The sequence below is a fragment of the Mesobacillus sp. ABV4_180 genome (assembly GCF_056158485.1).
This window is the reverse complement of sequence record NZ_JBSWTJ010000001.1, coordinates 322672-380342: the sequence shown is the minus strand read 5'-3', so window position 1 is coordinate 380342 and position 57671 is coordinate 322672. Positions and strand designations below refer to the sequence as shown.

Annotated in this window: 57 protein-coding genes and 3 tRNA genes (1 of these 60 running past the window's edge); 20 read left to right on the top strand and 40 right to left on the bottom strand. The window is 41.1% G+C overall.

What is annotated here, in order from left to right; genetic code table 11:
• Nucleotides 1–424 carry the 5' portion of a sigma-70 family RNA polymerase sigma factor gene (locus tag ACXAEA_RS02035; protein WP_475094277.1) on the bottom strand. It extends 110 nt beyond the left edge of the window, so the window shows 424 of its 534 coding nt (coding positions 1–424); its start codon is at nt 422–424; its stop codon lies off the left edge, out of view.
• A 140-nt stretch (nt 425–564) separates the two neighbouring features.
• On the opposite strand from ACXAEA_RS02035, the gene ACXAEA_RS02030 reads away from it, so the two are divergent.
• Genes ACXAEA_RS02030 through ACXAEA_RS02015 form a run of 4 tightly spaced genes read left to right on the top strand, consistent with a single transcriptional unit; the run spans nt 565 to nt 2875 of the window.
• Nucleotides 565–1614 carry an alpha/beta fold hydrolase gene (locus tag ACXAEA_RS02030; RefSeq protein ID WP_475094276.1) on the top strand — a complete coding sequence of 350 codons (1050 nt, stop codon included), beginning with the start codon at nt 565–567 and terminating at the stop codon, nt 1612–1614.
• On the top strand, nt 1611–1967 hold the full coding sequence (locus tag ACXAEA_RS02025) for an alpha/beta fold hydrolase (protein ID WP_475094275.1): 357 nt from the start codon (nt 1611–1613) through the stop codon (nt 1965–1967). Before ACXAEA_RS02030 ends, ACXAEA_RS02025 begins: the two co-directional genes overlap by 4 nt.
• Complete coding sequence (locus tag ACXAEA_RS02020) at nt 1948–2508, top strand: alpha/beta fold hydrolase (RefSeq protein ID WP_475098038.1); 561 nt, start codon at nt 1948–1950, stop codon at nt 2506–2508. Before ACXAEA_RS02025 ends, ACXAEA_RS02020 begins: the two co-directional genes overlap by 20 nt.
• Nucleotides 2498–2875: a VOC family protein gene (locus ACXAEA_RS02015; protein ID WP_475094274.1), complete on the top strand. Its 378-nt coding sequence runs from the start codon at nt 2498–2500 to the stop codon at nt 2873–2875. The genes ACXAEA_RS02020 and ACXAEA_RS02015 overlap by 11 nt, the downstream gene beginning before the upstream one ends.
• Before the next feature lie 35 nt (nt 2876–2910).
• Here the strand turns inward: ACXAEA_RS02015 and ACXAEA_RS02010 are convergent, their stop codons facing one another.
• Nucleotides 2911–3786, bottom strand: coding sequence for an SGNH/GDSL hydrolase family protein (locus ACXAEA_RS02010; protein WP_475094273.1), 876 nt, complete (start codon nt 3784–3786; stop codon nt 2911–2913).
• Between the two features lie 277 nt (nt 3787–4063).
• Here ACXAEA_RS02010 and ACXAEA_RS02005 point away from each other — a divergent pair, with 277 nt between their 5' ends.
• Nucleotides 4064–5308 carry a diguanylate cyclase gene (locus ACXAEA_RS02005; RefSeq protein ID WP_475094272.1) on the top strand — a complete coding sequence of 415 codons (1245 nt, stop codon included), beginning with the start codon at nt 4064–4066 and terminating at the stop codon, nt 5306–5308.
• 64 nt (nt 5309–5372) lie between these two features.
• Here the strand turns inward: ACXAEA_RS02005 and ACXAEA_RS02000 are convergent, their stop codons facing one another.
• From ACXAEA_RS02000 to ACXAEA_RS01980, 5 genes are all read right to left on the bottom strand, one after another.
• Complete coding sequence (locus ACXAEA_RS02000; protein WP_475094271.1) at nt 5373–5753, bottom strand: peroxiredoxin family protein; 381 nt, start codon at nt 5751–5753, stop codon at nt 5373–5375.
• A 16-nt stretch (nt 5754–5769) separates the two neighbouring features.
• Nucleotides 5770–6117, bottom strand: a complete 348-nt coding sequence (locus ACXAEA_RS01995; protein ID WP_475094270.1) for a DsrE/DsrF/DrsH-like family protein — start codon at nt 6115–6117, stop codon at nt 5770–5772.
• A gap of 163 nt (nt 6118–6280) precedes the next feature.
• On the bottom strand, nt 6281–6778 hold the full coding sequence (locus ACXAEA_RS01990) for a cupin domain-containing protein (RefSeq protein WP_475094269.1): 498 nt from the start codon (nt 6776–6778) through the stop codon (nt 6281–6283).
• 107 nt (nt 6779–6885) lie between these two features.
• Nucleotides 6886–7734 (bottom strand): KPN_02809 family neutral zinc metallopeptidase, encoded by an 849-nt coding sequence (gene ypfJ / locus ACXAEA_RS01985; protein ID WP_475094268.1) that lies wholly within the window; start codon nt 7732–7734, stop codon nt 6886–6888.
• Nucleotides 7735–8169: 435 nt separating this feature from the next.
• Entirely contained in the window at nt 8170–9297 is a 1128-nt protein-coding gene (locus ACXAEA_RS01980) for an NAD(P)/FAD-dependent oxidoreductase (protein ID WP_475094267.1), read from the bottom strand.
• 171 nt (nt 9298–9468) lie between these two features.
• Between ACXAEA_RS01980 and ACXAEA_RS01975 the strand changes: the two genes are divergently transcribed.
• The 4 genes from ACXAEA_RS01975 (at nt 9469) to ACXAEA_RS01960 (ending at nt 12885) form a co-directional block, all read left to right on the top strand.
• Nucleotides 9469–10404, top strand: a complete 936-nt coding sequence (locus ACXAEA_RS01975; protein WP_475094266.1) for a YitT family protein — start codon at nt 9469–9471, stop codon at nt 10402–10404.
• Nucleotides 10405–10507: 103 nt separating this feature from the next.
• Complete coding sequence (locus ACXAEA_RS01970; RefSeq protein ID WP_475094265.1) at nt 10508–10984, top strand: hypothetical protein; 477 nt, start codon at nt 10508–10510, stop codon at nt 10982–10984.
• Nucleotides 10981–11496, top strand: a complete 516-nt coding sequence (locus tag ACXAEA_RS01965; RefSeq protein WP_475094264.1) for a hypothetical protein — start codon at nt 10981–10983, stop codon at nt 11494–11496. Before ACXAEA_RS01970 ends, ACXAEA_RS01965 begins: the two co-directional genes overlap by 4 nt.
• Before the next feature lie 216 nt (nt 11497–11712).
• Nucleotides 11713–12885: an MFS transporter gene (locus ACXAEA_RS01960; RefSeq protein WP_475094263.1), complete on the top strand. Its 1173-nt coding sequence runs from the start codon at nt 11713–11715 to the stop codon at nt 12883–12885.
• A 70-nt stretch (nt 12886–12955) separates the two neighbouring features.
• Here ACXAEA_RS01960 and ACXAEA_RS01955 read toward each other — a convergent pair whose 3' ends face one another.
• Complete coding sequence (locus ACXAEA_RS01955) at nt 12956–14578, bottom strand: ATP-binding protein (protein ID WP_475094262.1); 1623 nt, start codon at nt 14576–14578, stop codon at nt 12956–12958.
• Nucleotides 14579–14755: 177 nt separating this feature from the next.
• On the opposite strand from ACXAEA_RS01955, the gene pepF reads away from it, so the two are divergent.
• A complete protein-coding gene (gene pepF / locus ACXAEA_RS01950) occupies nt 14756–16573 on the top strand; it encodes an oligoendopeptidase F (RefSeq protein WP_475094261.1) in 1818 nt (605 codons plus the stop codon).
• Between the two features lie 44 nt (nt 16574–16617).
• On the opposite strand, the gene ACXAEA_RS01945 is transcribed toward pepF, so the two are convergent.
• A complete protein-coding gene (locus ACXAEA_RS01945; protein ID WP_475094260.1) occupies nt 16618–17211 on the bottom strand; it encodes a hypothetical protein in 594 nt (197 codons plus the stop codon).
• 14 nt (nt 17212–17225) lie between these two features.
• A complete protein-coding gene (locus ACXAEA_RS01940; protein ID WP_475094259.1) occupies nt 17226–18398 on the bottom strand; it encodes an Alp7A family actin-like protein in 1173 nt (390 codons plus the stop codon).
• A gap of 464 nt (nt 18399–18862) precedes the next feature.
• Between ACXAEA_RS01940 and ACXAEA_RS01935 the strand changes: the two genes are divergently transcribed.
• Both ACXAEA_RS01935 and ACXAEA_RS01930 read left to right on the top strand, forming a co-directional pair.
• Nucleotides 18863–19648: a metal-dependent hydrolase gene (locus ACXAEA_RS01935; RefSeq protein ID WP_475094258.1), complete on the top strand. Its 786-nt coding sequence runs from the start codon at nt 18863–18865 to the stop codon at nt 19646–19648.
• A 120-nt stretch (nt 19649–19768) separates the two neighbouring features.
• The gene (locus ACXAEA_RS01930; protein ID WP_475094257.1) at nt 19769–21373 is read left to right on the top strand and encodes a serine hydrolase domain-containing protein; all 1605 of its coding nucleotides are present in this window, start codon (nt 19769–19771) and stop codon (nt 21371–21373) included.
• Between the two features lie 45 nt (nt 21374–21418).
• Here the strand turns inward: ACXAEA_RS01930 and ACXAEA_RS01925 are convergent, their stop codons facing one another.
• From ACXAEA_RS01925 to ACXAEA_RS01910, 4 genes are all read right to left on the bottom strand, one after another.
• On the bottom strand, nt 21419–21760 hold the full coding sequence (locus ACXAEA_RS01925) for a zinc ribbon domain-containing protein YjdM (protein WP_475094256.1): 342 nt from the start codon (nt 21758–21760) through the stop codon (nt 21419–21421).
• A 138-nt stretch (nt 21761–21898) separates the two neighbouring features.
• The gene (locus tag ACXAEA_RS01920) at nt 21899–22588 is read right to left on the bottom strand and encodes a collagen-like triple helix repeat-containing protein (RefSeq protein WP_475094255.1); all 690 of its coding nucleotides are present in this window, start codon (nt 22586–22588) and stop codon (nt 21899–21901) included.
• A 30-nt stretch (nt 22589–22618) separates the two neighbouring features.
• A complete protein-coding gene (locus ACXAEA_RS01915; RefSeq protein ID WP_475094254.1) occupies nt 22619–24664 on the bottom strand; it encodes a PKD domain-containing protein in 2046 nt (681 codons plus the stop codon).
• Between the two features lie 161 nt (nt 24665–24825).
• Nucleotides 24826–24975 (bottom strand): hypothetical protein, encoded by a 150-nt coding sequence (locus tag ACXAEA_RS01910; RefSeq protein WP_475094253.1) that lies wholly within the window; start codon nt 24973–24975, stop codon nt 24826–24828.
• A gap of 109 nt (nt 24976–25084) precedes the next feature.
• Here ACXAEA_RS01910 and ACXAEA_RS01905 point away from each other — a divergent pair, with 109 nt between their 5' ends.
• Nucleotides 25085–26089, top strand: a complete 1005-nt coding sequence (locus ACXAEA_RS01905; RefSeq protein ID WP_475094252.1) for a DUF3231 family protein — start codon at nt 25085–25087, stop codon at nt 26087–26089.
• Nucleotides 26090–26150: 61 nt separating this feature from the next.
• On the opposite strand, the gene ACXAEA_RS01900 is transcribed toward ACXAEA_RS01905, so the two are convergent.
• The 3 genes from ACXAEA_RS01900 to ACXAEA_RS01890 all read right to left on the bottom strand — a co-directional run bounded on the left by ACXAEA_RS01900 (nt 26151) and on the right by ACXAEA_RS01890 (nt 27181).
• A complete protein-coding gene (locus ACXAEA_RS01900) occupies nt 26151–26429 on the bottom strand; it encodes a hypothetical protein (protein WP_475094251.1) in 279 nt (92 codons plus the stop codon).
• A 132-nt stretch (nt 26430–26561) separates the two neighbouring features.
• Complete coding sequence (locus tag ACXAEA_RS01895) at nt 26562–26831, bottom strand: RsiV family protein (RefSeq protein WP_475094250.1); 270 nt, start codon at nt 26829–26831, stop codon at nt 26562–26564.
• Nucleotides 26804–27181: a polysaccharide deacetylase family protein gene (locus tag ACXAEA_RS01890; RefSeq protein ID WP_475094249.1), complete on the bottom strand. Its 378-nt coding sequence runs from the start codon at nt 27179–27181 to the stop codon at nt 26804–26806. The genes ACXAEA_RS01895 and ACXAEA_RS01890 overlap by 28 nt, the downstream gene beginning before the upstream one ends.
• 191 nt (nt 27182–27372) lie before the next feature.
• Here ACXAEA_RS01890 and ACXAEA_RS01885 point away from each other — a divergent pair, with 191 nt between their 5' ends.
• Nucleotides 27373–28605: a dicarboxylate/amino acid:cation symporter gene (locus tag ACXAEA_RS01885; protein WP_475094248.1), complete on the top strand. Its 1233-nt coding sequence runs from the start codon at nt 27373–27375 to the stop codon at nt 28603–28605.
• Between the two features lie 41 nt (nt 28606–28646).
• On the opposite strand, the gene ACXAEA_RS01880 is transcribed toward ACXAEA_RS01885, so the two are convergent.
• From ACXAEA_RS01880 to ACXAEA_RS01870, 3 genes are read right to left on the bottom strand one after another with little or no spacing between them, the layout of a single operon-like run.
• Entirely contained in the window at nt 28647–29609 is a 963-nt protein-coding gene (locus ACXAEA_RS01880; RefSeq protein WP_475094247.1) for a PDR/VanB family oxidoreductase, read from the bottom strand.
• 2 nt (nt 29610–29611) lie between these two features.
• Complete coding sequence (locus ACXAEA_RS01875; RefSeq protein ID WP_475094246.1) at nt 29612–30082, bottom strand: dimethylamine monooxygenase subunit DmmA family protein; 471 nt, start codon at nt 30080–30082, stop codon at nt 29612–29614.
• Entirely contained in the window at nt 30079–31029 is a 951-nt protein-coding gene (locus ACXAEA_RS01870) for a heme-dependent oxidative N-demethylase family protein (protein WP_475094245.1), read from the bottom strand. The genes ACXAEA_RS01875 and ACXAEA_RS01870 overlap by 4 nt, the downstream gene beginning before the upstream one ends.
• A 412-nt stretch (nt 31030–31441) precedes the next feature.
• Between ACXAEA_RS01870 and ahpC the strand changes: the two genes are divergently transcribed.
• The 3 genes from ahpC (at nt 31442) to ACXAEA_RS01855 (ending at nt 34387) form a co-directional block, all read left to right on the top strand.
• Complete coding sequence (gene ahpC, locus ACXAEA_RS01865; RefSeq protein WP_475094244.1) at nt 31442–32005, top strand: alkyl hydroperoxide reductase subunit C; 564 nt, start codon at nt 31442–31444, stop codon at nt 32003–32005.
• A gap of 12 nt (nt 32006–32017) precedes the next feature.
• Nucleotides 32018–33547 (top strand): alkyl hydroperoxide reductase subunit F, encoded by a 1530-nt coding sequence (gene ahpF, locus ACXAEA_RS01860; protein WP_475094243.1) that lies wholly within the window; start codon nt 32018–32020, stop codon nt 33545–33547.
• Between the two features lie 135 nt (nt 33548–33682).
• The gene (locus ACXAEA_RS01855; RefSeq protein ID WP_475094242.1) at nt 33683–34387 is read left to right on the top strand and encodes a DUF421 domain-containing protein; all 705 of its coding nucleotides are present in this window, start codon (nt 33683–33685) and stop codon (nt 34385–34387) included.
• Nucleotides 34388–34576: 189 nt separating this feature from the next.
• On the opposite strand, the gene ACXAEA_RS01850 is transcribed toward ACXAEA_RS01855, so the two are convergent.
• Both ACXAEA_RS01850 and ACXAEA_RS01845 read right to left on the bottom strand, forming a co-directional pair.
• On the bottom strand, nt 34577–36076 hold the full coding sequence (locus ACXAEA_RS01850) for a malate:quinone oxidoreductase (RefSeq protein WP_475094241.1): 1500 nt from the start codon (nt 36074–36076) through the stop codon (nt 34577–34579).
• A gap of 297 nt (nt 36077–36373) precedes the next feature.
• Complete coding sequence (locus ACXAEA_RS01845) at nt 36374–38776, bottom strand: hypothetical protein (protein WP_475094240.1); 2403 nt, start codon at nt 38774–38776, stop codon at nt 36374–36376.
• A gap of 174 nt (nt 38777–38950) precedes the next feature.
• Between ACXAEA_RS01845 and ACXAEA_RS01840 the strand changes: the two genes are divergently transcribed.
• Entirely contained in the window at nt 38951–39709 is a 759-nt protein-coding gene (locus tag ACXAEA_RS01840; RefSeq protein ID WP_475094239.1) for a hypothetical protein, read from the top strand.
• Nucleotides 39710–39723: 14 nt separating this feature from the next.
• Nucleotides 39724–40164, top strand: coding sequence for a hypothetical protein (locus ACXAEA_RS01835; RefSeq protein WP_475094238.1), 441 nt, complete (start codon nt 39724–39726; stop codon nt 40162–40164).
• A 227-nt stretch (nt 40165–40391) separates the two neighbouring features.
• Here the strand turns inward: ACXAEA_RS01835 and ACXAEA_RS01830 are convergent, their stop codons facing one another.
• The 8 genes from ACXAEA_RS01830 to ACXAEA_RS01795 all read right to left on the bottom strand — a co-directional run bounded on the left by ACXAEA_RS01830 (nt 40392) and on the right by ACXAEA_RS01795 (nt 47478).
• Nucleotides 40392–41489 carry a Ger(x)C family spore germination protein gene (locus ACXAEA_RS01830; RefSeq protein WP_475098037.1) on the bottom strand — a complete coding sequence of 366 codons (1098 nt, stop codon included), beginning with the start codon at nt 41487–41489 and terminating at the stop codon, nt 40392–40394.
• Between the two features lie 5 nt (nt 41490–41494).
• Nucleotides 41495–42601: a GerAB/ArcD/ProY family transporter gene (locus ACXAEA_RS01825; protein WP_475094237.1), complete on the bottom strand. Its 1107-nt coding sequence runs from the start codon at nt 42599–42601 to the stop codon at nt 41495–41497.
• Nucleotides 42586–44085 carry a spore germination protein gene (locus ACXAEA_RS01820; RefSeq protein WP_475094236.1) on the bottom strand — a complete coding sequence of 500 codons (1500 nt, stop codon included), beginning with the start codon at nt 44083–44085 and terminating at the stop codon, nt 42586–42588. The genes ACXAEA_RS01825 and ACXAEA_RS01820 overlap by 16 nt, the downstream gene beginning before the upstream one ends.
• 264 nt (nt 44086–44349) lie before the next feature.
• Nucleotides 44350–44838, bottom strand: a complete 489-nt coding sequence (locus ACXAEA_RS01815; protein WP_475094235.1) for a methylated-DNA--[protein]-cysteine S-methyltransferase — start codon at nt 44836–44838, stop codon at nt 44350–44352.
• Nucleotides 44822–45739 carry a DNA-3-methyladenine glycosylase family protein gene (locus tag ACXAEA_RS01810; RefSeq protein WP_475094234.1) on the bottom strand — a complete coding sequence of 306 codons (918 nt, stop codon included), beginning with the start codon at nt 45737–45739 and terminating at the stop codon, nt 44822–44824. Before ACXAEA_RS01810 ends, ACXAEA_RS01815 begins: the two co-directional genes overlap by 17 nt.
• Entirely contained in the window at nt 45726–46295 is a 570-nt protein-coding gene (locus tag ACXAEA_RS01805) for a bifunctional transcriptional activator/DNA repair enzyme AdaA (protein WP_475094233.1), read from the bottom strand. Before ACXAEA_RS01805 ends, ACXAEA_RS01810 begins: the two co-directional genes overlap by 14 nt.
• A 441-nt stretch (nt 46296–46736) precedes the next feature.
• On the bottom strand, nt 46737–47216 hold the full coding sequence (gene rlmH / locus ACXAEA_RS01800; RefSeq protein WP_475094232.1) for a 23S rRNA (pseudouridine(1915)-N(3))-methyltransferase RlmH: 480 nt from the start codon (nt 47214–47216) through the stop codon (nt 46737–46739).
• Nucleotides 47217–47316: 100 nt separating this feature from the next.
• Nucleotides 47317–47478, bottom strand: coding sequence for a CxxH/CxxC protein (locus ACXAEA_RS01795; RefSeq protein ID WP_475094231.1), 162 nt, complete (start codon nt 47476–47478; stop codon nt 47317–47319).
• Between the two features lie 139 nt (nt 47479–47617).
• Between ACXAEA_RS01795 and ACXAEA_RS01790 the strand changes: the two genes are divergently transcribed.
• Nucleotides 47618–47797, top strand: a complete 180-nt coding sequence (locus ACXAEA_RS01790; RefSeq protein ID WP_475094230.1) for a hypothetical protein — start codon at nt 47618–47620, stop codon at nt 47795–47797.
• Nucleotides 47798–47941: 144 nt separating this feature from the next.
• On the opposite strand, the gene ACXAEA_RS01785 is transcribed toward ACXAEA_RS01790, so the two are convergent.
• The 10 genes from ACXAEA_RS01785 to ACXAEA_RS01740 all read right to left on the bottom strand — a co-directional run bounded on the left by ACXAEA_RS01785 (nt 47942) and on the right by ACXAEA_RS01740 (nt 57369).
• A complete protein-coding gene (locus ACXAEA_RS01785; protein ID WP_475094229.1) occupies nt 47942–49174 on the bottom strand; it encodes a S1C family serine protease in 1233 nt (410 codons plus the stop codon).
• Between the two features lie 201 nt (nt 49175–49375).
• A complete protein-coding gene (locus ACXAEA_RS01780) occupies nt 49376–50170 on the bottom strand; it encodes an MBL fold metallo-hydrolase (protein ID WP_475094228.1) in 795 nt (264 codons plus the stop codon).
• Nucleotides 50171–50176: 6 nt separating this feature from the next.
• Complete coding sequence (locus ACXAEA_RS01775) at nt 50177–50971, bottom strand: two-component system regulatory protein YycI (protein ID WP_475094227.1); 795 nt, start codon at nt 50969–50971, stop codon at nt 50177–50179.
• Nucleotides 50958–52271 (bottom strand): YycH family regulatory protein, encoded by a 1314-nt coding sequence (locus ACXAEA_RS01770; protein ID WP_475094226.1) that lies wholly within the window; start codon nt 52269–52271, stop codon nt 50958–50960. The genes ACXAEA_RS01775 and ACXAEA_RS01770 overlap by 14 nt, the downstream gene beginning before the upstream one ends.
• Nucleotides 52268–54097 (bottom strand): cell wall metabolism sensor histidine kinase WalK, encoded by a 1830-nt coding sequence (gene walK, locus ACXAEA_RS01765; protein ID WP_475094225.1) that lies wholly within the window; start codon nt 54095–54097, stop codon nt 52268–52270. Before walK ends, ACXAEA_RS01770 begins: the two co-directional genes overlap by 4 nt.
• Before the next feature lie 9 nt (nt 54098–54106).
• Complete coding sequence (gene yycF, locus ACXAEA_RS01760; RefSeq protein ID WP_475094224.1) at nt 54107–54817, bottom strand: response regulator YycF; 711 nt, start codon at nt 54815–54817, stop codon at nt 54107–54109.
• A 284-nt stretch (nt 54818–55101) separates the two neighbouring features.
• Nucleotides 55102–56580 (bottom strand): peptidoglycan DD-metalloendopeptidase family protein, encoded by a 1479-nt coding sequence (locus ACXAEA_RS01755; RefSeq protein ID WP_475094223.1) that lies wholly within the window; start codon nt 56578–56580, stop codon nt 55102–55104.
• A 384-nt stretch (nt 56581–56964) separates the two neighbouring features.
• Nucleotides 56965–57037: transfer RNA gene (locus ACXAEA_RS01750), tRNA-Phe, on the bottom strand.
• A 171-nt stretch (nt 57038–57208) separates the two neighbouring features.
• Nucleotides 57209–57280, bottom strand: a tRNA-Glu gene (locus ACXAEA_RS01745).
• Between the two features lie 13 nt (nt 57281–57293).
• A tRNA-Lys gene (locus ACXAEA_RS01740) sits at nt 57294–57369 on the bottom strand.
• Between the last annotated feature and the right edge of the window lie 302 nt (nt 57370–57671).

Genomic DNA, 57671 nt, shown 5'->3' with positions numbered 1-57671 from the left:
TGGCAATCTCGCTGATTGCCATGTCATGATAGTAAAACAGGATGATCGCTGTCCGATGCTGCTCTTTTAATTGAGTGACGGCCTCCATCAAGTCCAGGTTCTCGGCGGTCTCATCCTTACAAGCGGCTGGCAGCTCAACGAGTTTCTCCACTGGCATCTCTTTTTTCCTTTTCTTCAAAACATCGTAAGCACAATGAATCAGGATTCTTGTCAGCCAGGTTAAAAAGTATTGCTCATTCTTCAGTTGCCCGATTGCCAAAAAAGCTTTACAGGAGGTTTCCTGGACAATATCGAGAGCATCCTCCCTGTTGCCTGCGTATAGATATGCGGTTCGATATAAACGATCACTATGTAAAATGAGAAGTTCTTCAAATGCCTTTGCATTCCCCTTGACCGCTTTCTTAACAAGTCTTGTTTCTTTCATTCCCTGACCTCCTTTCACTCTTTAGAGCAGACTCGGGTGAAAAAAGTTTCAAAATTCCAAAGAAATTTTCCTAGTACTAAAGTAATATAGTAATAAATAGTTAAATTTTACATTTATAGTATATCGAACGAGGTGAAGATATGGGGTTTTTCTTTAACAAGCCTGATTTCTATATTCCCGATGGTGGAATCGACGAGGTTGATTCTATCCTTATTGGCGGAGTGCAGCAGACGATCCTCATCCAGTCCTTCTCACCGAAGAATCCTGTGCTGCTGTTTTTGCATGGAGGCCCTTCCATGCCCCTTCCCGGCGTCTCATCAAGAGGAAAGAACTATACTGTTGCTACCAAGACAACGGAGCTGGTTCAGCACTTCACTGTTGTCTTCTGGGACCAGCGCGGCACTGGCAAATCCTATCACAAGACCATTCCACAACAATCGATGACCTTTGAACAATTGGTATCAGATGCAGCTGAGCTGACTGATTATTTAAGAGAAAGATTCAGGCAGGATCAGATCTATCTGGCCGCTCATTCATTCGGTACGCTGATCGGCATGTATCTGCTGAATCAACACCATGAAAAATTCCATTCATATGTCGGCCTGTCCCAGATCATTAGCTGGACTGATAACGACCGGGCATGTCTCCTATGGTTAACGGAAGAAGCAAAGCGGCGTGGGGACTACAAAGCGCTGAATGAGCTTGAGGCAGTTGGCGAACCACCTTTTACAGAGGGTTATAAGCAATGGGGGGTTCTCCGGAAATGGCAGATGAAATACAGTACGATGATCTATCAAGACGACAAAATCAAACACCCTGGTCTTGTCCGAGTAACGCTGGATATGTTCAGATCGAAGGATTATCGATTAACGGATGTTTTCCATTCCTTTTATAGTGGATTCAAATTGATTTATTCCGACGATTTCATTCGCAACATCCCAAAAATTGATGTTCATAAGGATATCCCTGAAGTAAAGGTGCCCATCACCTTCATCCACGGCAGAAAGGATTTCCATGTACATCCCCATTTGGCTCAAGACTATCTCAGCACAGTAAAGAGTAGCCAGGAAAAGAAATTTATTTGGGTAGAGAAATCAGCACACCTTTTCCATCCTGAGGATGCCGGATTGATCGAGCAGCACATTATTGATCAGCTAAGACATACGCAAACAGAGGTTATCAATCTATGAAGTCCTTTTACAGAAGCCCTGAAGGAAAAGAAAAAATACTTGCTCATTATGAAGAATATCTGGCCCGGTTCGATGGTCCGATTGAGCGGGAGTATGTCCCAACGAGATATGGCAGCACGCATGTCCTGAAAATGGGAAAAGATGACGGAAAGCCATTGATCATTTTACAGGGAGGAAATTGTATCAATCCAGTAACCTTGTCCTGGTTCAAAGGTTTGTTAGGAGAATACAAGGTGTATGCACCTGACACCATCGGCCACCCCGGATTCAGCGATGAAACGCGGGTCTCGGCTTCAGACGAAAGTTTTGCCCATTGGATCCAGGATTTGATGGATCATTACCAGATTTCATAGATGCGCATTCATCGGGCCGTCATACGGCGGTGGCATCATTCTCAGACTTGCAGCATTCCTGCCTGAGAAAATTGATTGCGCAGTCCTGGTCGCGCCTGCTGGGATCAGCCTAGGCTCCAAGTTAAAAATGATCAGGAAAATCCTTGTTCCTCTGCTTTTCTTTAAAATGAACGGTTCTGACAAAAGCTTGAGGCAAATTGCTGATGTTATGTCTTCCAACAGCATGTCCACGCATGATGAGAACATCATCGGCCATATTTTCAAATATACAAAACTTGAACAGGAAATGCCCAAACGGACGACAGCGCAGGAAACAGCGGATTATCACGCGCCGACCCTTGTCATAACAGGAACAGAGGATGTGTTTTTCCCGGGAAAGAAAATTTCACAAACAGCAAAAGGAATTTTCGGCGATCGACTAGAACTGAAAGTATATCAAATGGGGCATTTTCCATCCGGAGAATATCTTGAAAAAATCAATGAAGACATCAGGACATTTTTGAAAAAACATTATCAGTCGGAGGCAAAAAATGAACGCTAATCCAATCCAGAAAGTCGGCCAAATCGGCATACCGGTGCAAAATATCGAAAGGGCAATTGCCTTTTACAAAGATCTCTTAGGGCTGCCGTTGTTGTTCAACACAGACACAATGGCGTTTTTCGACTGTGATGGCGTGCGTTTGCTGCTCAGTCTGCCGGAAAAAGAGCAATTCGCCCATCCAGGTTCTGTCCTTTACTTTCAGGTAGAGGATATCAAGACAAAGTATGAAGACTTGCTGTCGAAGGATGTCCATTTCGTTGGCGAGCCGCATGTCGTCGCTAAAATCGGTAATACCGAAACATGGATGGCATTCTTTAAGGACCCTGAAGGAAATACCCATGCATTCATGAGTGAGGTCACTGTATAAATACGAAAGGATACTGCCGCATCGCAGTATCCTTTTTATTGGATCGCTTTCAGTTCATTCTTTTTCAAAAATAGTTCGATTTGATGGGCCGCCATCATCCCTGCTGTACTATTCAGATGCATCCCGTCCGTCAGCAGCAAATAGCCATTCCGCTGAGAAATCCGGTCAAGACTGTAGCCATACACAAAATGCTCGATGATTGCTTTTTCATATAGCTTCGTGCTGTTTTGCAGAGACCGTCCCCTCGTTTGTCCTTTTCCCTTTAAATACGCCTTCAGCTTTTCATTAAACGGAAGGTAGGAAATATTGTTGATTTCTGCGGTTTTTTTGATGACCTCATTGTACTGGTCGATTTCCTTGTTTGCTTTGGAAAACAGGTTTTCTCCTGCGACCGGAAGTGACAACAGGCCCATTTTTGCTGTTGTTTCTGTTTTTAGCCTTGCCACGATTTGCGCCAGGTTTTTCTCATAGATCAAGAGCGAAGGTTTTTCGGATTGCTCTTCCAGCCTGATTTTTTTCTTTGCCAGTTCAGGGGCGATTTTAACAGATGCATCATTCAGTCCGACAAGAATCACCACAAAGTCTGGCTGGCATGCGATCACATCGTCCAGCCGCTGAAGAACATCATAAGCCGTGCTGCCATTCACTCCGGCATTGATGAATTGATAATCCCGGCAGCTTTTCCGCCTTGCTGCATCCTCGACAAAATTGTAGCTGATATTTCCATGTACAACATCCCCGCCGATGACAGCTACAAGCTTTTTGCCATGCTGGCGCATTCCATTCTGCAGGAAATCTTGGGGATGATTCGAAGGCAGCTGATTGATTTTCTTTTTCCGCTTATAAAATAAAGACAGAACAGCAAGACACATAATAAGAAAAGCAAAGGTTGAACCATATAGTATTTCCATATTTGACTCCTCTCTTTGATGGATTTTTTTATTAATTAAAAATTCTGAATATATATTATATAAATATTCGACATCACAGCAAAATCCCCTCTGATTGGGATATTTCCTAACATACAAAAAAAGGATTCTTCGCTAATTCCATTATAGCCTTTTAGGATATGAAACAGACAAGATGAATGGTACAAAAATTTCAACAAATCTAAAAATTCATTTGCAACTAACTTCATTTCTAGGATAATATTAAATGGTAGAGTTTGGGAAAGGGGAATTTATGCCTATGCTGAAAGCTAGGTTATACGATTTTACACTGTTTTTCACTTCAGTTGCCGTGGCTTTTGGATTAGGTACCTTTACTATAGATAAAAACATATTTTTCATAGCCTTATTTATCTATTGGTTATTTTCATCCTTATACAACCATTTAAGGATCACCGCAAAAAATGGAACGCTGAAATTCGATTATGGTATTAGTTACAGTCTGTCATTCGGGATTTTCGCAGGTCCACTAGGATTAATTATTTTTGAAGCCATCTATCGCTTTACGGTCTATTTATCAAGAAAAAGCTATAAAACAGCAGATGAAAACGAGTTTTGGGATACTTTTTACAATATAGGCGCACATGTACTGATTTACTCTATTGGATATTATTTATTCCAACTTGGGTTTCCTTTATTTGATAAATTCCCTTTTGGTTTTTGGATATTGATGTGCATATTGACAGTAACCACTACCTTGATATCGTATACATTCCTATCAACTGCCTTTTATATTATGGGGGAAATTAAAAGCCTAAAGGAGGCTATCCAATTTTTCCGGGAAAGCAACAACTGGCTCGACCTGGGAAAAACAGCGTTTACGAACGGCCTGCTGTTGCTTTTGCTAGAGGAACAACGGTGGGAAATGATAGTGGGCTTATTCATCCTTAATTACCTTGTCAGCCGTTCCTTCCAATCAAAATCACAAAGCATCCAGAATAAAATCGAGCGAGACAAGTTTGAGCAGATGGCCTACACTGATTTTCTGACCGGGATTCCAAACCGCGCCTTCATGGACAAAATCATGTCTGAGCTGAACCAGACAGGAGAAAGGCTCGGCATCATTGTTGCGGATATCGATAAGTTCAAACAAATCAATGATACCTATAACCATGCAGTTGGAGACCGTGTGATCAAGCATTTCGCCAGCACGCTGAAAAGCCACTTGTCAGAGAATGATTATGTGTTCCGAAGCGGTGGGGAGGAATTCACAATGATCCTCAGAAATAAGTCCTTCCGGCAAACAATTGATCTTGCCGAAAAGATTCGCCATGGGATTGAGACAAGCTCTGTGGAGGTGGATTATCAATCCGCTGTTCACGCGATTTCAATAACATCCTCCTTTGGTTTGTATTACTTTAAAGTCAATCAATTCACTTCAATGGAAAAAGGCTATTTATACGCTGACCAGCTCCTGCTTCAATCAAAAGACCTTGGCAAAAATAAAGTCACCTTCAAGGACGACCTTTCACGCCAGACAGGATAAACTAATGAAAAAGACAGAGACCCGATTCTCTGTCTTTTTCTATTTACCCTTTAAGGCTAATCTATTAAAAATGCATAAACAAATCAGCTGAGGCTGCTTCGTTCAAGACCCATTTGATTGGCACCTGTTCTGCTGGATGAATGAAATCGAAATGATCCTTCACATCCAAATCTACTACATAGAGCTGGACGCCCATTTCTACCGCGATTCCTAGTAAATCATGGACGGAAGACACACCAAAATCATGAATCGCATTGGATAGGTACTCAAGGTCTTCCGATGGGACGGATACATATTTTTTATCAAGGATATGGACTCCTCTGCGTGAGAAGGCCAGGATTACATCTGCCCCTGATGATGCTGCCCCAACTGCCACGTTCAATGGCGGGTAAGCAGATTCCATCTCATCATGGAGAGCCATTACCACGACTTTTTTCTTTTCCATTAGCATGCCACCTCCATCAATAACTCAGTACTGCATCTGCTTCATAAGCTGTCTCCAAAAACGTTGCGACACCAGACAACTGTGCACCTTCAATGAGTTCAAGACCATCGGCGATCAGCACATTCATCTGGCAGCAAAAAAAACGAATCCCCTTATCCAAAGCTTGCTGCATCATTTTTTGCAAATCGATATTATGGGTTCGCTCCATGATCTTTATAAACCGTTTATCAAGAACTCGAGCACCATCCAAATCAAAGAAAATAGCTACTTCGTTTTCCTGCTCAATATTCATCATCGCTTGTTTTAAAACATATGGGACATTTGAACTCAATGAAACGAAATAAACAAATTTCTTATTCGCCAATGGATACCCCTTCTTTCATTCCGTTAGACGTGGTACAGCAAATTATTATGCCCAATGAATCAAGCTTCTTTACTACTACATATATTATATACCCTTATAGGTATATTTAAAACTAAAAAATAGGCGGTAACTGTAGGAAGTTACCGCCCGTCTTATTATTAAATCATTTCACCCATTTTTCAATAAGTGGTCCTGTCTCCCCGTAAACAGGGTCAGTCTTCGGAACCGCCACATTTTTGATTTGCGACAAGGCCTGTGCCCGGACACCGGGATCCTTTTCTTTCAAATCAGGTTTGCTGCCTTCAGGATAGGCACCTACCACCGCAAAATCCTCGCTGCTGTCCAGTTTCTTATGGCCTGTTCCTGCCGGAAGGACAACAACATCACCTGTTTTTAGCTCAAGTCGTTCCCCGGCATCACCACCGACAAGCACTGTCGCATGTCCTGATTTTACGCCCAACACTTCATGTGTGTTCGTATGGTAATGATGATAATCATACACATCGCCAGTCCATGTGCCTGTCCAGTTATGCTGCTGGAATTGTGCCTCAATATTTAATTGATCAGCAAAAACTCCTTGATAAACAATGACCGGGAAATCTGGATTATTCGGAATGTCTCCTGTATCTTTTACAAAAAAAGATCGAATTTGTGTTTCCATCGTGGTATCTGCTCCTTTCTAAAGTGAGTAATGAACTCTAAAAGTTGCTGCCACCCACAATTGATCACATGATGGCATGGACCAAAAAGGACCATTCTTAACTGTACCTAAAATTCTCTTGTTTTAAACGTATCTCCCTGTTCAAGGTTGCCTGCCTTGAAGCCTTTGTAAAACCAGTCTTTTCGCTGCTCAGACGTTCCATGCGTGAAGCTTTCCGGAACCACATAACCTTGTGACCGCTTTTGGATCGTGTCATCCCCGACTGCACTAGCCGCATTCAGCGCTTCTTCCAGGTCACCTTCTTCAACAACGCCCATTCCCTGGGCGTGGTGGGCCCATACACCTGCTAAATAATCGGCCTGCAGCTCAAAGCTCACTTGATACTTGTTAAACTCTGTCTGATCCAGACGACCGCGGAGAGAATTCAGTTTATCAGTCGTACCTAATAAAGTCTGGACGTGGTGGCCAACTTCATGGGCAACAACATAGGCCATCGCAAAATCCCCAGGAGCCTGGAACTTTCTTTGAAGCTCATCATAAAAACTCAAATCAATGTATAACTTCTGATCGCCTGGACAGTAGAACGGCCCTACCGCTGCCCCAGCAACACCACAGGCAGACTGCACGCTGCCAGAATATAATACAAGTGTTGGCTCTTTATAAACCATTCCTTCTTCTTCAAACACTTTTGTCCAAACTTCCTCTGTATCAGCAAGGACAACCGAAACAAATTGAGCGAGTTCTTCTTCCTGGGCGGTTTCCTGATATGGAGCAGGAGACTGATTCCCACCGTTTGTCATATTATTAAGAACATCCCCCATATCGCCTCCGCCAAGGAATGTCATAACAACCAACAGGATGATCCCGCCGATGCCTCCGCCCATAAGCATTCCTCCGCCGCCCATCCCTCTTCTATCTTCTACATTGCCGCTAGCTCTTCTGCCTTTCCACTGCATGATGGTTCCTCCCTGCCTTATAATAAGCAACTTAATAATCAATTTTGAATATATCTTTAGTGTTATACCCGCTATTGATCGATTTATTTGCCTTTCTATGAATATTTTTTGGCAAGATGGAGGAAAGGTGAGTTATTGCGATAGATTTCCCTGTCCAGATTCATTTACAGAGTTTTCATTTCGTCACTATTGGAGACTGAATCCTCTCTCCTTTTACCGTTATTCACTTTCTCCGTCCTTTTCGGGCAATGCAGGTACTTTCCTTTTACCGTTTTTCTCTTCTTCCACCTTTTTCGGGCAATGCAGATACATTCCTTATACCGTTTTTCATTTCTTCCACCCTTTTCCGGCAATGCTTATATCATAATTAACTCAATCAACAGAAAAAAACAGGAGAACCCAAATTTGGATTCTCCTGCTCTATCTTTTCATTGCCTAGGAAATATCAGTTTTTATTGCGCCGTTAACATCATACATTGTAAGGTCGATTTCGACTTCCTCACCGGATGCGAGCTTTGCGAGCTGGGCACCTAGGTATGGTCCAACAGTCAGCCCTGATGCTCCGAGTCCGTTTGCCAGGAATAGTTGATCGTGTCCTGGTACAGACCCTATGATCGGGAGGAAATTTGGAGCGACAGGGCGGAATCCGACTTTTGTTTCCACATAGGTTCCAGCCGCCAAACCAGGTGCCACCGCAAGCCCTTTGTCAATCACTTCGTGCATTCCTCCAAGGGTCACACGGCGGTCAAATTGCATTTGGTCCTCATGCGTGGCCCCGATCACCACTCTGCCACCCTCAAACGCCAATATATACTGATTATTTGGCGGCATTACAACCGGCCAATTGGCTGTTTCTGTTTTTTCCAGCTGAAGATGGATGATTTGTGCCTTTTGCGGAGAGATCATCAGCCTCATTCCTAGCGGCTTGAATAATTCAGGCGCCCATGCACCTGCTGTGACAATCACACGATCCGCTTCGAATCTTGTTTCTCCAACAATGGCCCCTGAAACCTTTCCATCGGTATAGTCCAGCCGGGCATCTCCTATTACCATGCTGGCTCCGTGTTTTTTGGCTGCATTTAATAGTGCAAGCCGCAGCAACCGTCCATTTACCCGCGCTGCACCACTTATATAGACCGAAGAGAATTCCTCTGACAACGGCGGGAACAGCTCTCCTGTATCATTTTGAGTCAATTGCTTAATCTCCCCAATCTCAGGAGCATCTTCTCTCCGCACCATCGCCCTTTCTTCCATTTTCATGAGTTTTTCCGTGTCTGTATGAAGGCTGACAGCTCCAACTTGTTGATAGCCTGTTTCCGTTTCTCCATCCTCTTTAAGTCGTTTGATTAGCTCTGCATAATATGCCGCACCATTTTTGGCGAGGAAATACCAGGCTTTGTTCCTCCTCTGGCTCAGCCATGGACAAATAATCCCTGCTGCAGCCTCCGTTGCCTGCCCTGGTTCCTCACGGTCAATGATCGTAACGCTCTTCCCTGCCTTCGACAATTGATAGGCGGTGGAAGCTCCTAAGATTCCTGCACCGATAACTACGAATCTTTCCATAATGACTCCTTATTTCATATTGACTTGTGTCCATTCTACAGGAGAGAGGATGCATACTTCAATTGGATGTGTTTTTGCATGCATGTCAGGTAAAATTTTTTATCTTGTATTAATCGGGGAGAAGCTCTCATAAAATTAAACACTTGTCCAATGAGAAAAGGAAGCGATGAAATGGTTACTTTGGTGCAAAATAAAAAACTTTACGGAATAGCCAATTATCTGTTTCTCTACATAAATGTATTTGTGGCATTTACTTTGATTTATCTTTTGTTGGATATTTTCCAATTAGGAACCTTACTCGAACCATTCGTAATGAGGGAAAAACAACATCTGCTGTCAGGAAAATTAGCTAATGCCCTCCACTTGAGTGCTGCTGCACTGCTATTCGAGGGCTATGGCGACATTATCCCGGTTGGCTGGTCTCGGGTGGTCGCTTCCATTCAGGATACCATTGGCTTTTTGCTGCCAGCCTTCATAATGATCAAGTTCATTCCCTCAGAAAATGATACCCGTTCGATAAAAAGGCCCTTACGAATCAGGCTGGTATTTAAAACTTTTTTTGTGATTGCAGGCGCTCTTTTTGTTTCCTTCGGTCTGGAAACTTTCCTGGTTCCAAATCACATCATCAATGGCGGGATTGTAGGAATCGCCATCATCATGTCCTATCTGACTGGCCTGAAGCTTGAATTATACTTGTTGCTGTTGAATCTTCCTTTCCTCTATCTGGGTTATTTGAAAATAGGGAAAAGATTCGTGGTGACCTCCTTGTTTGGGATTACTGTACTCTCACTGGGAACATTGATCCTCTATAACGTTCCAGTCCCCACGGACAATCCATTCCTTGCTTCCATTTTTGGCGGGGCATGTTTGGGGATTGGTGTAGGACTCGTCATCAGGTATGGAGGGTCACTCGATGGTACCGAAATTTTAGGCATCCTGTTAACCCGTAAAACTTCCTTTTCTGTAGGAAAAATCATTATGTTCTTGAATACTTTTGTTTTTATGAGTGCCGGCTTTATTTTTGGCTGGGATAAAGCATTGCTGTCATTGGCAACCTACTATATTGCAGCCATCATGATAGATTATACGATTAAAGGGTTTAGATGACATTCGGATCAATAACGTCCAATATTCCATGAGATCTTTTTTGCATAGGAGTGAATCCGAGAGTAAAAACTAATGGGAAATTGCAGATGCTTTCGAGGAAATTATGATAACCTTATCACTTTTTATATCCATAACATTGATTCTCATCATGTTCTATCTTCTTAAGAGGAAAAAGAACAACTTATTGCTGCTCATTTTTGTATTTATGGGAATTGAATATCTTTTTACCAGCTTTATTTCGGTAATTGCAGATAATATGAATTATTTGCTGGTTTCAAAGAATCCATCTCATTTTGTCATGTTCAGAGTAGCTGAAGTAATAATCTTTCCTTTGCTGCTTCTTTGGCATCTTGAAATTCAGAAAAATGTCAGTGCCTTTTCCAAAAGGGTACTGTATTTTACAACATGGATCATCCTGTTGGCTGGTATCGAGTTCTCCCTTACTCTCATGAGTATTATGAAATATGAAAATCGGAAACTTTGGGCTTCCCTTTTAACCTGGTTCTCATTTTTGCTGATAACCGCCTTTTTGGGTAAAACTTTTGGCAGCATACTAAAAAGGGAAGGAATCAAACCATGACAATCTTGCCATTTCCACAGGATTTTAATCAAAATGAATGGTTTATTATCCTATCCACAATTGTGCTTGCAATTCTTCTATACAAATTGCCAAAACGCTTCCCCGCGTCGATTACGGTTCTGCTGCTTTTGTTCACTGTTGCTGTTGCGCGAGTCACAGACCATCTTTTGGCCGGTCCGCATAAAGATTATTACGACATAATGGACACTGGTAAATATGAACTTTTCGATTTATTTTCCTATATCCCTTATGCTCCATTTGGTTATGTGTTCATTTATTTCTACGATATGCTCCAATTAAAAGGAATGAAGCTGCTGATTTATATTGTCCTGCTTTCTATTGGAAGTGTCGTATTTGAATATATCACCACTACTCCATTCATCCAATTTCTTGAGTACAAAGATTGGAATCCGTTTATTTCTTGGCCTGTATATTTAATTGTTCAGCCCTGCACTATTTTATTCTTTAATCTGATCAAATCAATCCACAAGAAATCTATTTTCGAATCATAAATGAGCTGCATATGTTGATTGTTTTGTAGTCTTGAATAGCTGGACTGGCCCCCCTCCAATTTCCGGCATTCTCTCAGATCGATTTTCTTGTAACAAAACGAAGGATTCTATGTATACCTCCGGGGTTTCTGCTATAATTTTAATAATTGCTTTAAAAGTAAATCAGTTCAGCTTACATAGAGTATGAATGCAATGATAATGGAGTGGAAAAATTTAATGGACACAAAAAAGGCTCTGCCTATTTTATTTTTAGTTATGTTTCTTGTAATGGTCGGCTTTGGGATCATCATACCGGTCATTCCTTTTTATGCGGAAGAAATAGGGGCGACGCCAACTCAGTTGGGACTGCTGATGGCAGTCTACTCCTTGATGCAGCTTTTATTTGCACCGATGTGGGGCAGGATTTCCGACAGGATTGGTAGGAAGCCTGTCATCATGATTGGGATCCTGGGACTCTCCCTCTCGTTTTTCCTAATGGCGATTTCTTCTGAGCTCTGGATGCTGTTTGCAGCAAGAATCATCGGCGGGCTGTTGTCATCGGCGAATATGCCGACTGTCATGGCTTATGTAGCGGATATTACGTCTGAAGAAGACCGTGGAAAAGGGATGGGAATCGTCGGGGCTGCTGTTGGCCTGGGTTTCATTTTCGGCCCGGCGATCGGCGGAGTTTTCTCACAATCAAGCTTGAATATGCCATTTTATCTTGCAGGTGCCACTTCACTGATTACGTTTTTGTTCGTCACTTTTGTTCTGAAGGAATCACTGTCAGTTGAGCAGCGCAATAGCCAGGCGAAGAAAAAAGACTCTCTGCTGAAGGCCTTCAACGGTCCTTTATCTGTTTTGTTCGTGCTGCAGCTGTTCGTTTCTCTGTCACTATCAGGACTTGAAGCAACCTTTGCTTATTTTGCAGCTGAGAAAGCTGGCCTGGGTTCCGTGGAATTAGGCTATATATTCATGATCATGGGTCTTGCAGGTGCCATCGTCCAGGGTGGACTCGTTGGCAGGATGACGAAAAAGCTTGGCGAAGGAGCGGTTATCCAGTTGGGAATCTTCATTTCAGCCATCGGCTTTGGCCTGATCCTCCTGACTGAAGGATTTGGAACTGCCGCGCTATTCCTGACCATTTTTGGAATAGGCAACGGATTGATCCGTCCCAGTGTGTCCTCTTTATTGACGAAGAAGTCGACTGCCGGGCACGGAAGCACGACCGGCCTGCTTTCCTCCTTTGATTCACTCGGCAGGATCATCGGCCCCCCGTTAGGAGGATGGCTGTTCACGATTGCGATTGGAATGCCTTATATTTCAGGAATCGTTTTATCAGCGATCGCACTGGTACTGTATCAGTTCTATCAAGCCAGGGCGAAAACTTTCTATACGTTTAACCAATAACGAAGAAGGAGGACGGCCATTTATGCCGTCCTCCTTCTTCATTATCATGCTGATTCCTGATATCAATTTATCACCTGGCTAAAGGCAGTCTTATTTCAATTAATGTCCCCTCATTCAGCTTGCTGGTATAAGAAATGGAACCTTGATGCTGTTTAATGATTTTATGGCAGATCATTAATCCCAGCCCTGTCCCTTTTTCTTTCAACGTGTAAAATGGCTCTCCTAAACGAGGAAGCAGTTCTTCCGGAATCCCGCAGCCTTCATCCTGCACAGAAATAACACACTCACCTTCTTTGCCATTACGGATGCTTATAGCGATCTTACCGCCATTCGGCATAGCTTCCATTGCATTCTTGAATATATTAAGGAATACCTGTTTTATTTGATTCTTTTCGCATGTAATGATCAAGTCCGGCTCCTCATAAATGCGACTGAACTGAATATTCTTCATATGGGCCTGTGGAGAAAGCAGCTCGACTGTATTATTCAGCAAGTCACACAAGTTTGCCCGGTTAAGCTGGATGGCTTGAGGCTTGCCTAATGAAAGCATCTCACTGGTAATGGTTTCGATTCGTTCGAGTTCGCTCAGGAGCAAATCATTGAATTCATTTGAACCATTGTCTTTTCCATACAATTGTACAAATCCCTTGATGGTCGTTAGTGGATTTCTTATTTCATGAGCAACACCTGCTGCAAGCTCCCCAACAATGGACAGCTTCTCTGATTGCAAAAGAATTTCCTCTGCTTTTTTCCGCTCAGAAATATCTCTGCTTACGATTACGATATGCTCGATCAATTGACCCTCGCCCTTGACAGGCATGCAGCGCGACTCAAAATCAAGCCAATTCCCGTTTTTATGCTGAATACGGAACTCAACTGACTTAGATTCGTTTTTCTCAAATATACCGTTCATTAATTCGCGGAAAGTTTTAACGTCATTTGGGTGCATTAAGCTGAAGAGCACCATACTTCTCAGCTCTGGAACCTTGTAGCCCAATGCCTCTTCGTGAGATGGTGAAAAGTAGCTTATTGAATGCTCTTTATCCATCACCATGATGAGATCGGACGTATTCTCAGCAATCAGGCGGTATTTTGACTCACTTTCCTCCAGTGATTTTTCCATTCTTTTTCTTTCGGTAATGACTCTATGTAACTTTTCATATGACTCGATTAATATTCCGCCAATAAGGACGCCACTAGAAACAAATGTTAAATACTGCAGATGAAAATAAGGATTATCTCTAATTACGTTTAGGAGAATCGGGACAGTAACAATATAAGTCAGAATATAGGAGCCCAATAGGACCAAATATCTTCTAACTGGTCTTAGTTGCTGAGTATATTTATGGACCATTGTAAATACAACCATCATCACAATCCAGCCAATTATAGCCGGAAACCAGTTATCACCGACCATCAATCTGGAGATGAGTGCAATACTGCCTGTAATTACCCCTGCACCAGGTCCAAGATAAGCAAACACCAATAGAATGACTGCATAACGAATATCGTATGAATAGCCTTGATCCTGAAAAGATAGGCTGACTAGAATCGAGGAAACGATCCCCGCATATACTCCTGCCCAAATCTTTAGCTGCTTAAGAGGTTTATGATTAAAAAATGAACGGATGACCAATGGAGTACTGACCATCAAAGAAAGCATTGATAGATTAATTATGTAGTCTAGAATCAATTGACTCCCACCCAAACCCTATATAATATGGCTCATTTCATACTAATCATAAACCAGGAATTTTGTGTTTACTATAATTTTTTATTAATATTCTAATATTTCTGTATTTTTTAAAAATTTATTTCAACTTATTTCGCATTTCGTAGTAATATTAAGTAAAAGAAGGAGGAGATCATATTGAACAAAACAGTTGAAAAACGTCTTGTACGCTCGGAAGTTCCTGTTGAATTAACCTGGGATCTCGATGACTTGTTTATATCAGATAAAGAATGGGAGGATGCGCTCACTTCTATTGAGAATGACATCATAAAATTCACAGCTTTCAAAGGAACTTTACATACAGGGGCAAAAGTGTTGCTGGAATGCCTTACAGCCCAGGAGGAATTGTCCCAACGCCTTGTCAAGGTTCGTACATACGCCAGCCTGAAGCAATCTGCAGATGGCATAGACCCGGTCAACCAGGCTAATTCAGCTAAACTTTCAGCCGTCAGTACAAAAGCGTTTGCTGCGTTATCCTTCATTTCATCCGAAATTCTTGCATTCGAAGAAGGAACATTGGCAAGGTTCATTCAGGAAGAACCCGAACTGGAACCTTTCAAGAAAAACTTATTTGAGCTTTTAGAAACAAAAAAGCATAAATTATCACCGGAAACCGAGGAAGTGCTGGCATCCCTTGGTGAAGTCCACTCAGCACCTTATACGATCTATGGAATGGCTAAGCTTGCTGATATGCAATTCGCTCCAATTCTTGATAGTGATGAAAACGAATTACCTGTTTCGTTTGCCTTATTCGAAAGCCGCTATGAATTTTCGCCGGATACACATGTACGAAGAAAAGCATATGATTCATTTGTATCCACACTTAAACAATATAAAAACACGATTGCTGCAACCTATGCCACCGAGGTAAAAAAACAGGTGACCATGGCGAAGCTGCGAAATTACGAGTCTGTCACTCATATGCTGCTTGAACCGCAGCAGGTTACATTAGAGATGTACAATAACCAAATCGATATCATCTATAAGGAGCTGGCTCCGCATATGCGGCGCTTCGCCCAGTTGAAGAAGCAGGTATTAGGCCTGGACAAAATGATGTTTTGTGACCTGAAGGCTCCTTTTGACCCGGATTTCGACCCGAAGATTACCTTTGAAGAGGCGAGCAAGCTGATTACAGAATCCTTGAAGGTTATGGGTCCAGAGTATACCGCTATGATTGAAAAAGGATTCGAAGAAAGATGGGTCGATCTTGCTGATAATGTCGGCAAATCAACTGGAGCGTTCTGTTCAAGTCCATATGGCTCCCACCCTTACATCCTGATTACATGGGCTGACAATATGCGCGGCTGCTTTACGCTAGCACATGAATTTGGGCACGCAGGCCATTTTTATTTGGCGAACCAGAACCAGCGGATCATGAACGTCCGCCCTTCCATGTATTTTATCGAGGCACCATCTACGATGAATGAAATGCTCCTTGCACAGCACCTTCTCAAGGAGAATAAAGACGATCAGCAAATGCGGCGCTGGGTCATCCTCCAGCTGCTTGGAACATATTATCATAACTTTGTCACTCATTTGCTTGAAGCAGAGTACCAGCGCCGAGTATATGCCCATGCTGAGGCCGGCAAAGCCCTTACGGCAAAAACCTTAACCGAGATTAAAACGGACGTCCTGACAGGATTCTGGGGCGATACAGTGGAAATCGATGAAGGAGCTGGCCTGACCTGGATGCGTCAGCCTCACTACTATATGGGCTTGTATCCATATACGTATTCAGCAGGCTTAACAGCATCGACTGCGGTGGCGCAAACAATCGAGGAAGAAGGCCAGCCGGCTGTCGACCGCTGGCTTGAGGTGCTCCGCGCTGGCGGCACCATGACGCCTCTCGATTTACTCAAGCACGCAGGCCTCGACATGTCGACACCTGAACCAGTCCGCAAAGCGGTTGCGTATGTTGGTTCACTGATTGATGAATTAGAGTCTTCTTATAATTAACAGTGAAAAACCCATGGGAAACTGAGTTCCCATGGGTTCATTTTTTACTTGTTCATTTTTGCAAGGAAATCTCCGAGAAGATCATCCAAATCCTCTTCCTTCTCTTCAACTTCTTCATGATCTTGGTTTTCAGTTTGCTTGATTGATTCCCATACAAACGAATCGAGGTCATCGTCCACTGTATCCAATTCAGCAGCAGAAGCTGTTTCTTCGGCTACTGGCGACTCCTCAATTGCTGCCATATGCGGATATTCCATTTCTTCCTGAAGGTACAGTGCCTCATCGATTTCGATGGACTTACTGTTCAGTGAAGCTAGCAGCGAGGTTGCCCGTACAGGATCCGTCAGCAAATGGTAAACAATATTCCCAAGCAAAGCCTCCGAATGCTCATGTTTTAGCCAAGCCCGTTGTGATTTACTTAGATTTCGAGGAAGGGGAATCGTAATCGTTTCCCGTTCCCTGGAGTAGGAATTCCCTGCACCCTGCATAACGAATTCAGCAATCCTGCTAGAAAAATTTCTTCTCTCAGTTTCTTTCAATTTTTGCAGTTGCTTTAAAATATGGTCAGGTGTATCAGAGGGAACGCGGAAAGATATCGCTTGTCCTCTCTTAATCTCATTAGGGTTGGGTTTTTTCATAGAATCACCTTATCTTAGCTTTTAACAGGCTCAGAAGCAGCTTTGCTCTTTTCTGATTTCTTCACAAAATCCATGATGAGCTTATAGTAAGCATTCGCCATCATCCAGATGCTTTCTTTTTCATCCTCGAAGAATTCAATATTGTAGCCATCGAGGTTATTGTTCAGTGTCTTGATATATTCCTTAAGGACTGTAGCGCCGCCGCCAACGAAATAGCAGATTTCAGTCTGTGAATTCTTCGCCCATACATTGCGGAGCAGGCGATATTGCTTTTTAGCCAGCTCAAGCAGGATACGGTCCGTAATATCATGGACGCTGGTACGGCTTCCTTTTACCATGATGTGATTGCGGTCATTTTTGCGTGTGATGATTTCAACAACATCTGTGCGGCTGTCCAGTTCCACGCCATGCTTGCTGCGGATTTCTTCTCTGATTTGTTCAAGGGCTTCGGAAACACCAAGGTTAAACCCTTGTGCTTTATCATCATCGACATTTCGGTTTTTAATGACAGCGATATCTGTAGAAAGGCCGCCGATATCCTGAATAAGGATTCTTCTATCAATTAAATCTTTATTGATGATTTTTAGGTTGTTATCCATTACCAGGTTGATATAAGCTGCGAAACCTTCAGGATATACCTTCACTTCTTCGAATTTAATATTGACTTTCAGACCCTGGTACTTAGGAGTTACTAGGAATTCAACCTGGTGTACAGATCCTACCAGCTTAGAGCGGTAGCCTGCATCCTTACCTTCTTTGACTTCACGAAGCGGAAGGCCAGTACCTAGCGTGTAGTTCGCATCAATCACGTTCTTGTTCTTCGGGAAAAGCTTTGCATTCTCTTCTTTAACTGCATCTAATGCAAGAGTTGCAAACAGCATGATCAAGGTCTGGTCTTCTTCAGACTTGCTGCTCCCTGGATCCAATTCAGTCGCATTATCACTTTTAGTAGCCAGATTACCAACTCTATAGATTCCATTATTATCTTTCAGGGCAGGGGAGTGGACTCGAATATGAATACCTTCAAGAGGATCTTTCGTGTCCAGCTCCTCAATTCCGATTACAGGACGATCTTCAGTGTCCCTTGCAACAATATTAGGGATGTTCAGCTCATTATCAAATTCTCCGAAAATAGCTTTAATAGAATCGTTACCAACATCAACAGCTGCAATTCTGGATTTTGTCATTCATATCATTCCTTTTCATTAATCTAAGTAAATATGTATACTCACTTACTATTTTAAAGGTAAAGGCAATTAATAGATACTGCAATAAATTTCGGATAAAAGAAATATAATTGTAAACATGTAAACAATATGTAAACCTCTACCAATTTGTATACATAATTGTACACAAAGATTACAAAGTTGTATACATGTTGATATTATCGAATGTGTACAGTTTTGTATACATGTAAACGTAATTGTATACTTCATGTTTACAATCTGTAAACATGTATACATTTTTTGTACACATTCCTATTTTCTTCTATATTTTGGAATTTTCATTTACTAATTTTCCTCTCTGACTCCCCTCCCCTGCCGCAGGAATGAAAATAATTTCAACTGAGAAATTTAATAAGTTCTGAATTGCTGAGCTTCGAAATAAAAATCATAGAGGAATTTAATTAAAGATTCAGGGGGTTGAAATTATGAAAATCCAAAGATTGGGCCACGCAATGTATATTTATAAAAGCAATGAAGGAAGAAACTATTTAATCGACCCATTTTTTGAAATGAATCCAGGGTTCCCGACACAGCTAAGTACTGCGGATTTTTTCCAATCGGTTGACTGTGTCTTCCTTACACATGGGCATTTCGATCATACAAGCGGATTGTCAAAAATAGTCGAACATAAACCAGACATAATGATAGTGGCACAATATGAATTGGCATTAATCCTTCTCCAAAAAGGATATAAAAATGTACTGCCGATTAATATTGGTGGGAAGGTACAGTTTGAAGATGTTCAGATCACAATGGTTCAGGCTAAACATACTTCTTCTTATGGAGAAACAGATGGCCCTCCCGTATATGCAGGCGAAGCAGCAGGTTACATATTCGATTTTAAGGATGATTATACAGTCTACCACTCCGGAGATACGGCACTAATGATGGATATGAAGCTAATCCAGGAAGTTTACAAGCCCGAAATTGCTGTCTTGGCTTCATCAGGACATTTTACAATGGGTCCTGTTGAAGCTGCCTACGCTGTAAGAAATCTTTTGGATGTCAAATATGCCATTCCCAGTCATACATTCCCTACCAGCGAATCAGCAGCATCCCCTGAAACGTTACAACAATTATTGAAGGCTTTCCCGGTAGTAGAATTCATGGTCGATAAGGACAAAGAATTTGAAGAACTTTTAAAGGAATATAAGAAAACAGAGGTAGTCATTCTTGGATATGGGGAAGAAAAAGAATTTAATAAGTGTTGATTAGATGAGGGCAACAGCTGCCTGCCTGGCTGTTGCCCTCTTTTTTCAAGAAGAAGGAACTATACATTTTTTATAGAATTATTTATAAGTCCATGAAAGAAATTAAAGGAGCATGTCGTTATGTCAAATCTCATTCAAAATATAGAGCGAATCATCCATGATTCCATGAAAAATAATCACATCCCTGGAGCTGCAGTTACAGTTATAAATGACCGTGAAGTAATTTTATCCAAAGGATTTGGAAAAACAACGGTTGAACAGTGGGGTTCCCCTGTCCGTCCGGATACCTTATTCAGAATCGCCTCTGTAAGCAAGCTTTTTACCGGAACGGTTCTAATGATGCTTGCTGAGAAAGGTCTGATTGATTTGGACCTGCCTGTCCAGCAGTATATACCCTGGTTTTCTGCTGGGGACAAGGAACGCTCCAAGCTTATTACGACTCGGATGCTTCTTACCCACACATCAGGGTTGCCTACTGGCGATGATGTACGATCCCGATATCAAGAAGATGGCTTATTGCGTTACATGAAAGAAGTTGTACCAACCCTGCCTATTCTGTTTCATCCAGGTTCTGCCTATACTTACGGTAATCACGCCTTGAATATTGCAGGATTTGTTGCTGAGCAGGTAACCAACACACCTTTTCCGAAAATCGTTCAGGAAATGCTATTTGATAAGCTTGAGATGTCGCAAACAACCTACGACCCATTAAAGGCAATGACTTATCCTTTTGCCCTTCCACATAAAAAAGATACAAAGGGAAACCTGCATGTTTCACATCAGGTTTATGATACTGTTGCCAGCTATCCCTCCTATTTTGCATTTTCATCCATTGAGGACTTAAGCAAGTTTGCCATGCTCCACCTTCAAAACGGAGCATACGCGGGCAGTCAGCTCCTCTCACTATCTTCAGTAAACGAGATGAGAAGGTTGCAAAGCAAATGGTATAACCTGACTGAGGGTGGCTGTGGAATTACTTTTTTCAGAGAAACAAAGGATGCTATCGAACGTTTCTGGCATTATGGCCAATACAGTAATCAATACTCCAGCCAGTTCATCCTTATACCAGAAAAGGGAATCGCTGTAATCGCACTGGCCAATGGAGAGAATATTTTTCAGGCTGGCTATGAAATCGTTGATGAATTATTAAAAGATCATGCTTCAGCTGAAACAATCAATGATTTGCCGTATGTCGGAACTCGTCTTCCATTGTATGAAGGGACCTTTCTCCATAGCTATTATGGTCTTTTTGAGATTAAGAAAAATGATGGTGATTCAGTATTAATGAAACATAATGAACAAGAATTTAATTTACAGCCGTACAACGCTGATACTTATCTTGCGAAAGACCAGGATGGGAACATTGTTTTTACAGTGGGATTTCCTGTCCAAAATGAAGGGAATACGAACAAATGCATTGTCGTCAACAGCAAAGCATGCCCAGAATTCCAGTCAGAAACACCAACGAGCCCTGCAACCTGGGAAGAGTGGACAGGGCAGTACAGCGACGGCGTCGAGACATTCGATGTACGTATTCAAAGTGACTCTCTCATTATCAAAGATTTACAGTCAAATCTTGATTTAGTTGGAAAACCAATTAATAAAAACCAGTTCCTGACGAAAGAATATGGTTTGGTAAGTTTCATAGAAGTGAGTGGGGTAATCAATCTGGAATTTGATTTTGCATGGCGATACCCTAAGCAAAAGAATGCCGTACTTTCTTAATATAAGCATGAAATAAGCCAGGCTGAATGCCTGGCTATTTCCTGATTATATCTTTTTTACGAATTCAGACTTCAGCTTCATTGCACCAAATCCGTCAATCTTGCACTCGATATCATGGTCGCCATCAACGAGGCGTATGCTTTTGACCTTGGTCCCGATTTTAATCACGGATGAAGTGCCTTTTACTTTAAGATCCTTGATGACCGATACAGAATCTCCGTCATTCAGAATATTCCCGTTTGAATCCTTGATCACTTTAGAATCCTCACTTGTATCAGCTTCTGCTGCCGGATTCCATTCATGTGCACATTCGGGACACACCAGCATGGATCCGTCCTCGTATGTATATTCAGAGTTGCATTTTGGGCATTTTGGCAGTTTAGACATGAATTCTTCCTCCGTATATTCCTATTTCTATTCCCTATATTATAAACGAAAAAGTGGAGCATTCCTATTGCGTTGGTTTTCTGCAAATGATGTTTGCAATGATTAAAAGGAGCAAAGAAGGATCTTTGCTCCCGAAAATTAGTTTCCAATTTTAATTATTTGCAATGCAGGCAATGAATAGCTCATACCCTGAGGAATGTCAGCTATGAGCTTTACTACATCATTTTCCATCAGTGAAAGCAGCTGTGTGGATTGTAAATTAGCTGTAGATCTTGAATCCGTTACGGATGATCCAACATTAACAGATTCATTGACTAGCAACTGGAATTTTGCAGTCTCTAAAGAATCTCCTTCATTGATTACATCCACCTTATAGCCTATCTGAAAAATACCGGATGTTAATGACTTCAGCCCTTCGGCAGTTAACTCAAAGTCCTGTAAAGGACCCGCTACCGAAAACTTAACAACCCCGCTGTCGCTGCTGACGGACGGTGAGTATGCAAATCCAAAACTTGAGCCAACCGAACCCCCCGGACCAGCTGGACCTCTTTCGCCAGGATCCCCTTTTGGACCTTGTTCACCTTGTAAGCCTTGTGGTCCAGGATCCCCTTTTGGACCTTGGATCCCTGGGTCTCCCTTTAATCCTGGAGACCCCTGAGGACCCGGATCCCCCTTTGGACCAGGGGGCCCTGGAATACCGCGCTCACCTGGTGGTCCTGGGGGCCCTGGGTCACCCTTCTGACCTGGCGGGCATGATTCCCAGCATGGCTCTTGCGGACCATGAGTGCAGCGGCAATACCATCTATTGCATCTTGAACATAATTGCATGTTTGATTCACCTCTCATTTATCCTTGATTTTATTGGCGGATCGTAACGGGAATATTTGTGATGACTCCGCCTGAACTAGATTCGACTGAGATGGAACGTGTAGCATCCGGCTGGAAAGCTGAAGGTTCAACCCGATACCGCCAAATGCCAAGGGCATCTGCCTCGACCTGGGCCAGGACTGTTCCCTCTAATGTGTTTCCGATAAAGATTGTGATGATGACCCCTGGCCCAGCAACATCTGTCGTGCCTGATATTCGCCATTCGGAGTCTCCGATTCTGTACTCAGCCTGGGTAATGGTTAAGTTATCAGGAAGAGTCATCACTTGGACAGTATCAGTTGAACTTCCTCCCGGTCCGGTTACAGTGAGTTTAAAGGTGAAGGTAGCTGCTTGCTTTGGTGCGATGAATGAGGCGTTTGCAGAATCAGCATCGAGGATTTGGACAACAGGTCCTGAGATTTGTTCCCAGTTATAGGTTGTAACATCTCCAACCGCACTTCCAGTTAATGATATAAGTGTATCTTGTTGAACGGTCTGATCTGTTCCAGCATTGGCAATCGGTGCAGGACTAGAATCAACAACCTCCACGTCAACGGTGTCAATGGCCGGTCCTCCATCCCCTTGTACTGTTAGTTCAAAAGTAAGAGTACCTGGTGTCAAAGGAGCAGTGAAGGAAGGCGAAGCAGTGTCTGCATTATCCAAGATGACCGTTTCCCCATCCATTTGCATCCAGTTATAAGCAGTGATCGGACCCGTTGAACCTGTTCCATCCAGCGTGACTAGAGATTCTGCCAAAACAGTCTGATCTGGGCCAGCATTGGCTGTCACTCCAACCGGAACATCAGGTGATCCATTTACAATGACCGGGACGGTTGCTTCCCCTCCGGCTGTTGATTGGATAACCAGATTCGATGGAGGGTTGGTTAAATTCAGTATTAGTGGGCCATCAGAAGGCACAGTTAGGTTCCCAAGCCCAAAATCTTTTACGGTCAAATCGGTTGGATGGATAGAATCACTAGAGACAGCATCAACTGTAAGTGTTTTCGTGTCATTATCATAGCTGGCTGAGGCTGTGATAAAATCGACAGGTGCTGCTTGTTTTACGCTTGCCGGATCATTATCGCCTATATTCGTTACTGTAATTATTGCAGGAGGATTGGCTCCAGTAAAAGAAACACGTCCATAATATAATCCATTACCACCTTGGAGGATTGTAGGGTCGATCCCCTCACCTGTTACCTCAATTTGTTGCGGCGTAGTATCTGAACTGGCAAAAACATCAATAAAACCGCCTGAAGCATCAATCTGGGTATATGTCGTTCTTGTCACATCAACACCAGAGATGGTTGATATTTTACCTAATATAGAAAAATTCCTTGTTTCAATGGTATTGTCCGGATTGAAACCAGGTGTAGTGGATTGGTCAGGCGAGCCGATGCCGATTCCCGGCCCTTCAATCCTGAAAATATTTTGCAGCTCATTAGACGGTGTGGTATAAGGACTGCCAATCACAGGATGCAGCACATTGGGATCTCCAATATATCCTGCCGGTGGTGCCGGAGCTACACTAGGATCCCATTGTAAAAAAGGATGGACCCTGCTGTTAAACAGCTGTTCAAATTCAAGGGGGCATATTCCGATATCTTCTGTGACATTAATTTCTCCTGCTCCGTCGCCATCATCCTCGGCTTCATATACATCCACACCATATGGATGGGTGACTGTATACTCCACCCCGGCCTGCAACCCGGCAACCCTAACGCGGATGCGGCCAAACACAGTTTGATCTCCATCAATAGGTACTTCGTTTGCAAAAGCCGCCTCAATTGCTAAAACTAATCTTGCCCTTTCACCTGTTCCTGTTTCCATTTCTGCTTCCGCAGCAAAATAAAATGCCTCACTCGGAAAATTGTCAGGAAAAGAAACTGGTTGTCCGGGATTTGGCAGGTCAGCAGGAGTTAGACCTGAAAAAGGATCATTTGGGTCTGTGTTCAGCATCAGCTTCAGTCCATTTTCATCTTCGTACCAAACTGGAAATCCATTTAACGCATTAATCGGACCAACTTTCAAATTCATTCTCCTTTCATAGTAAATTGACTGCTCGTTACTTCTGGCCTAATAGACCTTGGGATAGTTTATTCTGCAATTGAAAATCAGGTCCGGCTTATACCTATTTATCCATAAGAAAGGGCCAACAACTAAATAGCTGTTAGCCCTTCTGGAACATAATCCCTACATTATTCATCATCTATTTCATCGTCGCCAATTTCATCTTCTTCCTCAACATCTTCAAGCTGTTCGTCTTCTTCTGGTGGTGCATCATTTCCACATCCTGTGATGGAAAACATTGAAAAGGCAAGCAAAAACATCAATAAGTACTTTCTCAATTTGAAAACCTCCTTTTCAAAAGTTTTTCCCCCACTTTTCCAAATATGTATTGGGCAAGGTAATAATTTATTTCTTAATAGTAACAATAATAGGAAAGGAGTGTGTGAAATGTCTGAAAGAACCAATGAATCAAACGTTGAATTGACCGCTACCGAGGTCTCCAATATATGGGCAGCCTATCTGAAAATCACGATGGAAGTGCGTTTTTACGAGTACTTCCTGGCCACAGTCGAAGATGATGAAGTTAAAGATATGGTTAGAAAACTTCTGGATTTCGCCAATAAAAACACCGGTGACCTCAAAGAGATTTTTACGAAAGAGAAGCTGACGATTCCTCTGGGTTTCACTGCTGAAGACGTGAAGGCTGATGCAGGAAAAGTATTTTCCGACACCTTTATTTTATACATTTGCCATGATATTACCATGCTCTCGATGATTACATATCCCAGTGCATTTTCCGACTCAACCAGAAAGGATATCAGAGCGCTATTTCAAGGATGCATAGAGTTTGTCTCAAAGATTCAAAACGAAATGACTGAATTGATGTTGTCAAAAGGTGTGTATATAAAGCCGCCTCAAGTCGCCATGGACCACACGATCGATATGGTGAACCACATGAATTACCTGAATGGCCTTTTTGGCGGTTCAAGACCTGTAAATGCTGCTGAAATCGCCAATCTCACAAGAATAATTCATCGGGCACAATTTTCCAAGATGATTCTTGTCACCTTTGGCAAACTAGCCAAATCGAAAGACCTAAAACAGCATCTTAGCAAAGGAAATCAGGCTCTTGAAAAAGTGACAAGTTCCCTCCAGGAAGTATTTGATAAAGAAAATATTCCGGTTTCAGCTTCCGGTGACTATAACATTTATGATGTGAATATATCTCCGTTTTCAGATAAGCTTATGATGTTCTTTGTGAATACTTGCTTGGGAATGTTCTGTTTCATCATGATCAACCAGGCACTGACATCAAGTTTACGTACCGATATCGTCACAAAATTCACCAATATCTCAACTGAAATGAAAAAATTTTACGGCAAAGGCCTGATATTGACGATTTCAGAAAAATGGCTCGAGCAGCCTCCGCAGCTGCTGGATCGAAAAATATAGTAAAAAATAAGCAGGTGAATTGCACCTGCTTATTTCATTCAAGAATTAAATATAAAGTTGATCAACTGTAAATAAACATGAAACTAAAAAAGGCGATGATCCATATCATTGGAATCAGATTCAACATTATGGCAAGCCGCTTCTTTTTCACCCTGAAGATCCATGATGAAACAGAGCCTGTAACGACTGCAACCGGATATAAAGTGATCACCAACACAAAGATTGAATTATAAAAGTTGACGCCGCCATCAAAACTCATGAACGACAAACCCCAAATGACAAACCACGGAACGAAAGAAAGTATATACAAAACCTGGGTGATGATCAGGAACGATTTCATAAAAACCTCCTCAATGCATGGTAGATTTCAACGTTTATCTATTTATATAACAATCGGATTCCATTAAGACTTTCTAAGATTAAAAAAACCGCATCCGAATCGGGTACGGTAAACATACAAACTGATCTTGAACTAAGACTGCGCCATCCTCCCAAGAGGACCGTTTTCATCAATAATATCCGCAATCTCATAAACCGAGATTGGGAACATTGGAAAACCGAATGCATATGGGGTGATTTCGTACAACTGAAAATAGACGATCAGGCTTTTATCAGCAATATAAAAGTCCTGATCTGGCCTGATTGCGGTGAAATCATTGAGCAACTGGATATCACGTTCCTTGATTTGAGCATCAATAATAGCAGAAAGCCGCTTTACATAGTCACTTCCAGGCTTGAACAAGTCCCCCAGCCCGCAAACTTTTCCCCCTCCAGCAAATCAAACGTCAAAGACTTTATATAGGTCATCCCATGGGCTGCATGGTAGTGATAGGTGTAATTGATCAATGACAGGCTCAGGACATCCCGCTGGTTGTTCTTTATCTCATAATAACCAAGCATTTCTTCCACTGATGTAGGCATATTTCCCGCTTGTTCATCAATCAGCTGCTGAGTTTGATAGATTATCGCCTTATTCATTCTCTTTTCCATAACCTGATTGTGCATATTGAATACATTTGGATACAAAACTGACTGTTTGGGACCCCCGCGAATTTTAAGGGTTCTTATGCTTACCGGCAAAGATATAGGCATCGTCATCCGTCCTTACAGAATTTTACCTCATTGTATTCTTGCGGGGATGAAAGTGATACGCACAGGCTAAGTTTACGGTGTCCGTATCTCTGGATAAAAACCACTTTTCCTATTGTGTGTTTACAGCATCAAGTGTAAGTTTATTATTAGGTAAAATTTCACTATATTTCTAGTAAAGAGGCGGTTGAAAATTGAGCAATATATGGAGATCTTATAAAAATTCATCCTTTATTTTAAAAATGACGATTGGGTTTGTACTAGGAATTTTGGCGGGCGTATTGATGGGACCAGACACAGAAGTATTCAAGCCCCTTGGCACCTTGTTGATCAAATTGCTTAATCTGATTGCTACTCCAGTGGTCTTCCTTACCGTTGTGCTTGCGGTCAACCAGATGAATCCCGCTCAATTGGGCAGGACTGGCGGAAAATTAATTCTTTACTACGGGCTGACAACTGCTGCAGCTGTTTTGATTGGCCTTGCCCTAGCCCTATGGGTCAATCCAGGCGAATCTTTATCCCTTCCGGATGCAAAGGTAGATAAACCAGAAACACCATCCATTTCAGACGTCATTTTCAATATCGTCCCGGACAACTTTTTTACGGCTTTCACAACCGGAAACTTAATGGCAATCCTATTCCTGGCGATTATCATCGGATTTACGATTTCGGGGATGAGGTTTTCTGAAGAGAAGAAAATCCAGCAATATGGAACACATCTGCAAACCTTGGTTGAAGCAGCAAATGAACTTTTCTTTAGAGTTTTAAAAGGGATCCTGCTTTACGCGCCAATCGGTATTTTTGCCATTGGAGCAACCACTTTTGGCACACAGGGATGGGATACCCTAACATCGCTATTGGAGTTTACCGCAGTTTTTTATATTGGAATCGTTATTCTCTGGATCTTTGTTTATAGCGGAACTTTGAAGCTGTTTAAAATACCTGTCAGAAGCTTTTTTATCAATACAAAAGATGCCTATACAACAGCATTCTTCACTTCCAGCAGCATCGCCTCACTGCCAGTGGCAATTGAAAGTGCGAAAAAAGCAGGCATCTCAGAGAAAATGGTGAATTTCAGTCTACCCCTTGGTGCGGTGTTCAATTCTGACGGCGGAGCACTGCGGATGGGTGCCTCCATTGTCTTTGCAGCTAATGTTTCCGGTGCGAACTTCTCGCTGATGGATTTCATTACGATCGTACTTGTTGGAACCCTTCTCTCGATTGGCACAGCAGGAATTCCAGCTGCTGGACTGGTTACCCTCTCGGTTGTATTGACGATGTTCGATCTGCCTCTCGAAATCGTTGCCCTGATTGCTGGTGTCGATGCAATCATTGGCATGGCCGGTACAGCCTCAAACGTCGTTGGAGACGTGGTTGGTGCAGCGGTGGTGGATCAATCTGAGAAGAAGGCAGAAATGGCGAAATAACGAGTAAAACCCGCATTATACGCGGGTTTTTCCTTTTCTCTTTATAATTCCAACACCAGCATCCCATTTCCACGCGATACACAGCTGAGCATGGTTTTGCCGGTACGCTGCTGGTCTTCCGTCAGGAAAGAATCGCAGTGGAGAATTTCCCCTTCTTTTACGTTCACTTCACAAGTTCCGCAACCGCCAACACGGCAGGAATACGGAACGGTGATTCCATTTTCCCTCAGCCTATCCAGCAATGAAGTCCCGGCTGGAACTTCAAACTGTTTTCCGCTGCTTTTAAGTGTTACCTGAAAAGCTTTCTGTTCTCTATTCACTGGCGGTGCGAATCGTTCGGAATGGACATTGAAGGTAGGATAACCATATTCCTTTGCCGCTCCCGTAAAATCCTGAATCATCTTCTCAGGTCCGCAAATATAAACATGTGTGCCGATTCGGTGATTGAGAAGCTGCTGCGGCGATATGCGCTGGGCTTCTTCCCCCTCGGTAAAATAAAAATGGATATGACCGGGATATAACTCTCTTAAGCATTCATAAAAAGCACATTGCTTTTTTGATTTAGAAGCATAATGCAGCTCAAAGCTATGATTTTTACCAGCCAGCTCTGCCATCATCGATAAAAATGGCGTAATACCTATTCCCCCTGCATAGAAAACATGGTGTTTAGCCGTGAAACTCAGTGGAAAATAATTTTTAGGATAACTTACATTTAAGACATCACCTTCACGAACATGATGATGCCAATAATATGAGCCGCCTGTTGAGTCTTCCGTTAGCCTGACCGCTATTTCAATCACTCCTGGTTCTGGAGAGGTATTGAAAATGGAATACTGCCTTTCCAGGATCCCTGAAGGGTGCGGCAAAAATGTGGTTAAATGCGAACCACCACTGAATGGCGGAAGCTTCGTGCCATTGGCTGCTTTTAGTGTAAATCTTTTTATTGTGGGCGTTTCTTGTCTGATTTTTTTTACCAATACCTCAAGCTTTGAATTTTGCGGCAACCTTAAGTTCCTCCTGATTTATTAATCGAGACAGATCCCAGATAGGCGTCCAGCCTGCGGGAGTAATGCCCTGAAACTTCAAGCTCTTGTCGGCAATTTTTACAAATGATAGACAATTCATTGTTGAAATCATTGAAGCTATGACATGTACAGCACACCAGTTTCTTCTTACCCGGTCCGATGACCTTCATCTGCCACTCATGTTTCGTAAATCCAGCCTGACGCGCGAAATTCTCTACGTTTTTTACAAATTCCGTCCCGCCTGATATGTACAAGTACGTTCCCATCTTTTGCTGGCTGAACAAGGTCTCGAGGCAGGAATCAGGTTCTCCTTCAATTCTATGAAAATCAAATGGAATCCCTTCTTCCATTGCCTCGCGGACGAAATCATATAATGATTCCGCCCCCAATACATCAGCACAAAACAAGAATTTCCTCTTCCCCTTAGCGAATTGAAGCTCTTTCTCCATCATCTCTTTTTCAATTCCTCTTCTAAGTATTGAAGTACCTGGTTGCGATAAAGGGAAATTCCTTTATAGTCCGTAATAAAATCAGGAAGCTCGTGAAGAATACGATAAAATTGCTCAAGCCAGGGTCGATGCTGAATGAATTTTTCCAATGCCATCAAATGTGAATGGATGGTAAACAAGATGGCATTGCTTTTTGGAAGGCGGAACAATTTTTGTACTTCAACTCTTAAGTGAACGAGTTCGCCTGCATTCTCCTTCGTTACTTTCTTACGCATCTGGCCCCATTCAGCAAAAGTCTCAAGTGATGTATCCATTCTGTTCCCGGCCATTAGAGACCAATTTTTCCTGCCCCATGGACTGCCTGCTTCGATACGCATCAAAAATTGCAGAATCCGCTCATCAAGGGAACCGGATCGGAAATTAGGGATTGGCGAATGGATTTCCTTAAAAGACATACCCGCATCAAAAAAAAGTGACCAATTGGCGGGAAAACAGAGCTGTCCTGCATCTAAAAACAGGTCACCGTCCCGCTGCATCATGATGATTAAATCCTCCTGAACATGCCTGCCAATAAAATCGAGAGGCTCTGCATCAAGCGTTGAAAGGTCTCCATATGTGAAAGTCACCTTTTCATTCATATGATTGTTGGTGAATACCCATTGATCATCTTGCTTATACAGTTCGAATTTTTCAGGATAGAAACTTACAAGGTTATGGAGGATTAAATCCATGGCTTCCCACTGTGCATCCAGTGTGTGGGGTGCGGAATAGTAACATCTGGCTGGATATTTGTTCAGCAAATCTCTCTTTAAAATAATTTCATCAATATAGCCATCTGTAACCTCTATTGCATTCGGCGGATTTAAAGGAACCGCATTATTCGAGTACCTGTAAACATCGCTCTCACCAAATGGATAAGGGAAAGATGATAAATGATCAGCAGAGTCCATGGATCCACCCCCCTATTCAGAATTTTCTCTCTACTAATACTATATAAAAATCAGGACCCAAAATGAACTGAAAATATAAAATACGTATCTGATTGATTTAATAAAAATGATGTTTCGACATTTGAACTACATTATTGGAAACACTGACCAGCCTTTTGTTAAAATAGATTTAAAGATACCAAAAAAATTCTGTCATTTGATAGCATGTTATTTCCTTAACAAGTCCACAATAGATAAAGCCGGTATTTTGGAGACTATTAAACAAAATGACCTTATCACTTGACAAAATAACGAGTGCTATATGATAATAATTACCGAATTAGAATTATTCTAGTTTATTGAATAGTTAACTGATTAACCTCAGAGAACTATTTCACCAATAATCAAAACCAATTTTAAGGAGGACATTCATATGTCATTAATCGGCAAAGAAGTACTACCATTTACTGCACAAGCATTCCACAACGGAGAGTTCATCACTGTTTCTGAAGAAAACTTAAAAGGCAAGTGGAGCGTAGTTTGCTTCTACCCTGCAGACTTCACATTCGTATGCCCTACTGAACTTGAAGATCTTCAAAACCAATATGCAACATTAAAAGAAATGGGAGCAGAAGTTTACTCTGTTTCTACTGATACTCACTTCACTCACAAAGCATGGCATGACCACTCAGAAGCAATCGGTAAAATCGAGTACATCATGATTGGAGATCCTTCACAGAAGATTTCCCGTAACTTCGAAGTATTGAACGAAGAAGATGGTCTTGCTGAGCGCGGAACATTCATCATCGATCCAGACGGCGTGATCCAGACTGTCGAAATCAACGCAGGCGGAATCGGCCGTGACGCTAGCCAGGTTGTAAGCAAGCTTAAGGCAGCACAATACGTTCGCAACAACCCAGGTGAAGTTTGCCCGGCTAAATGGCAGGAAGGTGCTGCTACACTTAAGCCAAGCCTTGATCTTGTAGGAAAGATTTAAGGAGCAAGCTCCATGTTATTAGATGCGGAAATCAAAGCGCAATTAGCCCAATATCTTCAACTGATGGAGGGCGATGTGCTGCTAAAAGTCAGCGCTGGATCAGATGAAGTTTCACGTGACATGCTGGCTTTGGTGGACGAATTGGCTACAATGTCATCCAACATTAAAGTCGAGCATGCTGAATTGGAAAGAACCCCTAGCTTCAGTGTGAACCGGATCGGTGAAGAAACAGGGGTGACTTTCGCCGGAATTCCTTTAGGGCATGAATTCACTTCACTTGTTCTTGCTTTGCTCCAGGTGAGCGGCAGAGCTCCTAAGGTTGACCAGAAAGTCATCGAACAAGTTAAAAACATTCAAGGCGAATACCGCTTCGAATCTTATATCAGCTTAAGCTGTCACAACTGCCCTGATGTTGTACAAGCTTTGAACTTAATGAGCATCCTGAATCCTGGCATCACACATACCATGATTGACGGCGCAGCTTTTAAAGAGGAAGTTGAAAGCAAACAGGTCATGGCCGTTCCTACCGTATTTTTGAATGGCGAATCCTTCGGAAGCGGCCGTATGTCGATCGAAGAAATCCTCGCCAAGATGGGCAGCGGTCCTGATGCATCTGAGCTAAATGATAAAGAACCATACGATGTCCTTGTTGTCGGCGGAGGCCCTGCTGGCGCAAGTGCAGCCATCTATACGGCTCGTAAAGGCATCCGTACAGGGATCATTGCGGAACGCTTTGGCGGACAGGTGATGGACACTTTGGGCATTGAGAACTTCATCAGTGTGAAGCATACCGAAGGCCCTAAGCTCGTCGCAAGCCTTGAGGAGCATGTAAAGGAGTATGGCATTGATGTCATGAACCTGCAGCGTGCCAAGCGTTTGGAAAAGAAGGACCTTATTGAAGTTGAACTTGAGAACGGTGCTGTTCTTAAGAGCAAGACCGTAATCCTTTCCACTGGTGCACGCTGGCGCAATATTGGCGTACCAGGCGAAGCTGAGTTCAAGAATAAAGGGGTTGCTTACTGCCCTCACTGTGACGGTCCATTGTTCGAAGGAAAAGACGTTGCTGTAATCGGCGGAGGAAACTCTGGTGTTGAGGCGGCGATTGACCTTGCAGGTATCGTAAACCATGTAACAGTAATTGAGTTCAATCCTGAACTCAAAGCTGACGCAGTTTTACAAGATCGCCTCCGCAGCCTTCCGAACGTCACTGTCGTAATGAACGCTCAAACAAAAGAAATTACTGGAACTGACAAAGTAAACGGTATTACGTACATTGACCGTTCGACAGGAGCTGAGCACCATGTTGAATTACAAGGTGTATTCGTCCAAATCGGTCTTGTACCAAACACAGAATGGCTGGGCAATACGCTTGAACGCACTCGCTTCGGTGAGATCGTAGTGGACAAGCACGGCGCAACAGACCTGCCAGGCGTATTCGCTGCAGGCGACTGCACAGACAGCCCATACAAGCAAATCATCATTTCGATGGGATCAGGTGCCACCGCAGCATTGGGTGCGTTTGATTATCTCATCCGGAACTAAGAAAAGTCGCTTTGCTGCTTTATTGCAGTGGAGCGGCTTTTTTTTGATGCATCTTTACTCAATATTTTTTTGATTAATAGCAGAACATGAGAGATAAACTAAGTGGTAGCTTCTGGGGGAAAGGATGTAACTTGAATGGATTTTTTTCAAAGTCAGGAATCACTTACTGCCATTGAGTGGATTCTTCGAGCTGTTGTTGGTTTTTTCGTTTTATTAATCGTAACTAAAGCTCTAGGCCAAAGAGCCATCTCCCAATTAAGACCTCTGGATTTTGCCATTGCTTTAGTAATTGGGAACATTATTGCCCATCCCCTATCAGACGAACATCTAGGGTTAAAGGGATCAATAATTACAACCGTTTCATTATTGTCTTTTTATCTTGCAGGAATTTTTATGATCCTTAAATTTCCATGGTTTAGAAGGTTACTTAATCATCCACCAATTACCGTAGTTGAGAACGGAGAAATCCTTACTAAAGGATTGAAAAAAGCAAGGATATCCATTGATGTATTATTGGAAGAGCTGCGTGAGAGAACAATTGAAGATGTAAAAAAAGTAGCCATAGCGATTTGGGAGGCTGACGGAAAATTATCCGTTTTTTTAGATCCGAAATATGAACCACTCACACCAGCCTCAATGCAAATGCCAACAGAGCCATTCAATTTTCCAAGGACGATCATTAAAGAAGGGAAAATAAATTACAAGGTATTAAATCAAGTTCAGAAGGATGAAGGTTGGGTTGTTTCAAATTTAGAAAGGGTCTATCAGACAGAGGTGAAAAACGTGCTGCTTGCCACTCTGGATAGTAAAGACATCCTTAAAGTTTTTTTATATAAATAATCAAACCAGGACCTAAATCACCATAATGATTTCTTCTTGCTCTCCTTTACACACGTTGAATAGGGTTTCATGATATGGTCACTGCAGCCGACCTAACAGCGAAGAATAAAAAATAACCTTTAATCCAAGATGGATTAAAGGTTATAACAATAATATTTTTTTGAACACCTTGTTTCGGCATTTGCATTATCAACTATAGACTTTTACTTTTTCGTTTAAGCCCAGCGTCTTGGCTGTTGATTCATGAATCTCATGGAAAAGCTCTGGGTTGTCCACTAGTGACACACCATATGACGGAATCATTTCCTGTATTTTGGCTTTCCACGTAAACATATGCTCAGGGAAGCATTTTTCCAATACTTCAAGCATGACGTGTACGGCTGTGGATGCACCTGGAGATGCACCGAGCAGGGCAGCGATAGACCCGTCAGATGCGCTCACGACTTCCGTACCAAACTGAAGGGTTCCCTTGCCAACCTCAGTATCTTTGATAACCTGAACACGCTGTCCGGCTACCACGATACTCCAGTCCTCGCTTTTAGCGTTCGGGATAAACTCACGAAGTTCTTCCATCCGCTTTTCATGTGATAGCATGACCTGCTCAATCAGGTACTTTGTCAACGCCATTTCCTTCATCCCTGCTGCCAGCATCGTGATGACATTGTTCGGCTTTACAGAACCAATCAAATCCATGTTCGAACCCGTTTTCAGGAACTTTGGTGTGAAGCCGGCAAATGGTCCAAACAGCAATGACTTTTTGTTGTCGATGAATCTTGTGTCAAGATGCGGCACAGACATTGGCGGAGCACCGACCTTCGCTTTGCCGTACACTTTTGCATGGTGCTGCTCTACTACTTCCGGATTGTTGCAGACCATGAATAGTCCGCTTACAGGGAAGCCGCCGATTTGCTTTGACTCAGGGATACCGGTTTTTTGCAGCAATGGCAAGCTGCCGCCTCCGCCTCCGATAAAGACGAATTTGGCTTTATGATGTTCGATTTTGCCGCTATCAAGATCTTTCACCTTCACATCCCACGAGCCGTCGTTCGTACGTTTGATATCTTTGACACTATGCTTATAGTTAATCTCGACATTTTTTTTCTTCAAATGGTCAAACAGCGTGCGTGTTAACGCACCAAAATTGACATCCGTTCCAGAATCGATTTTTGTTGCCGCAATCGGCTCTTTTGATGTGCGGCCATCCATTACAAGCGGGAGCCATTCCATCAATTTTTCAGGGTCTTCGGTATATTCCATCCCCTCAAACAAAGGAAGAGGTGAAAGCGCTTTAAATCGTTTTTTCAAAAACGATACGTTTTTCTCGCCTTCTACTAAGCTCATATGTGGAATTGGCATGATAAATTCATGCGGATTGTGAATAAGGTTGCTGTTTACAAGATATGACCAAAACTGTCTTGAAAGTTGAAACTGTTCATTCGTTTTAATCGCTTTGCTAATATCAATGGATCCGTCCGGTTTCTCAGGTGTGTAGTTAAGTTCACAAAGTGCAGCATGACCAGTACCGGCATTATTCCACTCGTTAGAGCTTTCTTCTCCAGCGGCAGCAAGCTTCTCAAACACTTTGATTTCCCATTCCGGTGCTAACTCTTTCAGTAAGGCTCCCAATGTCGCACTCATGACTCCGGCACCAATTAAGATAACGTCTGTTATATTCTGTGAGTTGCTCATAATAACCTTCCTTGTCCCCTTTATTTGCAAAAAGAGCAGGCATCACTCCACAGGTGGCACAAAATACTGGCTTCACCCCGGAACGCACCTTTTTCCGTCCTAATTAAACCATAACATAATCTATTATAATGATTAATATATCAAAATATCTACTATTATCTGATAATTATAAACCATTTTATGCTGGTAAAAAAGCAGAACCCCTTCCGAATTACACAAAAAAACGAAAACCAAGGCCTGAACTCGCTTTTTAATGGGGCTAAGTCCTTGGTTTCTGATATTTACAGGAAGGTCAACTTAAATACTTTCTCCAGAACCCCCGGCTCTTCTATACCTCTTCCTGAACATATTCGTGGTAGTGATGCTTATTAATCCTGTGAATATCGTTCCGATCGTTTTCAGAAGATCGACTTTATATTTTTTATAAAAGTCGATGATATCCCAAAATGCTTCTTTGTTATTGAGCATATAGATTGCTATGAATATCAGGATGATTAAGGATACACTACCCAGAGCAATTACGACTTTCCAGAAGTTCAAACGGAAATCTTGTTTTCCGATCTGGTCTTCATATTCATCGTTCTTGGCCATCAATTGGTCATTCCTGACCACCAGCTTTTGTTTTTCTTCCTCTAATTCTACTTTCCTTCCTTGTTCTTCTTTTAGCTGCTTCTCCAGCTCAACATTTTTCTGATTCAAGATTGTGATGTCTTTTCTGTAATCCTCAATAATGGACAGTGCCGTTTTATTGTCGACGATTTGATTACCTGTCTGAGAGTAGCTAACCAGGGATTGAACCATTTCCGTTACAGGAATGTCCATTAACTCTTCAAAATTTAAAATGGCACTTACACATTTTAAAGTGGTGTTCGCCTTGTTGTCCCAATAGAACTGGTTATCTGCTCCTTGTTTGGATAGTTTCTGCATGATAATGATCGTTGGGAAAACCAGATTTTCGATTGTTTTCTCAAAATCCTTCGTGTCTGTCTCATGTTCTTTTAGAATAATCAGCGCTTCGAGCAGTAAATTGACGATCGTTGCGGAGATAGAAATATCGATCCATAGATCTTCCTGATTTCTTTTTGACTCCAAGGCGGTTACAAACTGCCTGATCAGGTGGATGTCTTTTAATAAAATGGCTGCTTTGATGCAATGGATCATCTCAATTTCATTAAAACTGTTTACATCTCGATTGTAGATCAGCCTTCTCAATTGTTCGGTTGCAAATTCCGCCTCCAACTCCAGCTCTAAAAAGGTATTACAGGCTACAATACATTCAGAATCTATTTCATCCCCACTTATTAACGACTGCTTTATCCAGTTGATGGTGTTTTGAGAGTGCTCTTGATTTACACCATAAGTAGCCCGCAGCCATAATAAAGCAGAAGTTGGGACTAACAGGCCAAGATAGGAGTCCGTAGTCACACTGTCCAGGATTGGCTGAACCAAATCCTTTGTAAATTCTGTATAGGCAACGTTTTGATCTTCCAATGCCTTATGTATCTTTAAAGTATCGACAGAATTCCAGAAGCTATCATCAATTAATTTTCCTTCTTTAAGAATGCTATGAATCTTAATTTCTGTGTCCTGAAGGATTTTTAGTGCCGATTTTTCCCTTCCGGCTACAAAAAATTGTTTTAAGCTTTTTTCATTGGATTCAATCCCAATATATTTTACTTTCCCTGACGTAATAAATGGTTGAAGAAAAACATCGATTCCCTTTATTAATTCGTCCTTTTCTTCATTTGCAGTATTTGAATTGGTAGGACCCAGAACAATAATGGAGTGGGTCCCCTGGTGGATTTGTTTTTTCAGTTCTTCAATTTTCCCATTGGAAAGTTCATATTCCTGATAGCGATAATTAAGCGAATTTAACGTTTCAATGAAGAATTCAAAAGCCATGCTCTTACTTGCTTTATCCCTTATGATTGCTGTATTGCATTTACCATCGATCACAAACTTGACTAAATTTTTTAGTAAAACCGTTTCTTTTTGCCAATCAAGATTTAAAGAAGAAATCACCGCGCGGTACTTGGATGTTTCCCTCGTAGCCAGGAGCAATGCCCTGCTTGATTGATGATTGTCCTCATCATGCAAAAGGATTTCCCAGTCAGCAGTCGATTCAGAATGGTCCAGATAGTGCCAATACAAACCCTTCATTTTACTGCAATATTGTTTAAGTTCATCCAGGGACACGGTATTTGGGTAATGAAAAAGAGGATGAATTTCTGATAATCTTGTACTCTTTATATCCCCGCTGATTGCCTCCTCTTTTCTTCGAACAGCCTTTGGCGATTCCATTGGCAGAAATTCAAACGAAGGGAACGGTTCATAAAAATTTTTGGGTATTGAATTCAACTGGTGAAGGATCAAACATCCTTTTCCCTGAGAAAGAAAACCATCAAAAATTTGCTTGAACCCCTCAGATCCAACTTCATCCTTAATCGTTTTCTCACTTAATGAATTGGATGAAAAAATAACAGCAGAAATCTCCCGATCAGTAAGATCATGCCTAAGCCTCGAAATATTATGGGCAGTATATAGAATAATATCTTCCGGGTTAATGAAATCAAAACTCTCTAGTAAAGGACGGATGTCCGTTTTAGTAGAATAGGACATATAGACCTGGCTTTGAATAAGTGCGATTTTTCCCAAACGATCACCCTTTTCAGGTTTAAAAGTATATGTATATTTTAGCATAAAACTTTCCCATTTATTTCTATATTCAAAGGTTTTATGAGTTACATAAAAAAGATTGCTCATTGAGCAAGAAACAGGAAGAATCATTTCTACTGGAAAATAATACATACCCATTTTATTAATGGGTAACCTACTTTACAAAGGGAAAGAAATTAAATATGAAGGAATTCAAAAATGGATAGTCAAGTGCGAAGACCTCTTATAAAAATTGGCACATTCGGCATTACACATTTGAAACTGCAGAATCCATACATGGTTGCCTGGTGGTCTGCTGTTTTTCCTGGTTTTGGGCACTATTTACTTAATCAGTATTTACGCGGAACATTATTAACCCTATCTGAAGTAATCATAAATACTTTAGCTCATATTAACGAAGCAATGGTCTATTCTTTTTGCGGGCAGTTTGAACTTGCAAAATCAGTGCTTGAACCCAAATGGGCTTTCGGATATCTTGTCATCTATTTAATTGCGATAGGAGATAGTTTTCGATCAGCCATTTACCAAAATAAGCTTTATCATCTGGCAAGATTGGAGAATAAAAAAATTTCTTGTTTGAATATTTCTCTGTCTGAAATTCAATACCTTGAAATGAAAAGCCCTATCCTTGGAGCCGTTTACTCTTTCTTCTTCCCAGGTTTAGGGCAATTATATAACCATCGGTTTGGACTTGCTTTCTATGCGATGTTTTGGTGGTGGGTTTATATCAGTTTGTCAAGAACGCACGAATCTCTCTTAATCCTTTTTCATGGTCAGCTTGATCAATCTATTTCCATGCTCCAACCACATTGGCTTTTATTTATGCCATCTGTTATGGGCGGCTCCATCTACCATGTTTACCGTACCACCATTGAACACAATCAACTTTTTCTGATCGAGCAGCGCCAACACCTTTCCAATCGATACCAGAAGACCAAACTTCGAATTTTTCCCTAAGCAGGTGCTTGTCCATGTTGATCTTCGGCATATTTGAACAATCAATCGAATTAGAGCAAGCATTAGCTGAATTAGAGAGCAACTCCATTTTAAGAGAGCATATCCTCGTTGTGTTCATGGATTCCAACAATGAGATACGTCGTCATAAACCAAATGAGCCACATGCATTTGAAATAGGGATCGCCAGTGGGACTGGGGGAGCAGTTATTGGAGCAAGCACTGGTTTTGCACTTAGCCTTGGTCCAATCATTTGGGGTCTTATTGGCGCGGGAATTGGATTTGCAATAGGACTGATTGCAAACCTTTTGTTTAAAAAACTGAAAAACCACACCAGTCAAACGGAAAACACTCATGAGGTTACGGTCGTTATTCAATGCCAGGAAACCCAGATTCACCTTATTAGTGAAGTTTTATGGAAATACCAGGCTCTTTCGGTTGGGTATTCTGACCAATAATCATAACATCCATCCTCACAATTAGATGTATAAACTCCTTAATGATCAGGCCGAAAATTCTATATACTAAAGAAAACCCCTTAAAAATTAACTGTTTTAAGGGATTTTCATTTTAATGACTGATTATTTCTTTTGTATCCTAAAACCTTAATTAACATGTGGTATGGTTCAGCGTAATAAATCTAAATGGAAACTTTTTACCTCGCATCTTAAAGTGTTAAATAAATCTAAAATACATTTCCTGTTTTTATGATGTTTACCTTTACAGTCGGTTCAAAATAAACATTTTTATATTCATCTTCCCAATTGATTTTCTTCCATAATTTCGGGTGAAAACTAGAAATTTGTCTTCCAATTCCCAGCGCATCACAATTGGCTTGTAATAAAGTGTTTGTTATTTCCTTTGCTTGTTTGGTTAATTCATCCGATAAATCTTTATTTAGTTTTTTGATATTAAGTTCTTTATTAAAATCTTGAGGATAACTGCCTACTTCCACACTCATCTTAACATCAATTTTACAAATGATTTTATCATCCTTATCCACCAGGACTTCTAAGTTTCGACTCAAATTTATTGTATCAAAAGAGATGGATCGGCCATTGCCTTCAGGTTCGAGCATTAAAGCCATTTTGTTTGTCTTGTCTAATTGATTCATTAAGGATAATAACAAACTGCTTTTTTCTTTTGATAAGGTTGTACCGGTATATTGATCATTGTGAAATAGCGCAACTCCTGCTGCTTGAATTTTATTTCCCTCTACTTTTTCAAGATAAGGCAAAATCATATCTTTACCAGGATCCAGTATTTTTTTCCACACTGAAAATGTAGTTTCTTTCGGTATGACCGTATCCGATTCCGCTCCATTTAGCAGTTGTAAGATGACAAATGCAATCGGGCTTTTTTCTTTCTCCATGGAAAGAAGATCTTTCGCTTTGCCTTTACTTATGACAATTTTGGAAGACATATAGGAATCCATATCACGGTAAAAAAACTCAATAAAAGGGTGAATCCCTTTTTTGGCTATTTCTTCACCTATAATTACAACGTGCGCTTTACTCGCATCAATTTCACCAATAATTTTACTATCTAAATCTATTCCTAAACCAACCGGGGTTTGTCTTACTGCTTCGACCAATTCATCTTGTATTTCAAATTGTCCTCCCCCCTTACTTTGTATGTTTAATACTCGAATGGCTGATTCAATTTTTCCCTCTTCAGTTATATCTACACTAATTCCGTTCACTAGCGTTCGATTCACAAGAAGTTGCTGGTCCCAACAGCCAGTCAATATATTGAGGGTAATAAATAAAGTTATAAAGAGCATTTTTCTCAAGTGGGTTCACTACTTTCATGCTTTTTAAAAAGAAAAGACAGGATTAAAAGTAAAGTTGGGATGATAAAAACAACCAAATAGTTTAAATAAGAAACATATGTATTAAAAAGAGTAATAATCACATCATCATGTGGAATCAATGTAATCAAAAAGATAATAAATCCATTAAACAAGACTGCCTTTTTGTAATTCTTTTTTTCTACATTCATACTTTTGCTGGCAAAAAATAAGTACGCAATAATGGAGTTAGCCATTGGAACAATCCATATCGACAGGAAAATTAGATCCACCCGATCCACCATATTATAAGTTATTCCTCTAAGTAAATTTAAAATGGGTTCTCTCATTTGTGCCAACTGATCTGGACTGAAACTGATTAGTGTAAGAAAGATAAAGTAGGTGTAAAAAAGGGTAATAAAAATATTGGCCAATGATATTGTCTTTACTACTCCTTTTTTATTTTGAATAATGAATGGAAATATAAATAGCAATCCTTCAAAACCCAACATCGCAAGAAGAGAATTCTTACTTCCAATTAAAATATTCATGAATCCAGAACTGCCGATTGGCAGAATGTATTGAAACTCTTTTGGAGTAAACCAATTTAATAAAGAAGTAAACAATAATAATATGATTAAGGAAGTTGCCAGGACAAAGAATCTGGCAATGATTCTTAAATCACTAATCGTTAAATAAATACAAGCGGCAAGGATGAGTAAGGCTATGATCCAATCAGGAGTCAACGGCAGTAACCATAAGTTAATGATTTTAATAAATAAAATACTGGCTAGACCTCCGACAAGGATGAAATTCAAATAGATAAAAAGGTTAAACACCCTCCCTAAAAAACGTCCGACTATCATATGAGTGATCTCTGTATAAACAAGATTTGGAAATCGTTTTAGCAGCTGCCAATAGACAACGAGCATGATTTGCACACCCACACCTGCAATCAACGTAGAAATCCAGGCGTCTCCGTTAGTAGTCTTATGCACGACATTCGGTAATGATAAAAGACCTACGCCAATTTGGCTTTGAATTAATATAAAAAACACCTGAAATTTTGTTATGGAATTATTTTTTCTCATCATTTCTTCTTCCACGCCCTTGTTTGCCCTTGTTGATTTGCGTAAGCTGGTTTTGCGTCAGTCGGTCGAGTATTCATTTTCCATAATGGAAGTCTTAGCAATGAATCCTTTAATCCTTCTTTCTTTAATGGAGCTAAAGGTGAAAAATAAGGCGTTCCAAAGGAATCTAATTTACACAAATGCATAAATATCAACATTAACACTAATACAATCCCAAAAAAACCAAATAAAGATGCAGCGACCATTGTCGGGAAACCTAATAACCTAGCACTTGTTCCCATCTCAATCATTGGAGCCACAAATGCGGCAATAGCCGTAAAGCCTATAACGACGATCATCATATTTGATACGATATGGGCATCTACTACAGCAGTCCCAATAACTAATCCTCCTACTATTCCAATTGTTTGAGCGATAGGTGAAGGCAGTCGAATGGAAGCTTCTTTTAACAGTTCTAAAATGATTTGCATCGCTAAAGCTTCGACTAATGGAGGAAATGGAACATATTCTAATGAAACCCTTATTGAGTATAGAATTCCAATTGGAAGCACTTCAGAGTGGAACGAAACGATTGCTATATAGGTAGCAGGCAAGCTAATCGATACAATAAAACTTAACATGCGGATTAGTCGGAAGAAAGAACCAACTAACCATCTGCTATTATAATCATCTGGTGTTTGATAAAACGCAAAAAACGTTATTGGGACAATCATCACACGCGGATTACCATCAATAATGATCGTGACTTTCCCTTCTGTTAAATAAGACACCGCTCTGTCTGGTCTTTCTGTAGCCAATATATGGGGAAAAGGTGAAAAAGGATGATCTTCAATAAGATCCTGTAATTCACCAGTTGTATAGAGCTGATCAATTTCGATTGATGTTAATCTCCGTTCCACTTCGTTAATAAGCTCTGTATTTGCAAGATTATCTAAATAAAGCATTCCGACCTTCGTTTGAGTAAGATTTCCGATTGTAAAATATTTGATCTTTAATTGTGGACTTTTAATCCTCTTTCTTAAAAGATGCAAATTTGAACTAATGCTTTCAACGAATCCATCATGAGAACTTTTGATGTTCCGCTCATTAATAGGCTCTTGAATAGACCTTCCTTCTATTCCTCCTACTGATGCCATAAAAGCCTGGGAATCATTTTCTAGTAAAATTACACAGAATCCATCTAACAGGTTTTTTCCTGCTTCTGAAATCATTGAAGTCATTTTTAGTTCTGCAGCAAGAACAGCATTTTTAATATCACCGGTCTTCACATCTAAAATAGGGTCAATAACAGAAGATTGGAGAAGTTCCTTGTTCAACATCGAATCAATGTAAAGAATGGCACATTTCTCGTCATTAAATATCAGTTCTTTTTTCAATAAATCTTCTGTATGGCAAAAATGTTTTTGTAACTTTCTTATATTCTCTTCAATATCATTGGACAGTTGTCCTACTTCACTTGAACGGCTAGATAAAGATGAATTCTGTTTAAAGAAACTCATTCCTGAAAAACTCCTTAAATGCCAGATATTCACTATTATTTCCTTATCTTGCACTCATATTCCAAAGAAGTATAGGGACACCTCTTCTGCTTGCTTACTGTGTTAACAAAACAAAAATAAAAAAAGTTGAACCTAAGAAGTGGTTCAACTCAATATTTTTTAATAAGTTCGGTCAGTAAGGGGATCAAAATTTAATTTATCTTTTTATACTTATTTACTTATAGTACGGTTAGATCCAATGAGGTACGTTAAGGTTTTTTGCATCTACCTATGTGTCTTTTTGCAAGATTTCTCATGTTGAAGCAGCCATTCTTTTCTCCACAGACCTCCTGCATAACCAGTTAGTTTCCCATTAGAGCCGATTATTCTGTGACAAGGAAGGACAATGCTCAACTTGTTTTTTCCATTTGCACTCCCTACAGCTCTGATAGCTTTTTCATTCCCAATGGAAATGGCAATATCCTTATAAGATCCCGTTTTAGCGTAGGGAATTTCTTTTAAAGCTTCCCATACAGTTTTTTGAAAGTCAGTCCCTTCAATTTGATAAGGGAATGTAAATTCATGGCGAGCTCCTTTAAAATATTCGTCAAGTTGGGTATAGCATTCTGCTAAAACCTCAGGCGTTTCAGCATGTAATAAATTCCCCTTTTTTTCGTCTTCAGAGAACATAATTGAACTGATCACTTTATCAGTACCGATTATTTCTATCACGCCAATCGGTGATTCATAGTCTAATTTATGTATTCTTGTCATATAAGGACCTCCAAAGATAAAAGGTGGCATACGCTTGCCAGCCTTCCCAATTTTCTGCATATTCCTCTATTTCTTCAATAGTCGGTTTCCTCTCAAGACCTAATAAATTCTTTAATGCATTATGAAGGCCGACATCTGAGACTGGGAAGGAAGAGTTGTAGTGCAGGCATTTCATCATCACATAATCTGCCGTCCATGCTCCGATCCCTCTTATCATCATTAATGATTTTCGTATTTCCTGAAAATCTTTTTTCTGAAGCAATAACTCTTTTGATAATTCGCCATTTGTCATAGCTTTCGCAATGCCAATGATATATTCAGCCTTCCTGCTAGTAAATTGAAGTTTCCTTAAATCATCTAAGTTTTGTGAAGCTATTTTTTCAAATGAGGGAAATAACCAAAACATTTCCCCTTTAAATGTCAGGCTTTCGCCATATTGTTCAACGAAGCGTTTTTTTAAAGTATAAGCAAATGTTAAATTAATTTGCTGTCCCATAATCGCCCATACGAGCGCTTCAAATAAATCAGGAATACACATAATCCGTAGTCCATAGTATTTTTGAGCAAGATTCTTCAAAACTTTATCCTGATTAGCTGCTTGATAAAATGATTCTAAATCCTGATCTAAATCAAACCATTCCCAAATATACTCCGCTGCTTTTTTGCGAAAGTGTATGGATGGCGGGCCTATTGGAAATTCAACTTTTATGACATTATTAATGAATCCAATCTTACATAAAATCAAAGATTCTTTAACTTTTATCAGTTTATAAACTGACCCCTCTTTAATTTGATGAAGGACTTCCAGTTTTGACCTGTCTAAAAAAATTAAACACTCTTCAAAATTAAATTCCTTAGGAGGATAAATTTCTATATAAGATTCATGATCAATCCAATTCATTTAGGTGGTCCTTTCGATATTCACTAGGTGAACAATGTTTTAAACTTCGGAACACTTTATAAAAATTAGAAGGACTCTGAAATCCCACCTCATAGCAAATCTCAAGGTTCGTCAAGGTTGTGCTTTTAAGAAGGTGAACTGCTTTATCGATGCGTATTTTTTCTAAATAAGTACGTGGAGTCTCTGAGGTTTCTTGTTTAAACAAGCGTTCTAAATAATAAGGGCTTAAACCAACTTGATTCGCAATATCTTTTAATATCAAATTTTGCTTATAACGATTGATCAGGAACGTAATGACATTTCTGACAACCTCAATATGCGGGGAATGCTCAACTTCTGGCTGACATCTTTTGCAAGCGCGAAAACCCGCTTTTTCAACTTCATGAATGTCATAATAAAATTCTACATTTATCTTTTTGGGTTTTCTTGATCTGCAGGAAGGACGGCAGTATATTTTCGTTGTTTTAACTGCTGTAAAAAATTGACCATCATATTTACGATCACACGCGATGATTTTCTCCCACATCTCTTCGAATGAAAGACTGATATTAGCCATGACACTCCACTATCCTTTCTGTACTAGTGCTAGTCCACATACATATGGGAAGTATCCATACACTCTACTAAATCACGAGCATTCTTTTCTAGAAAAGAAATCACTTTTTCAGATAGAGCATTTCCAAAACTAACTGGTCGTATCAATAGCTTTGAAACCTCTTTTTTCTAACGTTAAGATGGAAAGCAAATCCTTGTCGTTTCCTAGAAGTAATATTTCCTCTGAAGCATACATCTCATTGTATTCTCGAATCATTTTCTTTTTTCCTTCTAATGTTATTGGACTTATTTTAACAAGTATCCGACAACCATTTCGTCCTCATTCTTGCTCTTATGGTCTGTGATTAAGAGAAAATAAAAAAGTGAAGCTATATTGCTCCACTTTACATGTTTATTTCACTGGTTAAAAATATTAAAAAAATAATAACCAGAAAAACCCTATTTATTTATGGTACGGTTCCCCCCGATTAATCCGAAAAGCCCGATAAACCTGCTCCACTAAAATAAGCCTCATCAGCTGATGCGGGAATGTCATTTTCGAAAACGACAATTGCTCGTCTGACCTCTTCAAGACTTCGTCGCTCAGTCCGAGTGATCCGCCGATCACGAAGGCAATTTTGCTTTTGCCGTAGGTGCCGAGTTTATCGAGAGTTTCTGCGAGTTCTTCGGAGGATTTTAGCTTGCCGTTGATGGCGAGGGCGATGACATATGTATCCAAACCGATTTTTGAAAGGATTCGTTCTCCTTCTTTTTGCTTTACCTGGATCATTTCAGTGTCACTTAGTTCTTCCGGTGCTTTTTCATCGGGTACTTCGATGACTTCTATTTTTGCATAACTTCCAAGCCTTTTTAAATATTCATCGATTCCTTGTTTCAGGTATTTTTCTTTTAATTTGCCAACCGTTACGATTGAGATATTCACAGTTACCCCCACTTTACAAACAGATTACAAACAGTTTACAAACAAGCTATCCACAGTAGTTATCCACATATTCACATCGATATCCACATTTAGTAGGCGATCATTCGTTCGCCACAATATATACAGCAGGTTGTCCACAGTATCCACAGATAAACTCCGACTTATCAACAGACTCCAGCTTCAGTAATTGGGGTGCTGTTTCAAACTCATCAACCGCTTCATCCAGCGCCAATTCTACATGTTCCCCGCAGCAATACTTCATTTTGTTCCATCCCTTCAACAAATTTATTTAAATTTATCATTTGCTAAAATTCACTTTTAATTTATCCACAGAGACCATTTTAACATATGAAAAGCGCAAGCGCCTTGGTCAGCCCCGACAAGCGTTGGAGGGCCGACCGGTGAAGTCGCTCTTTGACATCATCGGAGGGACCGAAATCGAAAAGTATAGCCGACTGTCCAGAAACGCAGAAACTGGAGACTCCGACAAAGAAGCGCTTTTTGCTTCTGCGGGCGGAGTTGAAGTTTCGGAGTTTCTAGGAGGCGACACTAGACAAACGTCTCGAGCTGCTCTAAGCTAACGCTTCTCGCAAGATACTCGAGGAAGCTATTTCAAGGATGAAAACTGGCTAGGCGCTGGAGCTGGACAATTCTCGAAGTGACTGATACTTTCCTATCGCAAAAAAACAGGAAGCATTTCGCCTCCTGTTTTCGTATCCACACCTCTATAATGTTTCTCCGCCTAATTTCAATGTTGTTTCTTCAAGCTGGCCATTACGATAATATTTAATCTGCATATCATCGCCGACCTTCTTTTTATTGTAAAGGTGTTTACGCAAATCAACGACATCGCGGATTTCTTCTCCATCCATTTCGACAATGACGTCGTACTCTTTCAAACCAGCCTGATCTGCCGGTGAATTTGGCTCGACACCTCTGATGGCGACACCATAGTTCACTTCCTTTGGCAGCTTTAGCGTATTCTGCTGGTGGTAGGCTGAGATTTCATTTACAGAAGCCAGCTCAACGCCCATGAATGGCCTTTGCACCTCTCCGGTCTTCTCTAAGTCATCAATGATCGGAGCTGCATAATTGATAGGGATGGACAGTCCGATTCCTTCAACAGCACTCTGGGCAATTTTCATTGAGTTAATGCCAATCACCTGTCCCTCGATATTGATCAGTGCTCCCCCGCTGTTTCCTGGGTTAATGGCTGCATCTGTCTGCAAGACTTCTGCCTGCCAGTCAGGAGTTCCATCCTGGTTGATATCGACTGGGATCGCTCGTTCCAGTCCAGAAATAATGCCCTGGGTAACCGATCCTGAAAAAGTAAGGCCAAGAGGATTACCGATGGCGATCACTGGTTCACCAGGTTTCAGCTTATCAGAGTTGCCAAATTCCGCAATAACCTTAATTTCCTCTGCAGGTACCTCCAACACAGCAAGGTCCGTCCATATATCGCTGCCTAAAAGCTTGGCAGGGATTTTTGTCCCATCACTCAGGCTGACCTCCAGGCTGGAAGCGTCCGCAACAACATGATGGTTTGTGACAATATAAGCTTTGTCTCCAGCCTTCTTATAAACGACACCAGATCCCGTTCCTCCTGATTCCTGGTTTTGGCCCCAGAAGCTCGTGCTTTCCTGTATATTCGTGATGCCAACTACAGCGTCACCCGCTTTGTCGACAGCTTTGGTAATTTGTGTATGCACATCAATCGAGACATTTCTTGTATCTGTTGTGCTTTCTTCAGAATCAGCTGACTCCTCATCCGTAACAGCTGCTTGATTGTTCGGCTCAATTTTATATGGCAGCACATCAAAGTTAGATAATACGGGAATCGAGAAAATCACCAATAATGCCCCAATGATTGCGCCTGCCAGGCTGGCCACGAAAAAGCCGCCTTTCCTGCCGTTCTGCGGTTTATACCGGCTTTGATAATCCTGATCATAATAACCCAATGTCCACCAATCCTTTCATAGAACAATAGAATCGTTAGTTATCCTTATATTGATTATTATACTATCAGATATGCTAATGTCTAAATCGTAAGCTCTTAGCTAAATTCAGCCTGCAGCTATTTGTTTTTATAAAAGAAAAGGAGCAAAAGCAAATCTTGTCAGATGCCTTTACTCCTTTACCTTTAAAAAATTGCTTATAAACTAAATCGCCGTCAATGCTGTCGGAGTTTTAGGATCTGTATCGATCAAATCAAATTGTTCTCCCACAATGATGCCTCTGCCCTCAAGTGTTTGGGTGACTGACATCCTTGCGAGGTCCTTCATATTATTATCGAGGCTTAAATGGGCAAGATAGATCCGTTTTGTGTTATCCCCGGCCACTTCGCTCATCGCGACTGCGGCATCTTCATTCGAGACATGGCCATAATCACTCAGGATCCGGCGCTTGACGCTCCACGGATATCTTCCCATCCTCAGCATCTGGACATCATGGTTGCTTTCAAACACATATGCATCAGCATTCGAGATGATTCCCTTCATCCTGTCGCTGACATAGCCTGTATCCGTAATGAGCACCAATTTCTTGCGGTCTTTATGGAACACATAAAACATCGGTTCTGCGGCGTCATGCGATACACCAAAAGATTCAATATCCAGACCGCCAAAGGTTTTCACCGTTTCCATATCAAAGCTGAATTTCTGTTCAAGCGGGACTTCCCCGATCAGCCCGTCCATCGCTTTCCATGTCTTTTCATTCGCATAGATTGGCAGCTTATACTTACGGGCAACGATTCCTATGCCTTTTATATGATCGCTATGTTCATGCGTCACTAATATTCCAGAGAGGTCTTTCATATCACGGCCTATTTGCTTAAATAAAGCCTCCATCTGTTTGCCGCTCAATCCGGCATCCACTAAAAAGGATTGGCCCTCCGTCTCCACATAGATCGCATTTCCCGTACTCCCGCTGGCGAGAACACTAAAATGCAAACTCATATCTCTTCACTCCGTAATTTTATTTTCTCCGTCCGTCAACGGGATGACCCGGCCTTCAAATGCATGGACAAAAAGGTTTTCCTTGCCGTTGACTTCAATCCTCCACGTAGGCGTGACGACATGGGAGGCTGTCAATGAAACAAGTGTTGAGTATCCCAGTTTAACATCAGTGATCTTGCTCTTTGGCTTCAATAAACCCTTCTTATAAAGAGTTTCCATCGCTCTTAATGGGGTCAGCAGTTCTTCTTCATCTGAAAGTTCATCGATGATTTCCAAATACGTTTGCTTATAGGAAGTCACTTCATTATTTTCATTGAAGTAGAACGTTAATTTTGCATTGCTGTTATAGTAGAAAGTCTTATTGTCGTATTCCTGATAGTAGGTAATCGTCCGGGCTTCATCATCTTTAGACCAGAACTTATACTGTTCACCAGCAAATATGTTCGCTTTGATGAAATTCGTCAGCTCTGCTGGCTGAAATTTATTCGTCAGCTTGAGCGATTTTCCAAGCTTAGCTTCTATCGATGTCCCGTCACCGAGGCTGATGGATTGCTCTTTCATTTTTTCAAGTTCTTCAGTTGTGAACACTTTCGTCCTGACACTTAGGTAATGCTCTTTTTCTTTTATTTCAGGAAGTTCATTGTAGCGGATATCGTCATTCTTAAGCCGCTCTTCCAATGTCGCTTCCTTCACGATTTCATACTGGGCAGCATCCCTTGTGTTCATGAACTGGTAAACCAGGTAGATATCCAGGGCGAGGAAGGTCAGAATGAAGATTGTTTTAATTCTACTCCAATCCATTCTTGAATCCCTCCTCCCAGATCAGCTGGCGCCATTCCTGATCGTATAAGTAAAACCAGCCTGGCTCCAGAAGGATGATGGAATCTTCAGGTCCCTGCACCATATAGTAGCCTGGCATCATGTTTTGCAGCAGTTCTGGTTTGAAATCCTTCTTTTGATTCAAGTATTCCAGTGCTTCATATCCTGATGGAAGTTTCTTCGTGACGACATCAGGATTCAATGGCAGCTCTAAATGAAATCCAGGGCGAATATACCGGCTGATTTCTGATTGCCTCCACTGCTGGTAAATCTCCGACATGCCAGACTGGTTGAATACAGGATACCCTTCCTTGCTATAGAGCCTGAACATCACATTCTGGTTAAAATCATCCTTGTATACATATCGATATGCCTCAGTCCAGCCGCCATGGCCATTTACAAATTCAATGCTTCGTTGAAGGATGTTATTGGTACCAATTACCGCGTCACGGTTCCGGACAGGATTCACATAGGAAATCATATTCGTTTCTGTGTTAACGGTCATCTTACTTGCATCATCAGTATACTCCTCAATCCCTTCACCCACGCTCCGCTGTACAAAGCTCGGATCTTTGAACAAAGCATCCTTGAACTGTTCCGAATCCAGTGGATTTTGATAGTAGGTGTACTTCACCATTTTTATTGCTTCAGTTGGCAAATACATCCGCTTAATGCCAGAAACAGTATGCATGAAATAAGGTGTCAGCCTTCCTGCTGTCTCATAAAATTTAGTTGTGAATTCATTTATATACGAAGGGCTGACATTGCTTTCATAAACTTCCTGGTTTCTTTGCGAATAAAAATAGACGATGCCCTCCTGCTTTTGCTGAGTATCGGTATTGATGATGATGCGGTCAAAATCAAATTTTGGCAGATCTCTTTCGTCAATGTTCAATACCCTTTTGTATAGTTCGATCGGAACTTCATCAGGGAATATAACTTCGACATTCGCTCCGTGAGCGATTTTTTCGTTAAAATCGGTGATTCGTCCTGGAGATTTTTTTACATCAAAATACTTCCACTTGGAAATGGCCGAAATGATATCTTCAATATATCCATTGCCAACCGAACCAAATTGCTTATCATCAATATGGTAAATAATCTGGTGCGGCTTTACGATTTTCTTTAGTTCACGTTGTGTTGAAATGCTTACCTCTCCAATTGTCTCTGGATTTTCAACGCTTTCATAATTGGGTTGATAAGTCCAAATATTCCAAGTCAAAATACCGCTGAGAACTGCGAGAAACGTTAATATCACTGTTTTAATATTTTCATATGTCATGACCAATCATCCTCTGTACTCCGGTCATAAGGAAGGATAAAATGAATCGTCGTCCCTTTTCCCTCCACGCTTTCTGCCCAAATCTTACCGCCATGGGCATTAACCATTTCTTTCGCAATCGCAAGCCCCAGTCCAGTTCCGCCAAGTTTCCGCGTCCTGGCCTTGTCCACACGGTAGAAACGGTCGAAAATTTTATCAAGATTATCTTTCGGAATGCCAACACCTTCATCTGAAATGCTTACCATTATCTGATCATCGGTTTCCTTCGTCTTGAACGTAATCGTCCCACCCTCTGGGGAATATTTCATCGCATTCGAGATGATATTATCCAGCACCTGGGTAATCTTGTCCTCATCAATCTCTACAAATACAGCATCATTCTGGATATTCCTTATGAACGAAACATTTTGATTCTTCGTCATCTCAAAACGGTCAATGATCCGGTTGAAAAAGACCGGGAAATTGACCCATTCCTTTGAAAGGCGGTAATCGACACTGTCCATTTTGGAAAGCTGCAGCAGATCATTTACGAGACGAATCATCCGTTCTGTTTCTCCACGAGTTGTCTCCAGGAAGTTTGGAGCGACTTCTTCATCCCTCCAAGCACCTTCAGCCAGAGCCTCCAGATAACTGCGCATGGTTGTCAATGGAGTTCGCAGTTCGTGCGAAACATTCGCTACAAATTCCCGTCTTTCCAAATCGATTTTTTCCTGTTCGGTAATATCATAAAGAACTGCAATCAAGCCGTTCACAAAACCGCTTTCCTTTTGGATGACCGAAAAATTCGCCCGAAGTATGAAAGGCTTGCTTTTTGTACTGTAATCCAGGACGATCGAATCTTTTTCCTCGAGCAAGTCCTCGAAAGCATAGTTTTCATCTAGTCCAAGCACTGACACCAGCGGCTGAGACAGCACTGTTTCACGTGAAACACCCAGCATGTCTGAAGCAGGTTCATTAATTAAGATAATCCGGCCTTTGCGATCCGTCGAAATAACACCATCTGTCATATAAGAAATGACGGACGAAAGCTTCCTTTTTTCACCCTCAGTTGTTGCCTGGGCTTCCTGGAGTTTTTTCGTCAGGTTATTGAACGTAATCGCAAGCTGGCCAATTTCATCGTATCCATAAACCTTAACCTTCCGCGAAAAGTTTCCTCTCGTCATCGCCAATGCCTGTTTTCTCATATCAGAAATTGGCCTTGTGATCGTCTGCGCCAAAAGAACCCCCAGTATTGCAGTGAAAATCAATGCAATTGCCGTTCCAGTAGCGAGGATTTTGTTGATATCCTTCATTTGCGTGAATATATCTTCCACCTTGGCTACCAGATAGACCGCACCAATGGCTTCATTATTGTGCATGATCGGAGTGGACAGAACCCATACTCTCTTTCCTGTCTTCGTATCCATCTGGATCACGTCTTCATCTTCTTCGAAAACGATGGACCGCTTGATTTTCAGGTCCGTTGTCCTTTGACCGACAAGTCCCTGGTTACTGTCTCTTGAGGTCCCTAGAAATTTGAAGCTTCCGCCATCAATTACTCTAATTTCGGATATATCCGAAGCCTTATTATAATCTATCAGAATCTGTTTGATGGCTTCCTCTTTCGTTGGATCTTCTTTTCCCCGCTCCTTGATCAGTTCTTCCTGGATGTCATATACCAGCAGGTCGACACGCGATTTTACAGAGTCCTGGTAGTTCGTCATCAAGGTTGTCTCAAGCTTGCGGACAAAGTATACGCCTATTATTTGCATGGCAACTAGAATAAGCAGTACATAGATAATCACAAATTTAAGGTGTATGGATCGAAAAAAACCTACTTTCTTCATTCCGGTTCGTTACTCCTGTTCAGAGTTTCTTAAATAGTAGCCTACTCCTCGTCTTGTCACGATCCATGTCGGGTGGCTTGGATTATCTTCAATCTTCTCACGAAGACGTCTTACCGTTACGTCGACCGTACGAACATCACCATAATAGTCATAGCCCCAAACCGTTTGCAGCAGGTGTTCCCTAGTCATGACTTGTCCAATATGCTTGGCAAGGTAATGAAGCAGCTCAAACTCACGATGCGTCAGTTCGATTGTCTCGCCTCTTTTGGATACCACATATGCATCTGGATGAATCGTCAGCGAGCCGACTGAAATTTCATTAGACTCTTCTTCTTCATCTGCTTTGACAGCATTCTGCTGATGACGGCGAAGGTTTGCTTTCACACGTGCAATCAATTCCCTTGTGCTAAAAGGCTTTGTTACATAATCGTCCGCCCCAAGCTCCAACCCAAGAACCTTATCAATTTCAGAATCTTTAGCTGTCAGCATAATGATTGGCATCTCATATTTTTTACGTACCTCACGGCAGACTTCCATGCCATCACGCATAGGCAGCATGATATCCAGCAGAATCAAATCCGGCTGAATTTCCTCTACCATTTCGATCGCCTGGTTTCCATCATAAGCACAGTAAACATCGTAGCCTTCTTTTTTCAAGTTGAACTGTAGAATATCTGCAATTGGTTTCTCATCGTCTACAACTAAGATTTTTTTCTCCATACCAATTCTCCTTTTCAAGCCAGAATATTATAATGAATTAATTATTTTTGTCTTTGTAAAAATGCTATCTTATCTATTTTACTTTAAAAGAGAGAAAAACTGAATTTATCTGTTATATAACTTCTATTTCTTCTCCTCCCAATTGTACCAATCCTGCCCAAAACAATGAAATAACTGGCTTTTCCAGCCTAAATGGTAAGAGGATTTAAATGATACGCTGATTTTTTATCCAACGCGATGCTCTAATAAAAAAAGTCTCTAGTTTGTCTAGAGACTTTCATTTCTTATTTTAGTGCAGACATAGGATCGATAATTTTGCCATTTTTATATACTTCAAAATGAAGGTGAATGCCGGTAGAGTTACCAGTTCTTCCCATGATACCGATTTTCGAACCGCGGGCAACAGTTTGCCCTTGGCTAATGGAAATTGATGCAAGATGTGCATACATTGTTCGGTAGCCATTCTGATGGTCGATGATGATTTTATTGCCATATCCATCACCCTTATTACCAGCGTATACTACTACACCATTATCAGCTGCTTTGATTGTATAATTGCTCGGCCTTGCGATGTCAATTCCTTTATGCATTCTATTCCAGCGGTATCCCTGTTGGCTGGATACATAGCCTCCATTAGTAGGCCATGCAAACGTGCCATCACCACGTGAAGGGACAACTTTTGTGCCTTTGATCACGATTTCTTTAACAGGCTCGTGAAGGACTTCTTTTTTAACTGTTTCCTTCTTTGTTACCTTGCCATTTTGTTCAGTTACAGAATAGATGACACCATTTAAGCCAGCCTTGCCTTCTTGCTTCTTTTTAGTATCGCCTTTGAACATTGAAGAATCTTCAACCACTTCTCTTTCGAAAGCGACTTCTTCCTTCGCGTAAACCTGGCGATCTACAATGACCTCAACGTAAGGCTTCAAAACAGTAACGTTCAATTCCTGGCCTGGCTTTAAAACCGAATCTTCATTTAGACCTTCGTTCAAAGTAATTAATTGAGCCAGCTTCAAATTATGCGAATTCGCAATGCTTCCCAATACATCTCCATCTTTGACCTGGTACTTTTGTTCTTCCAAAGTACCCTTTTTTAGAAGTTGAACTGCTTCGTCTACAGTCAAAACATTTTTCGGATCAACTTTTTCTTCTGAATGTGAAACATTTTGGGTAAGACGAACGTCTAATATACGAGTTTCATTTTCTTTCACTTCGGGTAAAGGTAGATTAGGAGATTTCTTTTTATTCTCCACTTCAGCTAATTCTTCTTCAGTAACATGTTCAAGCATTAATGTCTTAAGTACTTCCTTGGCAGCTTCTTCATCTTTCACATAAGCCACAGGCTTGTCGTCAATAACAAGTGCTGATGCTTCAGCCTGTACCGTCATTTGATCCTTAAGTACATTCACTAGTTCGCTTGTGTTTGCATTGGCAGCTGAACTGAACACTTGTTCAGGAACAAAAGATACATCCAAACCAAGCTCGACATCAAGATCTTTATATTCTTTTTGAACGGAAGCCAGCTTATCCTCTACAAGTTTTTCTACTTGAGTTTTATCTGCTACAGTTCCTACAAATTTATTATTTACATAAACATAATATACGGTCGTTAAGCCTGAGTCCGCCGCAAGTGCAGCACTTCCTGCACCAAAAGACAATGCAGCCACAGTCACTGCAGCCATGATTGACTTTTTGATTGCCGGCTTCATCTCTCTAGATGTTTTGCCCGCAAGATTGGACAGCTTATGTTTTAAAATATTCATCCTGATCCTCCTAAAACGGTCAAACACTATTATTCTAGTACTATATAACTATTATCTGATAATTGTACCTTTATACTTTACCATAAAATGTATCGTTGGGAATGCTAGTCTTCATTATGTAACAAAATTGTATAATAGCTGACATTTTATTACGATATTTGTCAGTAAGATGGAAGTTGTATGTCGTCTTATTATCCTATAACCAAATAAGAAAATAAGCCTAAAACCTAGTAATATCAAGATATTCTCCTACTTTGGAAGGATAATTGATGAACAATTCTGTTAAATGCAACACAATCATGTTAATAACAGGAAAATTATCAGGAATATTACAGGAATGTAACAAAAAAAGGAGCATGTCATATGACACGCTCCCTTTTTTAATGGCTCAGGACGGAATCGAACCGCCGACACAAGGATTTTCAGTCCTTTGCTCTACCGACTGAGCTACTGAGCCGTAATGAAATACGGATGCCTAAATTTAGTTTAGCTTAAAAACTGTGCTCAAAAAACCTCTCGGTTTTTCTCGCAGGTTGCCGCAGATGCTGATTCAGTGGAGTAAGCAACCCTCTACCGACTGAGCTACTGAGCCGTATTGAAAATACTGTAAAACTTATATGTAATAAAGTGACCCCTACGGGATTCGAACCCGTGTTACCGCCGTGAAAGGGCGGTGTCTTAACCGCTTGACCAAGGGGCCAGAGTAAAAAATCTGGTGAGCCATGAAGGACTCGAACCTTCGACCCTCTGATTAAAAGTCAGATGCTCTACCGACTGAGCTAATGGCTCGTAATGTAAAGATTTTATCGTTTTTTGTCGAATTAGTGACAACGTTGTTTATATTACCATAGCATTTTGTTGTTTGTATATGTTTTTTTGAAATTTTTTTTGCTTTTTTCTTTAATATATTAATTTTTCCTCGAAATTCATTCAGATTTGATTTTTTTACTAACAGAAATTCTATAAAAGAAGAATAATCCCGCGAAATTAGTGACTATTTCCGCGAAACCGGCTGGCAATTCCGCGAAAAAACAACATAATTCCGCGAACTGGAAACAGCTGGATCCCAACCAAACAAATTCAGGCCCCCG

Excerpts from the sequence above, each read along its gene's own strand:
- ACXAEA_RS02030 (WP_475094276.1), top strand. The coding sequence starts at position 565 with ATGGGGTTTTTCTTTAACAAGCCTGATTTCTATATTCCCGATGGTGGA.
- ACXAEA_RS02025 (WP_475094275.1), top strand. The coding sequence starts at position 1,611 with ATGAAGTCCTTTTACAGAAGCCCTGAAGGAAAAGAAAAAATACTTGCT.
- ACXAEA_RS02015 (WP_475094274.1), top strand. The coding sequence starts at position 2,498 with ATGAACGCTAATCCAATCCAGAAAGTCGGCCAAATCGGCATACCGGTG.
- ACXAEA_RS02010 (WP_475094273.1), bottom strand. The coding sequence starts at position 3,786 with ATGGAAATACTATATGGTTCAACCTTTGCTTTTCTTATTATGTGTCTT.
- ACXAEA_RS02005 (WP_475094272.1), top strand. The coding sequence starts at position 4,064 with ATGCTGAAAGCTAGGTTATACGATTTTACACTGTTTTTCACTTCAGTT.
- ACXAEA_RS02000 (WP_475094271.1), bottom strand. The coding sequence starts at position 5,753 with ATGGAAAAGAAAAAAGTCGTGGTAATGGCTCTCCATGATGAGATGGAA.
- ACXAEA_RS01990 (WP_475094269.1), bottom strand. The coding sequence starts at position 6,778 with ATGGAAACACAAATTCGATCTTTTTTTGTAAAAGATACAGGAGACATT.
- ypfJ (WP_475094268.1), bottom strand. The coding sequence starts at position 7,734 with ATGCAGTGGAAAGGCAGAAGAGCTAGCGGCAATGTAGAAGATAGAAGA.
- ACXAEA_RS01980 (WP_475094267.1), bottom strand. The coding sequence starts at position 9,297 with ATGGAAAGATTCGTAGTTATCGGTGCAGGAATCTTAGGAGCTTCCACC.
- ACXAEA_RS01975 (WP_475094266.1), top strand. The coding sequence starts at position 9,469 with ATGGTTACTTTGGTGCAAAATAAAAAACTTTACGGAATAGCCAATTAT.
- ACXAEA_RS01970 (WP_475094265.1), top strand. The coding sequence starts at position 10,508 with ATGATAACCTTATCACTTTTTATATCCATAACATTGATTCTCATCATG.
- ACXAEA_RS01965 (WP_475094264.1), top strand. The coding sequence starts at position 10,981 with ATGACAATCTTGCCATTTCCACAGGATTTTAATCAAAATGAATGGTTT.
- ACXAEA_RS01960 (WP_475094263.1), top strand. The coding sequence starts at position 11,713 with ATGGACACAAAAAAGGCTCTGCCTATTTTATTTTTAGTTATGTTTCTT.
- ACXAEA_RS01945 (WP_475094260.1), bottom strand. The coding sequence starts at position 17,211 with ATGAAAAAACCCAACCCTAATGAGATTAAGAGAGGACAAGCGATATCT.
- ACXAEA_RS01940 (WP_475094259.1), bottom strand. The coding sequence starts at position 18,398 with ATGACAAAATCCAGAATTGCAGCTGTTGATGTTGGTAACGATTCTATT.
- ACXAEA_RS01935 (WP_475094258.1), top strand. The coding sequence starts at position 18,863 with ATGAAAATCCAAAGATTGGGCCACGCAATGTATATTTATAAAAGCAAT.
- ACXAEA_RS01930 (WP_475094257.1), top strand. The coding sequence starts at position 19,769 with ATGTCAAATCTCATTCAAAATATAGAGCGAATCATCCATGATTCCATG.
- ACXAEA_RS01925 (WP_475094256.1), bottom strand. The coding sequence starts at position 21,760 with ATGTCTAAACTGCCAAAATGCCCAAAATGCAACTCTGAATATACATAC.
- ACXAEA_RS01920 (WP_475094255.1), bottom strand. The coding sequence starts at position 22,588 with ATGCAATTATGTTCAAGATGCAATAGATGGTATTGCCGCTGCACTCAT.
- ACXAEA_RS01915 (WP_475094254.1), bottom strand. The coding sequence starts at position 24,664 with ATGAATTTGAAAGTTGGTCCGATTAATGCGTTAAATGGATTTCCAGTT.
- ACXAEA_RS01905 (WP_475094252.1), top strand. The coding sequence starts at position 25,085 with ATGTCTGAAAGAACCAATGAATCAAACGTTGAATTGACCGCTACCGAG.
- ACXAEA_RS01900 (WP_475094251.1), bottom strand. The coding sequence starts at position 26,429 with ATGAAATCGTTCCTGATCATCACCCAGGTTTTGTATATACTTTCTTTC.
- ACXAEA_RS01890 (WP_475094249.1), bottom strand. The coding sequence starts at position 27,181 with ATGCCTATATCTTTGCCGGTAAGCATAAGAACCCTTAAAATTCGCGGG.
- ACXAEA_RS01875 (WP_475094246.1), bottom strand. The coding sequence starts at position 30,082 with ATGATGGAGAAAGAGCTTCAATTCGCTAAGGGGAAGAGGAAATTCTTG.
- ACXAEA_RS01870 (WP_475094245.1), bottom strand. The coding sequence starts at position 31,029 with ATGGACTCTGCTGATCATTTATCATCTTTCCCTTATCCATTTGGTGAG.
- ahpC (WP_475094244.1), top strand. The coding sequence starts at position 31,442 with ATGTCATTAATCGGCAAAGAAGTACTACCATTTACTGCACAAGCATTC.
- ahpF (WP_475094243.1), top strand. The coding sequence starts at position 32,018 with ATGTTATTAGATGCGGAAATCAAAGCGCAATTAGCCCAATATCTTCAA.
- ACXAEA_RS01855 (WP_475094242.1), top strand. The coding sequence starts at position 33,683 with ATGGATTTTTTTCAAAGTCAGGAATCACTTACTGCCATTGAGTGGATT.
- ACXAEA_RS01850 (WP_475094241.1), bottom strand. The coding sequence starts at position 36,076 with ATGAGCAACTCACAGAATATAACAGACGTTATCTTAATTGGTGCCGGA.
- ACXAEA_RS01845 (WP_475094240.1), bottom strand. The coding sequence starts at position 38,776 with ATGCTAAAATATACATATACTTTTAAACCTGAAAAGGGTGATCGTTTG.
- ACXAEA_RS01840 (WP_475094239.1), top strand. The coding sequence starts at position 38,951 with ATGGATAGTCAAGTGCGAAGACCTCTTATAAAAATTGGCACATTCGGC.
- ACXAEA_RS01835 (WP_475094238.1), top strand. The coding sequence starts at position 39,724 with ATGTTGATCTTCGGCATATTTGAACAATCAATCGAATTAGAGCAAGCA.
- ACXAEA_RS01830 (WP_475098037.1), bottom strand. The coding sequence starts at position 41,489 with ATGCTCTTTATAACTTTATTTATTACCCTCAATATATTGACTGGCTGT.
- ACXAEA_RS01820 (WP_475094236.1), bottom strand. The coding sequence starts at position 44,085 with ATGAGTTTCTTTAAACAGAATTCATCTTTATCTAGCCGTTCAAGTGAA.
- ACXAEA_RS01815 (WP_475094235.1), bottom strand. The coding sequence starts at position 44,838 with ATGACAAGAATACATAAATTAGACTATGAATCACCGATTGGCGTGATA.
- ACXAEA_RS01810 (WP_475094234.1), bottom strand. The coding sequence starts at position 45,739 with ATGAATTGGATTGATCATGAATCTTATATAGAAATTTATCCTCCTAAG.
- ACXAEA_RS01805 (WP_475094233.1), bottom strand. The coding sequence starts at position 46,295 with ATGGCTAATATCAGTCTTTCATTCGAAGAGATGTGGGAGAAAATCATC.
- ACXAEA_RS01795 (WP_475094231.1), bottom strand. The coding sequence starts at position 47,478 with ATGAAGTATTGCTGCGGGGAACATGTAGAATTGGCGCTGGATGAAGCG.
- ACXAEA_RS01780 (WP_475094228.1), bottom strand. The coding sequence starts at position 50,170 with ATGAGTTTGCATTTTAGTGTTCTCGCCAGCGGGAGTACGGGAAATGCG.
- ACXAEA_RS01775 (WP_475094227.1), bottom strand. The coding sequence starts at position 50,971 with ATGGATTGGAGTAGAATTAAAACAATCTTCATTCTGACCTTCCTCGCC.
- ACXAEA_RS01770 (WP_475094226.1), bottom strand. The coding sequence starts at position 52,271 with ATGACATATGAAAATATTAAAACAGTGATATTAACGTTTCTCGCAGTT.
- walK (WP_475094225.1), bottom strand. The coding sequence starts at position 54,097 with ATGAAGAAAGTAGGTTTTTTTCGATCCATACACCTTAAATTTGTGATT.
- yycF (WP_475094224.1), bottom strand. The coding sequence starts at position 54,817 with ATGGAGAAAAAAATCTTAGTTGTAGACGATGAGAAACCAATTGCAGAT.
- ACXAEA_RS01755 (WP_475094223.1), bottom strand. The coding sequence starts at position 56,580 with ATGAATATTTTAAAACATAAGCTGTCCAATCTTGCGGGCAAAACATCT.